This is a genomic window from Nostoc sp. (assembly GCF_036919815.1).
Taxonomy (GTDB): domain Bacteria; phylum Cyanobacteriota; class Cyanobacteriia; order Cyanobacteriales; family Nostocaceae; genus Nostoc.
This window is the reverse complement of record NZ_JBALCE010000013.1, coordinates 1-57671: the sequence shown is the minus strand read 5'-3', so window position 1 is coordinate 57671 and position 57671 is coordinate 1. Positions and strand designations below refer to the sequence as shown.

Here is a 57671-nt window from a genome sequence, read left to right as displayed (position 1 = left end):
TATGGTGGATGAGGTAGGACAGTATATCGGTGAAGACAGCAAACTGATGCTGAACCTACAAACTGTTGTCGAAGATTTGGGTACTTACTGTTTGGGAAAAGCTTGGGTGGTGGTAACATCCCAAGAGGCAATGGATGAGATTACCAAAAACAAGATTAAAGGCGAAGATTTTTCTAAAATTATTGGTCGTTTTTACCGCCCACTGAATTTGTCTTCTGCTAATACCGATGAGGTAATTAAGTTACGCTTGCTGGGCAAAACTGATGCTGCACGGGCTGGACTGGAGGCTTTGTATAGCCAGAAAATTGCTATTCTGAAAAACCAAATTGCTTTTACTGACAGCGCCGATATGCCGGGATATAGCAATTCTCAAGATTTTATTGCTGCTTACCCATTTGTCCCTTACCAGTTTAACCTGTTACAAAAGGTTTTTACTCAAATTCGCCTCATGGGTTCTGCGGGAAAACACTTAGCATCAGGAGAGCGATCGCTATTGGATGCGTTTCAAGTAGCTTCCCAAGCAGTAGCAAGACAACCCCTTGGTGTTTTAGTTCCGTTTCACACCTTTTATATGGCAGTTGAAGGCTTTTTGGATGGTATCATCAGTCAGGTGATTATTCAGGCCCAGCAGAACCCCCAACTCCAGTCTTTTGATATTGAACTGCTAAAAACTCTGTTCATGGTCAAGTATCTTAAGGAAATCCGGGCAAATTTAGATAATTTGACTACTCTGAGCTTAAATAATATTGACCAGGATAAGCTGACGTTGCGCCAGGAGGTAGATGAAGCGTTAAGGCGCTTGGAACGTCAGACTATAATCCAGCGCAATGGTGATGAATATATTTTCCTGACCCATGAGGAGCAAGATATTGGCAGGGAAATTAAAAACACCCAAGTTGATTCAGAAAAAGTTCTCAAAGAACTACAACAGCTTGTCTGGGATTCAATTTACACTGATAAGGAACTGAAATACACCCAGCGTCATCGGTATCCATTTAACCGTAAGCTGGACGAACAAACTTTTGGACATCAAACTAATGACCTGACTCTGCATATTGTTACCCCTAATGCTGAAAGTTATACTGCGATGAAGGATGATGCTTTCTGCATTGGCACTACAGGGGGAGGTTATGAGGTCTTAGTGCGACTGCCTGATAATCAGCGCCTATTGAATGACCTCAACATCCTAGTCAAAACAGATAAGTATTTAAATCTGAAAAGTAGTGGCAACAACGCCCCTAGCATCCAAAGAATTTTAATCTCACGAGGAGACGAAAATAGCAAGCGTCGTCAGGAATTGAAAGAAATCCTGGAGGAACTGATTGCTAGTGCTGATGTATTTGCCTGTGGTAGTAAGTTAGATATTCGCAACCGAGACGCTAAGAGCTTGCTAAGTGAAGGTCTTAAATATTTAGTAGATAATGTGTATCAAAAACTCAGTTACGTCAGTAGCGGTTTTGAAAACGAAGACCAGGTGAGCAATGCCTTAACTCGTGACACTCAAGAGCAGGATATCACCGGACAAGCTGCTAACGCTGCTGCTCATAGTGAAATGCGAGCTTGGTTAATGGAAGAAACTCGTGTTCACCGCCAAGTCAGTATTCGAGCATTAGGAGATAAATTTGCGAGGCGTCCCTATGGTTGGTCAGAATTCGATACTTTGGGAGTAATGGCGGAACTTGCTAATAAATGTGTAGTGGAACTGCGACACGCTCAAGGTAATGTTAATCTGCGTGAAAAGGGTCTGGTGGCTCAGTTGCGATCGCGCAAGGGAATGGATCAATATACCATCCGGCTTGCAGATATAATTGACCCAGCTAGCTTGAAGATTGCTAAGGATATAGCCAGTCATTTGTTCAATAGCAAAGTGTCTAGCGATCCACAATTACTTTTTGATGATTACAAAAAAGTTTTAAAAGAACGTTGCAAAGAATTAGAGGGCTGGTTGACCCAAGCTGAGGGCGGGCTACCTTTTGCAAAATTGCTGCAAACTAACTTAACACTCCTGCATGACTTGCTAGCAAACAACGGTGCGGCTGAATTTTTCGGATGTTTTCGCTTGCGTCGAGATGAGATGGAAGAGTATATCGAGGATGTGCAGAAGTTGCAATCTTTCTTCAACGTGCAAATAAAGCTGTTCCAGCAAGCGCGTGATGACTTAAAAACTCTAGAACCAGAACTGCGTCACATCAATGATCCAAATTTGCTTAAGCGGGTAGATTTAGTCAAGCAAATTTTGGCAATGTCTGACCCGACTACCAAGATTCCAGAATTAGCAATGTTGCTCAAACCTGTCAAGGATAAGGTGCAGCAGGCGCTAACAAGTCAAATCTACCAAGTGCAGACTAAAGGCAAAGCAATGCGGGAGAAATTAGCTGAGTATGTGACTTCTGCTCACCAAGATATTTCTGCCCAGCTAGACCTCAAAAATCTCACCCAAGATATTGATAAAGTTGTCACCTCAGTTGATCAGGTAGCAAGCATTGATTCCGCGATCGCACGTGAAAGTGAACTAGAAAACATCCTCCCACAATTGCTGCAAAAAGTAGATCAGCAAGCCAACGAAATCATCCAGCGTCAATCAAAAAACGGCAGTTACGGCCAAGCAACCTGTGTCAAACCCATCGTATCGGTGCAGGTAGCGAGAATTGCAACTAAGTCGCTACTGGAAACGCCCCAAGATGTTGATGTTTATCTAGAAACTTTACGAAAAACCTTACTAGATCAGATTCACCAAAATCATCGCATTCGTATTGAATAAATCCGGCGGGGCTGCTCTGGGTTTTGTCTACCCCAAACCCAAATGCAGCTTGAGAGCAGCATCAACCAATTGCATCAAATCCTCATTCAAACAACCCAGCGCATCTCCTGAAATGCGCTGCTTAGAAATCGTGCGTACCTGCTGCGCTTGTACCTTAGAAGGCTTAGATAAACTACTCTCCTCTAGATTCAATAAAACCTCAAAAGGATAAACACGACTGACATTAGACGTAATCGGTAAAATTGTCACCGTACTAGCCGCACTGTTATTAGCATCATTGCTGACAATCAGTACAGGTCGGCGTTTATCCATTTCTGCCCCTACTACTGGACTGAGGTTAGCATAGTAAATTTCACCACGTTTCATCTGTTAACCCATCCCCTACCGTCAAATCCCAATCTGGGTCAACTTCCGCCGAAGCTTGGCGGTAAGCTTGCTCTAATTCCTGATACCGCAGTAACTCCAGTGCTAACTCAATGACTTGGGAGCGAGATTTACACCCCCTGGAGATTTTGTAATTCTCAATAAACTCCATCAAAGATGCTGGTAAGGAAATGGATAGTTTTTCAGATGGCATAGTATTACCAAAAGGTAATTATATTTTTCTTACTTTATAGTAGCCAAAATAGTAGGAAATTAACTTCAACCCTGGTAAATAGAAATTTAATTGCAAAAGTCAGTTAAAACTGACTTGGACTAACCTCCCCAAAATTGATTGCGGGGTGGTTGATGTGAATAACTACCAATTCTCTATCACCTCAATGAACCGCACCGCTATTAAAAACTTCGCAATTTGGGCGCGTCGCTACTTACGGGAACAAGTTACAGCCCGTGCCGCCCAGTATGGCATTACTAACAAAAGCATCACACAACCCCAAGCTGTTACAGGTGGACTCTTGGTGGCAGGTCAAACGTTGAACGCAACAGAAACAAACCAGTATGAACAATTGCGGAATCGCTTACAAGATTTAACGCTAATTTCCAGCCAAGCCCAGGCGGTAGCTACACTGATAGATGAAATTGCCTACACCTGGTTTAACCGTTTAGCGGCGTTGCGGTTTATGGAGGTGAATGGATATATCGGGCGGGTGTTGAGTAGTAGTGACCCGAATTTGGTAGACCCTGATTTGTTGCGGGATGCTAGTTCTATTGCGGAAATGGGGGATTTACCTGGGCTGGATTTGGATACCCTCAATGAGTGGCGTGGTTTTGCCAATCGTGACCCTAACCCCGATGAGTTTCTTTACCGGCGTCTGCTGTTAGCTCAGTGTAAAGCCTTAGCAGAAGGGATTCCAGCACTGTTTGACCCTCGCCAGAACTACCAAGCACTGTTTTTACCTGGAAATCTGCTAAATCAAGATTCGATAGTGCGGCGACTGGTGAAGGAGATTCCAGAGGAAGACTGGCAGGATATTGAGGTTGTGGGTTGGCTATATCAGTTTTATATTTCGGAACGCAAAGATGAAGTAATTGGGGCAAAGTCGAAGATTGCAGCCGCAGATATTCCCGCAGCGACGCAATTGTTTACCCCCCATTGGATTGTTCAGTATATGGTGGAGAACAGTTTAGGGCGGTTGTGGTTAGAGTCTCACCCGGAATCACGTTTGCGGGAATATATGCCTTATTATCTGGAAAATCCAGAACCTCTCCCTAACCCTCTCCTGCGAGGAGAGGGGACAAGAGAAGAAAATTCTTGCTCCCCTCCCCGCGTCGGGGAGGGGTTGGGGGAGAGGTGTTTAACGCCTCAAGAGTTGACCGTGATAGACCCTGCTTGTGGCAGTGGTCACATATTAGTTTATGCCTTTGATTTGCTGTTTGAAATTTACAAAGAGCAAGGTTATTTAGAACGGGATATTCCGGCTCTGATTTTGACGCACAATTTGTATGGTTTAGATATTGATGAACGTGCAGCACAGTTAGCTAGTTTTGCAGTTTTGATGAAAGCGCGATCGCATAATTATCGCATTTTACGGAAACCGCCTGCTTTGAATATTACGGCAGTGCGCCCTACCCATAGTCAGACTTTACCACTAGCGACTGAATTAAATCCTGAAGATTGGCAACCGTTAATTGAGGCTTTTAAGGATGCAGATAATTTAGGAAGTTTAATTACTCCACCACCTTTTGATAGTGAGAAGTTGAAATGGCAATTGAATAATTTAGAGGCGAGTGATTCACTATTTAGAGAGTGTGTTCCTGCTTTGCGGGGGTTATTATTACAGGCGGAGTTGTTGAGAAAGCAATATTGGGTTGTGGTGGTGAATCCGCCTTATATGGGTGGTGGTTCGTTTAATGATGTGGTTAAAAAGTTTGTTATTAAACATTATCAAAATAGCAAAGGCGATTTATTTGCTGTATTTATGGAACGAACTGTAGAAATGACTATAGAACGTGGATTAATGTCAGCAATTAATCAACATTCTTGGATGTTCTTAAGTAGCTATGAAGAATTACGAAAGGATTTTTTAAACAAATATACAATTTACTCAATGGTTCATTTGGGAGCCAGAGCTTTTCCTGAAATTGGTGGTGAAGTTGTTCAATCAACAACTTTTGTTATTAGTAAACAAAAGCCTAACAATAAAACAGCGCTTTATGTTCGCTTGGTTGATTATCATGATGCTGAGTTAAAAAAACAAAAGTATCTTAGTGGTGAACATCGGTATTTGGGAGTCAATCAAGCTGATTTTGCAAAGATTCCGGGGAGTGCGATCGCTTATTGGGTAAGTGATAAGTTTTTAAATTTATTTGTTAATTTTTCATCAATAGAGAAATCTTATTCATTCAAGCATGGAATGAGTACAGGTAATAATAATGCTTTTTTAAGAATATGGTATGAATGTAATTTTATAAAAACTTGTTTTAATTACTTAAATAGGGAAGATGCACTGAATTCAGGTAATAAATGGTTTCCTTGCCAAAAAGGTGGAGCATTTAGAAAATGGTATGGGAATAATACATTTTTACTTAATTATTATAAAAATGGTTTAGAAATGTCTACTCTAAAAGAAAAAGGTCTTAATCCCGGATTTAGACATGACAATCCTTCTTTTTATTTTCAGGAAGGTATAACTTGGTCAACCGTATCAAGCTCTAGTTTATCAATGCGATATGTCCCTCAAGGTTTTATTTTTGAATCTAAGGGAAGTATGTCCTTTAAAAAATCGTTATATAGTTTGTATTCTGGGCTTGGATTTTTAAATTCAAAAATAGCAGATTATTTTTTGAAAATCATTTGCCCTACTCTTGATTTCCACGAGGGTCCAGTATCTAAACTTCCTTTCTCTACTCAAAACTTAGTGATTGAATTAGTCGAGATAACTGTCAAGCGTATTATTACTATCTCTCGCCAAGACTGGGACAACTTTGAAACATCCTGGAACTTCCAAACCCACCCCCTATTACTCCACAACACTAAACACCTCTCCGAAGCCTTCAACATTTGGCAAAGCAAATCAGAAACCGCCTTCCGCGAACTTCAACGCCTAGAAGAAGAAAATAACCGCTACTGGATAGACGCTTACGAATTACAAGACGAACTCACCCCAGAAGTACCCGACAACCAAATTACCATCCGCCGCGCCGACTTAAACAAAGATATCCGTTCCCTCATTTCCTACGCGATCGGCTGTATCATGGGGCGCTATTCCCTCGACAAACCCGGACTAATTCACGCCGGACAACCATTTGACCTTTCCCTACACCAAACCTTAAGCGCCAGCAGTGATGCAATAATTCCCATCACAGATCAAGCATACTTTGATAACGACATCGTTACCCGCTTCATAGAATTTCTGTGCATCGTCTACAGTCCCAAAACCCTTACCGAAAACCTCAATTTCATCGCCAACGCCCTCACCCTCAAAAACGGTGAAAGCGCCCAAGAACGTATCCGCCGCTATTTCCTGCAAGAATTTATTTCTGACCACATCCAAACTTATAAAAAACGCCCCATTTACTGGCTATTTACCAGTGGCAAAAAACGAGCTTTTGGCGCATTAGTCTACCTACACCGCTACAACGAAGACACCCTCGCCCGTATCCGCACCGATTACGTTTTAGAATTGCAAGTCAAATTAGACGGTGAAATTGTACGCGCACAGCAACAGCTAGAAAATGCCAGTTCCAGCACCGCCAAAAAAGCCGCTACAAATCGCCTCAAAGACCTGCAAGCGCAACAGCTAGAATTGCGGGATTACCAAGCCAAACTGCAAACCTTAGCCGATGGGCGAATTCATCTTGACCTTGATGATGGTGTAGCGTACAACTACACGCGCTTCAAAGGTTTAGTTTATGAAGGGTCAGATTTGAAAATAGCTGATTTAGAAAAAGCATCACAGTGGAAAAGGGAATTGTTGAAATAAGCTATACCATTTCCCAAAATACCTAATACGATTTCACTCTAATTCTTTGCCCTTGCCCCCTGCCTCTTCAGGCGGTAGCAAATTCTGTAAAACCTCTTTTACTAGGATGATGGAAGCCTAAAACAATATCAGTTTGGGGTATTCCGGCTGATAGCAAATCATCAATAACGCATAAACTTGTTGCATCTTATTCCACCCAAATTTTGCCGTTTTTAATGCAGATATACATGATAATATGCTCTATCTGCTTTTTGTCATCCCAGCCAAATCGAAACCAAAGATATTGATTTCTTTGTTCATCAAAAGCCAAGCGATCGCTTGCTTCAACTTCCGTAATGCTGATAAATTGAGTATTAGCCATTTCGTAATATTCAGTCAATATCTTCTTGGACAAACTGCGATATTTTTCTAGTTTATCCATTGCTGAATTTCCTCGTTTCGTGCATTACAGTGTCTTTGAGAAAATATTTTCATGTTTGATAATTTGTGTAAGTTTATTGTCGAAAGCTTTCCCAGCGACTTTGCCACTTGGTTGTTAGGCGAACCAATAACCCTAACTGAATTAAGTCCCAAAGAACTATCCCTAGAACCCATTCGTGCCGATGCGCTCATCTTACAGCAATCTGATCAAATAGTCTTGCATATCGAGTTTCAAACTCAACCAGACAAAAATATTCCCTTTCGCATGACAGACTACCGTTTGCGAGTGTATCGTCGCTTTCCTCACAAGCGGATGATTCAAGTAGTAATTTATTTACAAAAAACTGATTCAGAACTCGTTCAGCAAACTACATTTACTCTTGAAGAAACATCTCATCGCTTCCAAGTAATTCGCCTATGGGAACAACCAAAAGAAATATTTTTGCAAACTTCCGGTTTACTTCCATTTGCAGTTTTAAGCAATACAGATAGTAAAACTAATACTTTACAGCAAGTCGCAACATTAATTGACAATATCACCGATAAACGGACTCAAAGTAACCTTGCTGCATGTGCATTCATCCCGGCTGGGCTAGTATTAGAAGAAGAAGTGATTCAGCGTTTGCTGCAAAGAGATATTATGCGTGAGTCAGTAACTTATCAATCATTACTAGCCGAAGGTCGATCTGAAGGTCGAGACGAAGGTATTCGACGTGTTGCTATCAATATGTTAAAAGAGGGGATGTCTATCGAAGTAGTTGCAAAAGTGACTGGTTTAACAGTTGAACAGGTGCAACAATTGCAAACTGCCGAAGCAGAAAAGCCAACAGAATGAACACCGCTCGTATCCAAAACACCCTAGAAATCCTCTTTCAAGATTCTGCCCGTTGGTTACACCCAGGACGGCGGGTGGTGTTTTGGTACGATCCTGAACAACAATTTGCTAGTAGTTTTAATGAACTCCAACTTGAAGGCGTAGAAAAACTCCAACTCGCTGACACCCCTTTCACCGTCAAATATCGCTTACTTACTCTGCAACCCAATCAAACTTTTCTACTCTACGCCCCCTTTCCCGAACCTGCGCCCCAAGAAAACTGGCTTCTGGACATCCAAAAAAGCGGTTTAACCTTCTCTGCTGACCCGGCTGCCCTCATCTATGCAGACTTAGGATTACGATCGCGCCGTCTAGAGATTATCATCCGGGAACAGATAAAATTCTTTAAAAGCCGCAAACGGACAGAAGCCCTACAAGCAATGGGCATTTCTCCTGATAGCGACGAACGAGAATTACTTCTGGCTATGCTTTCCGTCCTTGCAGGTTTAAAAGTACCCGATGCAGGCACACTGATCAGGCGAGTGTTGCTAGGAGGGTTATTAGAGACTGATAACGCCCTCTGGTCTGATATTGAGCGTTTTGTCTCCGCAGAAGCTTTCTGGGAGGTAGCGGTGGAATACACTGACCTTCCCAAACAACACCCCAGCTTAAACAAGTTGTTTATACAGCTGCTAGTGACGCATTTCGCTATATCATTGCACGGTGTTATTCCACCTCAGTTAGCGAACCAAGTTATCAGCCCTGGACAACGGGCTTACGCATTTATCGACCAGTGGATGCGCGACCAGCAGGATTCTTTAGGTTGGAAGACCTTAAGCAGTGAAGTGGCAGAACAATTACAGATATTTGATGCGATAGAGAATTTAGAACCAGAAGTTTTATTTGAAGCAGCTAATTTTGAAGTTGTAGATCAGGTATTAATCCGTACCTGTGTCAAAAAACTACAAACGCAAACAGGGCAACAAAAAACCGAACTTGCATCTTGGCGTACTTGGTTACAAACCCGTCACACTCTGATTTGGTTTCCTAAGTATGAGAAAATTTATCAAGCAATGGAAGCTGCGATCGCTATTTTAGAATTCAAGCAGCAGTATACAGGAGGATTCCGCCAGTCAGCCCCAGTCCTTTTTAAAGCTTATGCCAGTGATTTGCACTTATTTGATAGAGCTTACCGTCATTTTATTGTTGCCAGTGATGATGCTCAAGGAGATATCCTCAAGGGGTTAATTGAAGATGTAGAAAATTTATATACTCAATGGTTCTTGGATGGTTTAGGAGAAGCTTGGTCTGATGCTGTTAGCGATCATTGGGAATTGGAGGGCATTGCATCTCAAAGCAAGTTCTTCGGTAGGCACGTTTTCCCCATTTTAGAACGGAGCGATCGCGAAAAAGTATTTGTAATTATCTCCGATGCCTTGCGCTACGAAGTCGCCAGCGAACTCCAAGAAGTAATTTATAAAGAAATGCGGGGTGAAACTGAACTGGAGGCGCAATTTGGAGTTTTACCTAGTGTGACGCGGTTGGGCATGGCAGCACTTCTTCCTGGCTCGAAACTAGAACTGATACCAGGTGATGATGATGTCCGAATTGATGGACTTAGTACTAAGGGTACGGTAGCAAGACAAAAAGTACTAACCGAAAATAGCCGTGTTGATTCTACGGTACTCAATGCCAAAGACCTGCTAGCCATGAGTACAGAGGAAGGACGGCTAATAGTACAACCCTATCGCCTAATCTACATTTATCACAACGTCATTGATGCGATCGGCGATCAGGCATCCAGCGAACGTCAAGTACTATCAGCTTGCGGAACAGCAATTAACGAACTGCTGCGGCTGGTAAAGAAAATTTGTAATTCTATCAACGGTACAAACGTGATCATCACTGCTGATCACGGGTTTTTATATCAACGTTGCCCAATTCAAGAAGCTGACAAGCGACCCTTGCCAAGTGGCGAAGCAATACTTGAAAGCAAACGCCGCTATTTGTTAGCACGAGAGCAAGTGAATGACTCAACCTTACTACACTTTAGTCTGCCCTATATAGAAAATGGCATAGTTGCGATCGTACCCCGTGGTAGTTTACGCTTTGCCGTTCAAGGTGCAGGAGCACAGTTTGTCCACGGTGGAGCATCGCTTCAGGAAGTCTGCGTACCAGTCATTACCTATCATCACCAACGGGCAGTTAAAGACGACGATGGCCCAGCCCGGAAAGTCGGAGTGCAGGTAAGTGCCAGAGTCCGAAGAGTGACAAATAATCGTTTTAGCTTGACATTAGTGCAAACTGATGCAGTTGAGGGGAAGTGGCGATCGCGTCAGATTACAGTTGCTTTGTACGATCCTCAAACCAATATACCCATAACGGACGTGCGAGTAACCAACTTAAGCAGCACCAGTATTTATCCGAGCGATCGGGAAATTAGCTTAAGATTGACTGTAACTACCACTAATCCCCCTACGAACGTCTATTTAATAGTCAAGGATGCAGATGACGAGAGTGAACTGCTTAAAGAACCTTGGGCAGTTAGTTTAGGAATTGCTAACGACTTTGGAGATTTCTGAGCCAATATAGTCACAATATCGGTGACATCAATATTGCCCCCTGCCTCTAATGGATGACCTGAATCAAAAGCTAAACAGCATTTACCCTGGAAAGGTAGTGCGTAAAGACCTGACGAAGCGTATCAAAGAAGGTGCTAACGTACCCGTGTATGTGCTGGAGTACTTGTTGGGTATGTACTGTGCTACCGACGACGAAACCACCATTGAGGAGGGTGTTGCTCGTGTAAAAAATATCCTAGCTCAAAATTACGTCCGTCCTGATGAGGCAGAACAGGTCAAATCTAAGATTCGGGAATTGGGGCGATTCACTATCATTGACAGGGTGACAGTGACGCTCAACGAGAGAGATGACATTTACCAAGGGATTTTAATGAATCTGGGAGTCAAAGGCGTAGTCATTGACCCGGAAATTGTTAAACCGAACCAAAAACTTTTGGGTGGTGGTATCTGGTGTATTCTGCAACTAGAGTATGAAGCCGGAACCAAACCCAGTCCCTTCATTGTGGGAAGCCTCAAACCGATCCAAATGCCTAGTGTAGATATGGATGAACTGTTTGCAGGTCGCCCAGCTTTCACCCGTAGCGAATGGATTGACTTGTTGATTCGGTCAACGGGACTAGAACCTACTACCGTTAAAGAAGATGTAAAATGGCATCTACTTGCCCGTTTAGTTCCCCTTTGCGAAAATAATTACAACTGGTGCGAACTTGGCCCCCGTTCTACAGGCAAATCCCACGTTTACAAAGAAGTTTCTCCGAACTCAATCCTTCTTTCTGGTGGTAAAACCACAGTAGCGAACCTTTTCTACAATATGTCCACACGCCGCATCGGACTGGTAGGTTTATTTGACGTGGTTGCCTTTGATGAAGTAGCAGGTATCAGCTTTCATGATAATGACGGTGTGCAAATCATGAAAGACTACATGGCATCGGGTTCCTTTGCACGAGGTAAGGCTGAGATTAACCCCAGTGCTTCTATGGTTTTTGTTGGCAACATTAATCAAAGCGTAGAATCCTTGGTAAAAACTTCTCACCTGCTTGCACCCTTCCCCGAAGCCATGATTGACACCGCTTTCTTTGACCGCTTTCACGCTTATATTCCTGGCTGGGAAATCCCCAAGTTTAGCCCAGAAAATTTCACCAATCAATACGGGTTCATTGTTGATTACTTAGCCGAATGGCTGCGAGAAATGCGTAAACGCAGTTTTGCTGATGCGATCGACCTCTACTTTCGATTGGGTAATAACCTGAAGCAACGGGATGTCCAAGGAGTTCGTAAAACCGTATCAGGGCTATTGAAACTACTCTTCCCAGACGGTTCATTTAGCAAGGAAGACGTGCGTGAAGCTCTAGTTTATGGGCTGCGGGTGCGGCGGCGTGTCAAAGAACAACTAAAGAAAATTGGCGGTATGGAATTTTACGATGTGCATTTCAGCTACATCGATCTCGAAACTTTAGACGAGCATTTTGTCTCAGTCCCAGAACAAGGAGGGTCAAGCCTGATTAGCCAAGATGTGCTGACTCCAGGTCATTTACACTTTGTCAGTATTGGAGATAGCGGCATAATCGGCACATTCAAACTCGAACTGCAAGCAGTACCCGGTAATAGCAAGTTGGTACGTACTGGTGTAGCAAATACTGCCAAGATGAAGGATAGTTTGAATATTGCCATGAATTACTTCAAAGCTAATGCTCAACGGGTTAGTAGCAGTATTCACCCAAGCAATTGGGATTTCTTGCTCCAGTTACTAGACTTTCAAGGCGCTGGGACACCAAAGGAAAGTGCATTACCATTATTCGTTTCCTTATGCTCCGCCTCCCTGAAACGAAGTGTCCAGACACAATTTGCCATATTTGGCGAGATGACTTTAGGCGGGACAATTACCCCAGTCAGTAATCTAGCGGGTAGCCTACAAGTAGCCTTTGATGCTGGCGCAAAACGCATCCTTCTACCTATGTCCAGCGCCGTCGATTTAGCCAGTGTTCCGCCAGAGTTGTTTGCTAAATTTCAAACATCGTTTTACGCTGATCCAGTAGACGCAGTATTTAAAGCTCTGGCAGCTGATTAAATATCAAGCATCAGAGTCAGGTAATGACCTAGCCCATCAGCGAGGAGTTGTTGACGAAGGGGAGATGGCACAGGAACAACACGAATTTGATAATTTCTCCGTGGTGACATGGGCTGTAACAGACCTGCATTTATTAGTACCAGTATAGTGTTGCTAGCAGCCTTTTTATAAGTAGAGTCAGACCATGCAGCCACCTTTGAACTTTGTTCTCGCTTCCCTTCAAAGAAGGTTCGTAAGTCGGCGGAAGTTAACAGGTAATCAAAAGCCTTAATTTTGTTCAGCAGCACTTCGGCAATGAGTTCGCGTAGCAAACGATTTTCTCGCAGAATCAGAAACAGGATAGTCAGTCGCCGAGTATCAGGATTGCCAGTTGCTATTAATTGAATGTATTTCTCTGGTACTTGCTGAAGGCGTTTGAGAACAGTTTGCAGTGCCCGCTCACGGGAAACTTGAGAGCGCAGTTGAAACAAATCCTCCACCAATACCCGTTGCCGAATATCTTCCTGGGTTGCACCTTGGTGCATCAGTTCGGCAACTCTAATGGTTTCAGTCAGAACAAAAGCATTGTTAGTACGGGCAGTATAAGCAGTTTCAGGCATAATTGAAACAATAGAGAAGGCAAGCAAAACCCTTTCTCAAACCTAGATAGTGAGTTACGGATTTAAATGTTTTTCAGGAAATGCTTTTTTTGCATCCTCCTATGTAAATCTCCTATTACATTTTCGTCAAGGTTTCGGAGTTTAATACTTCCAAAGGCGGTCAACCTTTGACCTCCTCCGTAGATTTCCATATCTTTCCATCCATTGCCTCCAGATAGCACCGCCAGTATTGCGATCGCGCAGCGTTAGCGAGTCCGCGAGCGTCTTGGCTCAGTATCTTCACCAAATACAAACCTACTGTAGTCAAACGCTTCTTGCCAGTTCAGAGTGCTTTCAGTGGCTAGTAAACAGGTTAACGACGCCTTTCTTCCCTAGCGTGATCTAAAATAAGTCTCAAGATAGTGTGTACCTCACCACAGAAGAACTTAAGCTTGGTGTATAAGTTTGGGGAAATAGTCATGAATAAGGAAACAGTTCCTAGTCAAGCTGAAAAGTCGAATCCAGAAGGCGATCCCTCGCAACTAAGTCCAGAGTTACTCGACAAAATTAAACACCCTCGTCCAATGGACGATGTTATTCGGGAACAATCACCACAAGAACGTAAAAGTAACCCAGCTTTAGCACCGGAAATGATTGATGATCCAACTGATGATTGATTGGGTTTGCGAAAGAGTAATCCAAATGCTCAGATTTCCGACTTTTCTAAAAAGTTGGGAATCTTGTTATTCATGAACCATTAAGTATCACTAATAAATTCTCTTAGTTAAGAGATTAGTACTTAATAGACTAGACCGATAAAAAGTAGAAGGGAGGCAGTAACCTCCCTTTTGTTGTGGAAATCTCTTGTGTTGGCTTCTCCTCCTGATCCGTGAACACTTCTTTTTTGTCCAAAGTCCAATAATTACAATCCCACAGAAAACAATTTACCAACTTGCGCCAAATCTACATTTCCACCGCTAATGATGACACCAATCCTCGCTTCTGGGGAAGTCACCACACCTTCGAGTAAGGCTGCTGCTGCAAGTACTCCGGTGGGTTCAACTACAATTTTTAGACGTTCCCACAAGAAAAACATGGTGCGAAGAATCGCTTCTTCCGATACCGTCACCATATCATCGACGTAATGCAGCACTAAGGGGAAAGTAATTTGACCAAGGCTAGGAGTCCGGGCACCATCGGCGATGGTATCAGGATTCTTGACAGTTTGCAGCGTTTTGCTATCAAAGGAGCGGGTAGCATCGTCGGCAAGTGCTGGTTCTACTCCGATTACTTTACAATTGGGTAAAAGTGCTTTGGCTGCGATCGCACACCCTGAAAGTAATCCGCCACCGCCACAACAAACTAATAATAAGTCCAACTCACCAACTTCTTGGATCAGTTCTAAAGCTGTTGTCCCCTGTCCGGCGACTACATGGGGATGATCGTAAGGGGGAATGAGTGTCAAAGAGCCATTGCCTGCTAGATTTTGGGCTAATTCTTCTCGGTTTGTTTCTTGGCGATTGTACAAAATTACCTGGGCACCATAACCACGAGTAGCAGTTTGTTTAATACCGGGAGCATCATCAGGCATGATAATGGTGGTGGGAATATTTAGTAGTTGTCCAGCTAAAGCGATCGCTTGGCCATGATTTCCCGATGAATAGGTGAGAACGCCTGTTTGTTTTTGTGCTACCGATAGTTGGGCTAGGGCGTTGTATGCACCTCTAAATTTAAATGACCCGGTGCGTTGAAAGTTTTCGCACTTAAAAAACACTTGGCTATTGGTGCGATCGTTAACAATTCTAGAAGTCAGCACGGGTGTGCGGTGGGCAATTCCCAAAATCCGCGCTTGTGCTGCCTGGACATCAGTTATAGTAATGGAGTTATGCTGAGGCATCGACGGCAGTATTACAACTTGAGAAAGCATATAACACCAATGCACAGATGTACACTCCTACGGTGTGTTGCTACAGATTGATATTACACAAATAGTTGCGTAAACTCATATATTAAATCCACCCTGCCCTTACGTAACATGGCTGGATCTAATCTTTCAGTAGTGTTGCAAGTCATCAAGACAACTAACCGTTGCTGCATCTGAATACCAGAGTCATCAATTACACTTTGATACAAAGTGCCATCCAGCAAACTCAGAATGTGTTCGGTTTTGTTATTGTATTGCGCTACTTCGGAAGCACGATTTTGCGCTAGATTATCAGCTTCGTTAATAACGATACAAATACGCTCTATGTAAGTTGGTGGGACAAAATTAGCGATCGCATCATGATCTAAAATAAAAATTACATACCCTAAAGGTAGAAGAATTTCTTTTGCTACTGCCTGTGTCCAGACTGTTTTACCTGTACCTGGTTGCCCATGTACAACAACCGCTAACTGGTTTTGATTAAGAATCGCTTGCTGTACAGAATCAGTAAAGTTTTGGATATCTGCGGGAAATGTGCGAATGGGAAATTGACTGTGAATTTTGCCTACACGACTTTGATATCCACTCAACATAACTGCTAAGTCGTAAGTGGCTTTGTTAATTAGTGGCGCGAGATTTTTCGCCATTAAAGTATATTGTCGTCGCCCGCGATCGTAGGGGTCAATTTGCAACCAAACGTCATATTTCGACCAGTAAGCATAAACAGTATTGAGAACGTCTAAGCGTTCCCAGCTAATAAATTTGTTTATAGGAAAATAAAAATCTCTTTCTGAGTAATACTGGGTAATAATATCGGGACTACCCAACACACCTAAAACTCGCAGTACAGTAATTTCTTGTAGTCGGTTAAGAACATAATCGATAGGAATGCTACTACGACTGACAAATTGGACGATGGGCGTTTCCGTACTCAAAATATCTTTGTAAAGATGATCTGGTGATTGAGGATCTGGCGTAATGTAATTCCAAAACTTTTCAACTTCGTAGCGCGTATTATCAGATACAACATTTAATAAGTTAGCCCACCAAGCATAATTATTTCGTCCCAAAACATCAGCAACATTACTCGCTAAATTAAAACTTTTTTGAGTTAATTCGCGGGAGTCATTAGCCAACAGTTGCCACAAAAACCCCCAGTCTAATTCTCGGTTAAACGGTCGCCAACCGCTAGCAAGCAAGCTTTGTCGGCTATTATTTGTAGGAGTGCCTTCATTGCTTCTAAAATAGTCAAAATCCATATTTTTTAGTTATGCAGCGTTAATCGAGTTATTTTGTGTGAAGTAGGAGATTTTGAAAAATTTTTCTCGTAAAATAAACTAACTGCGTACAAATGGTAATTTTATTTCCACCGTGCTGTACTTGCTACGAAGTTTTTTTAATCTAACTCATTTTTTATGTAATATACTATATTACAAAACAACTACCTGTGTCAAGTTTTTTGACAAAGCAATTGGTAAGTGGGAGTTTACTTTTGGCTATTGATGTACCTGCGCTAATTATCCATCTCTAGATGAAGAGTAATATCATGTCCGTGGAATTGCCCATAAGATAAAGCGCCTAAGCCCACTTTTGGCTGATATCAAAGTTACTCTCCCTACTGGCTTGGCTCGTAGTAAGGGACTTCTTAAAAAAAAATATCCAACTATTTATTGTGGGGTGGGCATCTTGTCCACTCCACAAGTAGTAGTAATTTATTTATAGGAAACCCCTAAAGACTTCAGCCCTGACTACGCGTCATTATCAAGTTGAGTATTTGCCATTAATTTCTATATAACCTTCTGAAAGATCGCAACCCCATACAGTTGCAGAAGCTTCGCCAATATTAAGGCTAACATGGATATTTACTTGATCTTTGGACATAATTTGCCGCAACTGTTGCAGATTTTCATCAGTTAAGGTATTAGGATAAACTTTCACATTATCAAAACTAATAACAACTCGTTCGGGATTTATCTGCTGTTCATTTTCACATTTGCCTATAGCCATAGCAACTCGTCCCCAATTCGGATCTGCTCCATAGACGGCGGTTTTTACTAATGGGGAATTGACAATTGCTTTAGCTACTGTTTTAGCTTGTGCATAGTTAATAGCTGAATCTACAGTTACCTCAATAATTTTGGTAGCACCTTCTGCATCTCGTGCAATTTTCAGCACCAATTCTTGTGCAACTTCTTGCAATGCACTAGCAAAATCTGGTTCGGAAACTTCACAGGCTATTCCATTAGCTAGAATCACGGCGGAGTCACTAGTAGAAGTGTCAGTATCTACACTCAAGCAGTTAAAGGTTTTATCTATAGTAGAGCGAAAAATAGTACGAAGGCTATTTGCACAAATTGCAGCGTCAGTAAAAAAGAAAGTTAGGAGGGTAGCCATATTAGGCTCAATCATGCCGACACCTTTGGCAATTCCTACCAGCTGGGCATTTCCTATTTGACGTGTAGCTACTTTCGGTACTGTATCGGTGGTCATAATAGCACGGGCTGCGGCATTAAAATCAGCATCAGTGAATTTTTTCCCCAATCCTAATAAACCTGCCCGGATTTTTTCAATCGGGTAACGTCTGCCAATTACACCTGTAGAAGCTATCACAATATTATGTGCAGCAATTCCAGTTTCAGTCGCAACTAATTGCAGAACCTCTTGGGCATCAGCGATGCCAACAGAACCATTAGCTACATTTGCATTCTTAGATATAACGACAATTCCTTGTGCTTGTGAATCTTTTAAGTTATCACGGCTAATAGTAACACTTGGCCCGGCAAAAAGACTTTGAGTGAAGACTCCATCAGCAACACAAGGAACCGATGATTTAATAAATACAAAATCATCAGTTGTATCTCGTATTCCTAAATTAGTAATAAATGCACTAAAACCTTGAGGTGCGGAAGATATAGTTAATGACATTTTTCTGGATTTAATAATTTGCTTTAATTATCTCATACCATTTCCAAAATTCTTTGTGACATAGGAATCGCTTCTAGGGACGTACAGATGTACTCTTCTAGCAACGTATCTGTACTAGAAATTTGATTAAATTTTAATATGAGCTAATATACAGCGTAGTGAATAACGGCCTTGAAATGGACTGAAATCTTTTCTCAGTAATCTAAAGATGACTTTCGCTATTAGCCTAGTAATTCATTACTAGGCGGTTCAAGTATTTTCGCAAGAGATTTATTATCCAAAGCGTTTAAGGAAGATAACTTAATCCGCCGACTTTCACGCGATAGTGGTACTAAAACTGGGGCTTGACTTTGAGCATTGCTTTCTTTAAAGCTTTCCACCACTTTAGATAGTTGTGCAATTGTCGATGCTTCAAATACGCTACGCAAAGGTAACTCCACACATAAGGTGTCGCGTACTCTAGAGACAAGCTGAGTTGCCAGTAATGAATGACCGCCTAATTCAAAGAAATTGTCATAAATTCCTACGCGCTTAAGTCCTAAAACCTCAGCAAAAATTTTCACCAGCACTTGTTCAACAGAAGTCCGAGGTGCAATGTAATTTTCAGGTAATTGGGGCTTGATTGCATCATGGAATGCTCTTAAGGCGCGGCGATTGACTTTACCATTCGCTGTTAAAGGTAAAGACTCCAATATTACAAAAGCTGATGGCATCATGTACTCAGGCAGTTTTTGTGCTATGTAAGTCTGTAACTGCGGCACTAACTTACGCGCTGCTTTGGCTTGTAAGGGATTATTGGCGTAAGATTGCCAGGGGCGAGAGTGAGTCGTGCTATATGGAATAATACTTCTCTTATCTAATCTATCTTGGCGGACAAAAACCACATCATAATGTCCTTCAATACTTGAATCTGACCAGCTAATATTAACTTTATAAGCTCCATTCAGCCCATAAAAATCTTCTGGTTCTACTCCAAAAACTTCGAGTTCTTGCAAAGCTTTACGTATTTGACCTACAGTTTTAAAACCTTCTACGTCTGATAGCCATTCTGCTGTTTTAACTGCTGATATTACCCGCGCATTAGGTACATTGATAATGCTTAATATTTCTGGTTGATTCTCAATTAATAACTGATGCACTGCTGAGAATGTGAGATTATCTTCAGCCCAGTTCAGCACTGAATAATTTTCAGGATTATTAACAGTTTCGCTACTAATCTCAAGAATCACATTGTAACGAAACTCAGTTAACTCATTGTGATATTTACCCCGCATCAGTTGAATTTTTACATGATTAATCTGCGGAAAGCGTTGCTTTATTGCGGTAAAAAAAGCTGGGTCAATGACTAACTCTGTCTCTTCAAATATTTGCATTTGTACCCGTTGCTGCAACTCTAACCGGGTAAGGGAAGCTTCAGCTTGATATAGTTGCACTGACGCATGGAAAGCTTGCAATAGTGGTAAACTACGCACATCTCCGATGAAGATAAAGCCACCCGGAGCAGTTGCTTGCACAGCACCTTCTAATACACGAATTAGATAATCAATAGTCGGAAAATATTGTACAACCGAGTTCAGAATGACTACATCAAAAGCTGCTGTTTCTATTTTCTCGAAGTCAGTAGCCATTTGCTGATATAGCGTTACCTGGGGCATTTCTGGCTTTTGTAACTGCTGCTGAATGTAGTCAAGTGAAACTGGGGAAAAGTCTGTTGCACAATATTTTGTGCAGTCAGGTGCAATCCTAAACAAAATCAAACCTGTTCCACAACCAATTTCTAATACTCGTTTAGGTTGCAAAGCCAAAATTTGCTCGACTTGGTTATCCACCCACTCACGCATCTGCTCTGCTGGAATAGGCTGATTTGTATAACTACTATTCCAGCCGACAATATTCAATTTTGGATCGGAATCAGCAGGTTGATTATAAGTTTCGTTATAGAGCATTTGCCATTGCAAAACTTGCTCATTCTGCAATTGGATTAATTGCATATTCTGCTGCTCACTGCTGTATTCGGTTTTTGGTACTACATAAGCTACTAGGCGTTTTTCTCCATTATCCTCACGACTTATTACTACAGTTTGCTGCACTGCTGGATGCTGACTTAGTACCGCTTCAATTTCTCCTAACTCAATGCGGTAGCCGCGAATTTTTACCTGCTCGTCGAGGCGACCTAAAAATTCAATGTTGCTATCTGCTCGATAGCGAACTAAATCACCTGTTTTATAAAGTCGTGCTTTTAGCTTATTAGTAAATAAATGCTCAATGAAGAATTCAGCAGTTAATTCAGGACGGTTTAAATAACCTCGCGCCAATCCATCACCACTTATATACAACTCTCCTGATACACCGATGGGTACTGGTTGCAAATGTTTATCTAGTATGTAAAGTTGCGTGTTAGCGATCGCACGACCAATCAGAGGTGCTAAATTATCTTTATTCTTAACATAAATCTGACCCGAAGTTGTTACAACTGTGTTCTCAGTTGGCCCATAATTGTTAACTAACTGGAAAGGATGGTCAGCTAAAGGATATTGATTTAGTCTATCGCCACCTGTGAGTAATATTCGTAAAGCTGCGTTTTTAGGAAAATCTAATAGTAGAATTTTCTCTGCTAAAGGAGTTGGTAACAAGGTAATTGTTATCGCTTTTGATATTAGCCAATCTCGTAGATGCTCAGGTATTTGCCTGATTTGATCATCTACAAAATAAATGCTTGCCCCAGCACTCAGATAAGGCCAAATTTCCCAGCCGCAAGCGTCAAAGCCAACTCCGCAAATCTGCGTTGCTCGGTCAATGGGTAAAATTTTAAACGCTTTTTGATGCCAAAAAAATAGATTTAACAATCCTCTATGTTCAATTTTAACCCCTTTAGGTTTTCCAGTTGATCCAGAAGTATAAATGACATAAGCAAGGGTATCTACTTTAGCTTGGCTGGTCAGATTATCTTCAAGTTCTTGATTAATAATTACCCAATCATTATCTAAACAGATTATTTGTGAATTATAGTTTTTCAGAGGTTCAAGCCATCGCTCATGAGTTAATAAAACTGAGACTTGAGCATCTTCAAGCATAAACTTTAAACGTTCAGATGGATAGCTCGGATCTAAAGGTACATAAGCTCCACCTGCTTTCAGAATGCCCAACATCCCGATTACCATATCAAAAGACCGTTCTACACAAAGTCCTACTAAAACTTCGGCTTCAACTCCTAATTTTTTGAGATAATGTGCAAGTTTGTTGCTGCGTATATTTAACTCTTTGTAGCTCAATTCATCATCGCCAAATACTAACGCAGTTGCATCACGATTCTGCTCTACAACGCTCTCAAATAACTGATGAATACACTTATCTTGAGGATAATCTAACTGAGTATTATTGTATTCCACTAATAAATTATGTAACTCAGGTTCGCTTAAAAGTGGTAATTGTGCAATTCGCTGTTCTGGATTTGCAACTATACCTGACAGTAATATTTGAAAGTGTCCTAGCATCCGCGTGATGGTAGCATCATCAAATAAATCAGTGCTGTAAATTACAAAACCACTAATGCCTTCTGAGCTATCTGCCCATAACCCATTTTTAACTTTTGGTTCCCACAAGTGCAACTCCAAATCAAAGCGCGTTGTTTCCGTTTCAAATGGTAGCGGACTTAAAGTTAAATTAGGTAACTCTAAGACTGACATCGGCGCATTTTGGAGCGCAAAAACAACTTGAAATAGCGGATTTTGATTCAAATTACGCTCTGGATGCAGTTCTTCTACCAGCTTTTCAAAAGGTAAATCTTGGTGAGCATAAGCTCCGAAAGCTACCTCTTTGACTCGATTCAATAATTCTCGAAAAGTTGGGTTTCCACTTAGTTGGGTACGCAATACTAAGCTATTGACAAAAAAACCAATTAATCCCTCAATTTCACTCCGGTTACGATTGGCAATAGGTGAACCAATAGTAATATCTTCTTGTTGTGTATAGCGGTAAAGTAAAATTTGGAATGCTGCTAGTAGGGTTATAAATAAAGTTACCCCTTCTTGCTGTCCGAGAGCTAAAAGTGCTTTGCTCAAACTTTTTGATAATTGCAGAGATTGCCTTGCACCTTGGTAACTTTGAGCAGCTAGTCTTGGTCTGTCGGTTGGCAGATTTAGCATCGAAATGCCGTCTAATTGCTTCTGCCAATAACCGAGTTGCTTTTCTAATACTTCCCCTTGCAACCATTGGCGTTGCCAGTATGCAAAGTCTGCATATTGGATTGTAAGTTCCGGTAGAGGAGAAAGCTGATTACTGGAAAAAGCTGTGTAAAGTGCTGCTATCTCTTGAATCAACACCCCAATAGACCAACCATCAGAGACAATGTGGTGCATAGTCAGCAGCAAGATGTATTGTGTCTCATCCAACCACAGCAGTTTTATTCGCAGCAACGAATCAGTTGATAAATTGAAAGGATGTTGCGCTTCTTGGGTAGTGAGTCGTCGTGCTTGTATTTCTCGTTCAGCTTGTGGCAGTTGCCGTAAATCTATTACTGGTAAAGTAATAGTTAGCGTCGGATTAATTACTTGAACTGGTTGCCCTTTTTGGATAACAACAGTGGTGCGTAAAGCTTCATGTCGTCGCACAATTTCGTTAAAAGTTTGCTCTAACGCGGCTTGATTCAACGAACCTATTAAATGTAGTGCTAGTGGAATGTTATAGAAAGGATTATTAGGGATTAATTGGTCAAGAAACCACAGCCGTTGTTGAGCAAAAGAGAGGGGAAGATTTCCTGACCGAGAAATAGGTACTAGAGGTCTAAAGCTGTGGTTATTAGTACGATTAGTTACTTCTAAAAATTCAATAATTTCTGCTTTACGCTCTTGAATTTCTGCACGCAGTTCTGCTGTAAGAGTTCCTTCAGGCGCGTTACAGCGAAACTTTTCACCATCGACAAAAACTTGAATATCTAAGCTGCGAAGATAAGATAAAAACTCAACCGTATTCAAAATTACACCCCTTCACAACTATTGTTATTTATTAGAAGGTAGCAGGCACTCAATGCAGCGATTTTAGATTGTTTAATAAGCTTTTTAACGTTTTGTAACTGGATAGTTAAACTTCATCTAAGTTGAGAAGCGTAGTTTTCGCCCTCACCCTAAATCCCTCTCCCAAATCTGGGAGAGGGACTTTGAAATTCTGGCTCCCCTTTTCTCCAAAATCTGGGAGAAGGGGCTGGGGGATGAGGGCAAATCCTTTTCATCAGGGAAGAACTACAGATTTCAAGATAGACGTGGTTTATTTGCGCCAAGCTGCACTGTTTATTACCTAACCCAGCATTTTTATCACACTTATAAGACTGTAGAAATCATTCTTGGGAATGAAACTTGGATGATTATAACTATGTTATGAAGCTTAAAGACAACGCAGTTAACAAGGTATCGCAAGGTTTAGGCTCATGATATTCATGCCTCATAATTTTCTGTTTATATGGCTGGTTCAACTGCTGTCCATTGGGGTAATTGGCGGGGGGGGCTACATTCTTTATGAGTGGTACGAAGGAGAACTTGTAGGAACATCTTACTTAGTGGCTGGGCTAGTAATGGTTCTGTGGTCTATTGGGGGTCGTTTTATCAGTTTGCCACTGTTGCGCCGTCCTGGAGCCGATGAACCTAAGTTTATGCGTAGCAAAACCGTGGAGCGTTTGACGCGTCCAGATGGGAGCGTTTTGCAAGTAGAGTTTTTTGGCCCTGAAGATGGTCAACCGATTATCCTTTCACACGGTTGGGGACCCAACAGTACTGTATGGTATTATGCCAAGAAACAACTGAGCGATCGCTTCCGAGTAATTGTTTGGGATCTACCAGGGCTAGGAAAATCCACTAAACCGAAAAACAACGATCACTCTATAGAAAAATATGCCCGTGATTTGGAAGCTGTGGTTGCGTTGGTAACAGCCACTCCTAAAGGGAGTATTGCAGAAAATAAACCTGTTATTCTGGTAGGACACAGCATGGGTGGAATGATTAACCTGACATTCTGTCGCCTGTTTCCAGAGCAATTAGGAAGTCGGGTGGCTGGCTTAATTCTTGTAGATACTACCTATACCAATCCGGTGAAAACTTGTATCTTTAGCAATCTGGTGCGTAAGTTGCAAAAACCGCTACTCGAACCTGTGTTGTACCTGACTACCGTGTTGTGGCCGATTTTTTGGTTGATGACTTGGCTCTCGTATTTGAACGGTTCACTGTACATCACCGTCGAACTATCTGGATTTACGGGTAGTGAAACACGGGGTCAACTAAGTTTTGCCGGTCTATTATCAGCATTGGGTTCGCCTGGGGTTCTGGCGCGTGGCACACTGGCAATGTTCAACTTTGATGAAACAGAAACACTTGCAAATATTAACGTACCTGTGTTGGTTGTTTGCGGCAATTCAGATATAGCAACTAAACCTGTTGCCAGCGATCGCATGAAAGCAGAATTGCCTTATTCTCAAAGAGTCACCCTAAAACCAGGTGGACACATGGCATTAATGGAACAAAATCAGCAGTTTGCCGAAGCAGTCAGCACCTTTTCTGCTAGCTGCTCATAACTGCCTGAATCCCACATTTAGGAACGTGGATTAAATAAAATGCAAAACTTCATTCTGTCTCTAGCTTCCCTCTCCAATATATCGGAGAGGGATTGAGGGTGAGGTAAGCCAGGGACATAAATTATATTTTATTTAATTCTTATTCCTTAGCATCCATCAAAAAATATTGCTCCAGCCTTGACGTTTCCGTATTTCGCGCAGTCTGTAGCAACTTCCGCCTTAAGAGTAAGAACTTCCGTCTTCAGGTTTGCGTGTTTCGCGCAGTCTGTAGCAACTTCCGCCTTAAGAGTAAGAACTTCCGCCTTCAGGTTTGCGTGTTTCGCGCAGTCTGTAGCAACTTCCGCCTTAAGAGTAAGAACTTCCGTCTTCAGGTTTCGGTGTTTCGCACAGTCTGTAGAAACTTCCGCCTTAAGAGTAAGAACTTCTGCCTTCAGGTTTCGGTATTTCGCACAGTCTGTAGAAACTTCCGCCTTCGGTGTAAGAATTTCCGCCTTTTCTGTAGCAACTTCTGCTTTAACCCTAGTTTTGCAGTTTATTTAATCTGCATTCTTTACTACCTTTTGATTAGTTCCAAAGTAGAGGTCGCTTAATTCTTCCAAAGAAACATCGGTCTGCGATTCTGGATTACGGAAGTAGGGATGGATGGGAAGGAGTTCAGCGCGATCGCGGGTTTTGCCTGAAGACAGAATTTGCTCAAGCAAACTCAAGTAGTTTTCAGCAGTAGATTCCCAAGTGTAGGTCTTAAGCACCCGTTGCTGACCAGCTTGGGCAAAATACTCCCACTCATCAGCATTGCATAACAACCGCTCCAAGCCCCGCGCAATATCAGCAGAATCTTCTGGATCAACGAGTACGCCATATTCCTTATTTCCCTGTCGGAAGCTCTCACTAGGGCCGCCGTTTTTGGTTGCTACCACTGGTAAACCTGCTACTGCCGCTTCTAAGGGAGCAAGCCCAAAGGGTTCGTAGAGTGCAGTTAGTGCGAACACCGAGCGGCGTTTAACCATAAACCGATAGGCTGCTGCCAGTGACTCTTGAGACTGATCCGACAAGCCAAATGCACTGATCTTGCCCCACAAGTCGTTTTCTTTAACGACCTCCCGAATGGGGGCTAATACCTCTTCAGTAATATCGTCGCTAGCCTCTTCTCGTAAAGGATCGTCCAGCCCCCCTGTAAGTAGCACCAAGTTAGCTCGTTCCTGAAGTGTTGGACTGATTGCGAAGGCTTGCACCAGCCCTAATATGTTTTTTTTCAGCTCTAATCGACTGGATGCTATAATAACGGGCAAATCTCGACGTGGTTCTGCAATGTCGCGTGCCAATCGTTCCTGAACGAGTTCGTAGGTAGCCTCCTCGTTTTCCGAACGCGCCTTTGCACCGAAAATCGAGAAATTTGCTCCCGGTGGAATCACTGCAAAACAGTTGTCATTCTCCACATCCACCGCACCACCATAGACGCGATGAGAGTACTGTTCAAAGCGTTCCTGCCGTGTACTGGTGATATTAACAGCCGAGCGATTCATACTTAGGCGTTCGGCTAAGATACGATATCTGAAATTAAATTGCTCGTCTATTTCTGTGAGATTTTCTGGGGTGATTTCCAGTTTATCCATCTTTTGAGCGCCGAGAGAATGAGCAGTAAAGCTAAAAGGTATGCCTGTCTGGTCTTCAATTAGAACGCCACATAGTCCCCCATCGGCGTAGTGGGCAGTCATTGCATCGGGTAAGCTACCTTCTTGTTGATAAAATTTCAAGATGTTGGGTACCCAATCACTAACCAGATGAGGCCATAACAACTCTTTAGAGATAAATTCTTTTGACCCAGCTGGTAAGCGAATAATGCGGACGTTATCGACCCCTGGATAAGTGTCAATCGCTTCGGCAAACTCTGGCCACTCCGGGTCAATGATTTGACGGGTGAGAATATCAACTTTATGACCCATTTGAGCGATCGCTATGGCAACTTGCTTAACATAGATTAGCTGACCCCCAAAATCTGGGTGTTTCGTTATGTGACTATTGGCTGAATCAAAATTGCCTTGAGGGTTAAGAAATCCAATGTGCATCGCCCACTTCCTAATACAGGTTGATTTCTACTAGAGATTTTTGCCTGAAGACGGCAGCAGAACACCTTAGTAAGCTTGTTAAAAACTCCCAAGACTGAAAAACGCAGGCAGCGAGGCTGTACATAAATGCCATCAAAAAGCAAGTCAAAGGGCTTTTATTTATTCCCTTTAACTTAAACCCAGCCAATTCGCGCATTTTCCTAATGCTTAAGTTAATCGTTACTGCGGCGATCGCACATATACCGGATGGCATAAATGGTATGATGATTCCCTGACTCAGGGGTTTCTCAAAATTCCACTTCTTCTCGCTGAATTCCTGTAGTTTCAGTCTTATCCACACCTTTTGTCGCCCAACACATTGTTTCAATGTACTTAGTAAGTTGTTCTACAGTCGGTGCTTCAAACAAATTGCGTACAGGTAAATCTATTTGGAAGGTATCCCGGATGCGGGAAGTTAGCTGAGTCGCTAGTAGAGAATGACCGCCCAATTCAAAGAAATTGTCGTGGATGCCTACTTGCTCTTTTCCCAAGACTTTAGCCCAAATTTGGGCAAGTAACTCTTCGACTTGCGATCGCGGTGCCACATAATCTTGATTATTGAAAGTAATTGTATCAGGTGTGGGTAAACCACGGTGATCCACTTTGCCATTTGGTGTTAAAGGTAGACATTCCAGTAACATATATGCTCTTGGTATCATGTATTCCGGTAACTTTTCTTTAAGAAATTGACGAAGTAAGGACGCAAAGCTTTGCACGTCTTGCGTCGGCATCTGTTCCAGGTTGGGAACAATATAAGCCACCAAGTACTTATCATCAGGTACATCCTCAGCAGCAATAACAACAGTTTCTCTCACTGCTAGATGTTGACTCAATACCGCTTCAATCTCTGACAACTCAATGCGGAAGCCGCGAATCTTTATTTGATTGTCAATGCGGCCTAAAAATTCAATATTGCCATCTGGTAAATAGCGACCTAAATCACCCGTTTTATAAAGACGTATTCTTGGTTTATTATTAAAAGAATGAGTAATAAAATGTTCCGCAGTTAATTCAGTGCGATTGAGATATTCTCGTGCCAGTCCCTCACCACAAATATATAATTCGCCAGTAACGCCAATAGGCACTAGTTGTAAATGGGTATCTAATATATAGATTTGCGTATTTGTAATCGGACGACCAATAGGAAAAGATGTGCTTAATTCTGGTAACTCTTCCACGTAATAATAAGAAGAAAATGTTGTATTTTCTGTAGGCCCGTAAACATGAATTAAATGCTTTGGCACACCATGTTTGAGAATCTTTTTAATCCATCTTGTATTAACAGTCTCGCCACCAAATAGTAAATATTTCAAGGTCGCAAAAGCTTGCGGAACATCTCTAGCAATCTGTTGAAACAAGGCGGTAGTCAAAAACAGAACGCTGATACCTTTTTCTCGTAGTTGTAAGGCAAATTCGTGAGGATAAAGGGTGACATCTTTACTAATTCCCACAAGTTGAGCGCCGTTAAGTAGCGCTCCCCAAATCTCGAATGTCGCTGCATCAAAAGAAGCGTTTGAGGCTTGAGCGATTTTATCGGATGGTGACAATTTTATATAATTAGTATTGCACACTAACCGATTTACAGCTTTGTGAGGTATAGCTACTCCCTTGGGTTTTCCTGTAGAACCAGAGGTGTAAATAATATATGCTAAATTATCACTATTTAAATCGCTTTTGGGATTCTCTTCCTTTTCTTGGGTAATAATTTCCCAGTCTTTATCTATAGAAACAATTGGATTTGAGAAACCTTCAAAATGCTTAAGCAAGTTTTCTTGTGTCAATAATACTGAAACTTGTGCATCTTCAAGCATAAAATTCAGGCGTTCTTGAGGATAACTGGGGTCTAATGGAAGATACGCTCCCCCTGCTTTCAGAATGCCCAACAAGCCGATGATCATTTCTATAGACTGTGAAATACAAATGCCCACTAAAACTTCTGAACCTACTCCGATTTTTTGTAAGTGTTGTGCTAGTTTATTGCTGCGAATATTCAACTCTTGATAAGTCAGTTGCTCATTAGCAAAGTTTACTGCTATAAAATTAGGATCCTGCTGTACCTTTTGTTCAAACAATTGATGGATACACTTATCTTGAGAATAATCCGCTTGAGTATGATTCCATTCTACCAATACCTGATGTAGCTCCACTTCACTTAATAACGGTAAACTTGCAATTCGTTGTTCGGGATTTGTAACAATGGCTGACAGCAAAGTTTTAAAATGTTCCAGCATCCGGTTGATGGTCGCTTTCTCAAACAAATCTGTGTTGTAAACCATTACGCCCCGGAGACCTTCAGAATACTCCCAGTTTCCACCCACTAAGCTTCTAAAATCCTCAGAACACTTCCACAGATGCAGTTCCAAATCAAAACGCGTTTTTTTCAAGTCAATATTCATAAAGCTAGGTACTAATCCAGGCAGTTCTAGCGCTGACATTGGCGCATTCTGGAAACCAAACACCACTTGAAATAGCGGATGGTAGCTCAAATTCCGCTCTGGATGCAGTTCTTCAACTAACTTTTCAAATGGCAAATCTTGATGGCTGTATGCTCCTAACGTTACCTCTCGAACTCTGCCTAGTAGTTCCCGAAAAGTGGGGTTTCCAGATAAGTTGCTACGTAGCACCAAACTATTGACAAAAAAACCAATTATTCCTTCAATTTGGCTGTGGTTACGGTTAGCAATTGGCGAACCTAGCGCAATATCTTCTTGGTGTGTGTAACGGTAAAGTAATGTTTTAAATGCTGCCAGCAGCGCCATAAATAAAGTGACACCTTCTTGCTGTGATAGCTTTTCTAGTGCATCAATTAGCTTGAGCGGTAACTCTAGAAATTGTGTTGCTCCTTGATAGCTTTGTATAGCTGGTCTTGGTTTGTCAGTAGGCAAATGCAGTATGGAAATAGCGTTTAATTGCTCCCGCCAGTAAGCTAATTGGGTTTGGAGTACTTCTCCTTGCAGCCACTCGCGCTGCCAGTGAGCAAAATCGGCGTACTGAAGAGGCAGTTCTAATAGAGGCGAAAGCTGGTTTTGTGCAAAAGCTGCGTACAGCGTTCCCAGTTCCCGAATCAGTACCCCCATAGACCAATCATCACAGATAATGTGGTGCATATTCAGTAATAGAATATGTTCTGTCTCAGAAAGGACAAGTAGCTTCACTCGCAACAATGGCCCGGAGGATAAATCGAAGGGATGTTCTATCTCTGCGGTTACAATGCACTTTATTTTAACCTCTTGTTCATCAGCTGATAATTGCTGGAGGTCTAAAACAGAAAGAGGTATTGTTAAGCTGGATGCGTTAGCCCTTGGCGGCTCCTCAAGGAGCATCGCGCAGCTCTCCGCAGGAATCGCCTGTAGGGGTAGCCCATCCGACACAATAAATGTAGTGCGTAAGGTTTCATGGCGACGCACAATTTCGTTAAAAGTCTGTTCTAGTGCGGCTAACTTCAGCGAACCTGTCAAGCGAATTACTGTCGGCACATTGTAGATAGCATTACCAGGGATCAACTGGTCGAGAAACCATAATCGCTGTTGAGCAAAAGATGCTGGAAAGACAAAGACTTCTTCAGAAGACATATAGCGTTTCCTAATAATCACATAAGGTACATCATAGCCACCTTCTCGCTTGCTCTTAGTGGGTTGGGGGTGGGGTTCTTGTATCTCACAAAGACCGAGAACCGCTATATTGATCCTTATTTTAAAGTTTGCGCTTTCTCAATACAGGCTCTTAGCTGTGCGGCGAGAACTTGGATATGGGGTTTTCTCAGCATAGTTAGGTGATTCCCAGGAATATGATGAATTTCCGTTCCTCCCACAATTAGCTGATCCCAACCCATACTCGCATCTTCGTTGGCAATGCTTGATTGAACCTTTGTTCTGAAAAGATTAATTCCTTTAGGGTAAGCTTGCGGAACGTAGTTGAGAACTGCTTGGCTATTAGCATAGAAAACACGAAGCATTGGACGAATTGCTAACTCGCTTAAAAGTCTTAACTTGGATTCTTCAGATATAACGTTAACTGTGGCATCCTCTTTGAGGATACTGTGAATTCGATTCTTGGCGATCGCAATAATTAGATAAAAATAATCGAGGAAAAAAGGCCATATATATCGTGCCACTGTAGTCAGCATAAACTTAAAACCATTAGCCAAAGAAGGTACACTGCCCGGAATTGGTGCTAAAGTATCAAGCACAGCAAGTAGAGCCACTTCTTCGCCAGACTTTTGGAGTTGTTGAGCCATTTCAAAAGCAACCCAACCTCCAAAAGACCAACCTCCTAAAAAATAAGGGCCTTTCGGCTGCACTCTCCGCAATGCTTCAATATAGTGGGTAGCCATATCCTCAATATTAGTTAGTGGACAACTTTTTCCGTCAAGTCCAATAGGTTGTAGCCCATAAAATGGTTGATTTTTCCCCAATTGATTAGCTAATTCGTAATAAGGAAAGACAACACCAAAAATGGGATGGACGCAGAAGAAAGCTGGATTTGAACCAGCAGGCTGAATTGGAACCAAGGGCGACCACGGGAGAGAATCTCTTTCTGAGGATAGAGAAGTTGCTAAACTTTCAATTGTTGGATTTAAAAATAAGCTAGATAGCGGCAATTCGTACTCAAACTGCTTGTTTATCTGCTTCAACAGACGTACAGTTAACAGCGAATCTCCGCCCAAGTCAAAGAAGTTATCGTGAATACCCACACGCTCAACATTAAGGACTTCAGCCCAAATTTTTGCCAAGGTTAACTCAGTTGGAGTCTGAGGAGCAATAAATGCTTTATCTATTGAGCGGCTAGCCAGACTATCAAGTTCTGTTAGCGCCCAACGATCCACTTTGCCACTAGTTGTTAGCGGCAGAGAATCCAGCATTAAAAAAGCTTTTGGCATCATGTATTCTGGTAATTTTTCTTTTAAGAATTTACGTAGTAGAGACGCTAAATTTAGCATCTCTACATTCAGAACAATATAAGCGAGCAAGTACTTATCACCAGATACGTTCTCTTTAGCAATTACTACTGCTTTTTGGACACTTTCATGCTGACTCAGCACTGTTTCAATTTCTGACAAGTCAATGCGGAATCCCCGAATTTTTACTTGATTATCGATCCGCCCTAAAAATTCAATATTACCATCTGGTCGATACCGAGTTAAATCACCCGTCTTGTAAAGTCGCGCTCCCTTTTGATGATTAAAAGGATTGGGAATAAAGTTTTCAGTAGTTAATTCTGGACGGTTAATATAGCCTTGTGCCAATCCTTCACCACATATATATAATTCGCCAGTAATTCCAATTGGTAAAGGTTGTAAATACTTATCTAATATATAAATTTGAGTGTTAGCAATAGGGCGACCAATGGGCGGTTTTTCGCTCAGAGAACTAATCTCGGCAACGGTTGACCAAACTGTTGCTTCTGTAAGACCGTAAGCGTTAAAAAACCTCCGGCTAGAACTCCACCAACGTTTTACAATATCATCGTTGCAAGATTCCCCGGCACAAATAATAGTTTGCAATGCCGGAAGTGATTCTGTAGGTAGGACTGCTAAAACTGCTGGCGGAAGGGTGACGTGAGTAATAGCTTTTTCGCGCAATAATTGCAGCAAAGCTTGTCCGGGTAGAAGGGATTCTTTGTTTGCTAAATAAAGAGTTGCTCCTGTTTGCAGTGCCATGACAATCTCAAAAATTGAGGCATCAAAACTTAATGATGCGAATTGCAGAATGCGGTTATTCGGTTGTAAGTTGAAAACCTCAATCTGAGCTTTTGCTAAGTTGGACAATCCTCGATGCTGGAGCAAAACGCCTTTAGGTTTTCCTGTTGAGCCAGAGGTGTAGATAACATAAGCTAGGCTATCAAATGTTACGCAGATGGTTGGGTTTTCTTGGCTGTGTTGTGTAATAGTTGCCCAATCTTCATCTATGCAAACTACAGACAAGAGATCCCCCCAACCCACGCCAGTCGCTCTACTTGGGGAGACCCCAGACGCTCTCTTACGAGACGCTAAAAGCGTAGCTTGCTTCTCTGTAAGAGTACGATGACTCGCTACCGCTTCTCTACGAGACGCTGCGCGAACGCTATCGCTTTTAGCGTCTCCCCAACTCTTGGAGACGCTCCTTGGCGTTGGGAGAAGACCGCGCTGGCTCCCCTTAAAAAGGGGGGCTAAAGAGAAATGTGTGAGCAAGACTGAAACTTGTGCATCTTCTAGCATGAAGTTAAGACGCTCTTGAGGTAGGCTCGGATCTAAAGGTAGGTATGCTCCACCTGCTTTGAAAATGCCTAATAGTGCGATAATCATCTCTAGCGATCGCTCTACACAAACACCAACTAAAGATTCATTTTCTACACCTATTTTTTTAAGATAATCTGCAAGTTGGTTGCTGCGTATATTTAACTCTTTGTAGCTGAGTTGTTCATCACCAAATATTAGCGCGATCGCATCGGGAGTTTTTTCCACCTGCGCTTCAAATAACTGATGAAAACACTTATTCTCTGAGTACTCTCTTTTAGTGTCATTCCAATCAATTAATAACTCTTGTCGTTCTTCTTCAGTCAGCAAAGACAAATCTGAAAGACGCTGTTCTGGATTGCCAACAATGCTTTCTAGCAGCGTTTGGAAATGTCCTAGCATCCGGGTAATGGTTGTGTCATCAAATAAATCGGTGCTATAAACCATTTGTCCTTTCAAACTATCCAAATCCTGCCAAAGATGGAACTCTAAATCAAGCTTTGCGGTTTTGCTGTCAAACTCAAATACCGAAAGTGTTAACCCAGGTAACTCTAGCGTTTCGATGGGAGTGTTTTGGAGGCTAAATACAACCTGAAAAAAAGGATGATAGCTCAAATCTCGCTCTGGGTGCAGTTCCTCCACCAGCTTTTCAAAGGGCAAGTCCTGATGGCTGTATGCTCCTAAAGTTACTTCTCGGACTCGATTTAATAATTCTCGAAACGTCGGGTTCCCGGAGAAATCTGTACGTAGCACCAAGCTATTGACAAAAAAACCAATTAACCCTTCTAATTCGCTACGGTTACGATTAGCAATAGGTGAACCTACTGTAATATCCTCTTGTTGCGTGTAGCGATAGAGCAAAGTCTGAAACGCTGCAAGCATTGTCATGAACAAGGTAACGCCTTGTTGATAGCTAAGTGCCTCTAGCGCTTGAGTTAAGCAGTGTGGTAGCTCTAAAAATTGTTTTGCACCTCTGTAGGTAGGAACTGCTGGTCTGAGTCGGTCGGTGGGGAGATTCAGTACTGAAATCCCGTCTAATTGCTTTTGCCAATAAGCTAACTGCGTTTGTAAGGGCGAGATGCCTGCCCCCAATCCTTGCAGCCACTCCCGTTGCCATTCTGCGAAATCTGCATATTGAATGGGTAGTTCTGGCAGGGGCGTAGATAGGGAGTCGTGAGACAGCGCTGCGGGAGGGTTTCCCTCCACAGGCGACTGCGAACCCGATAGCGTAGCGTTAGCGAGTCTTCGAGCGTCAGGGCTTGTCGTCAGACATCGCTTATCCTCTGCAAAGGCTTTGTATAATATCCCCAGTTCTCTAATTAGCACTCCTATTGACCAGCCATCGGCAACAATGTGATGTAGATTTAGCAGCAGCATATATTCTGCTTCATCTAGTTGTAGCAGCTTTACTCGCAGCAATGGCCCGGTGGTGAGATTGAAAGGATGTTGAGCCTCTGCGGTTACGATTTGCTGCATTTGTATGTCGCGTTCTTGGCTCTCGAAATTGCGTAAATCTATTAGGGGAAGAGGTATGCTTAAGCTGGGTTCGTTAGCGCCACTTTCCGCAGGAATCGCTTGCACTGGTTGCTGCTCTACGATCACAAACGTAGTGCGTAAGGTTTCGTGGCGACGTACAATTTCGTTGAATGTCTGCTTTAAGGCGGTGAAGTTGAGGGAACCTGTCAGCCGAAGTGCTGTTGACACGTTGTAAAATGGATTGCCCGGTGCTAACTGGTCGAGAAACCACAATCGCTGCTGGGCAAAAGAAGTCGGAAAAAGGAAAACCTCTGCTTCTTCAGGAAATTTAAGTTCTTGATCATCTGTGAAATTATTGAGAATATATTGGCTCATAAGTGAATGGCAAACACCACTAAAAGTCGCGTGATTGCGGCTTCAACCATCTCTGCCTGAATTACAATCACGAGTGTACGGCTTGAAGAAATCAAAACGGCTGATATAGCACTGAAAAATTAAAGCCATTGTCTTGCAGTGAACTACCGCGATCGCTTGTTCCCATTAATGGTACACCGTAGTCTGCACGCAATACTAAACCGTTAAAAGGTTTCCAGTGTAAGCCCACGTTTGCTCATCAAAAAACGTAGAGCTTCAATGTCTTCGCGGTTTTTCACAACGTAAGCTCTCAACTCTGAAAAACTCATTTGCTGATAATTCGGGTTCATTAACAAACTCCCATTCGCCATTCGGATAAAGAATAATTTGCAGTTCTTCGGCAGATAGAATGTAAACTTCTCCGGTTTTGCCGTCAAATCGAAATAAGCGGGTAGCTAAACTGTTCACAGAAACTTTAAAGCAAGATCAGTATCTTTGCTGTATCAGTGTTTAAGAGCAATCAAGTATAAATGAAGTAACAACTTTTATGCTACTAAACAGTATTTTTTATGAAATTCTCGTCTAAAGTTTTGGCAGTTTTAACTTCTTCTTTAGGTTTATTTTCAATCAATTTTGCTGTTTCTCTGCCTGCTGAAGCGTCAGTTGTATGTGAAGCTGGGACAATTAGTAATTATGAAAATGGTTCGTTGGCAAGTTGCATTCTTGGCCAAGATATGAATGTACAGGTTTCCAGCCCCAGTTCCGGGTCATCTAATTTTGAGTGCCAAGCCGAAAAATCTATATCTTTTGATAATAAAGCACAGTTTAAAAGTTGCCAGCTTTCACAGGAAATCAAACTTATAAAAGGTAACTCAATTGAAACATGCCCAGCAGAATATAAAGTAAATGTTTCAGTTTCAACTAATGGTATTCAATCCATTATTTGTAGTCCTTAAGAGGATATTTTAAAATTGTGGGGTTATTGGGTACTCATTTAACCCCTATAAGGTGGGCATTGCCCACCCTACTACTACAACGGACGATAGACGCGATAGTTGATTTCGGGGAAGATATTATCCATTAACTCGACTTTTTCTAGCCAACCACTGTCAATTTTGCCAATTTTTACGTCTTCGTAGAGCTTATTGAACCGCATCAGGTGTGATCGCGTCCGTCTAACTGCATAGGGTACCATTGTTCCCGTCCGCATAATAAATGCCCAGTCAGAAGATTGTGCTAATAATAATTCTCGCGCCGCTTGGTTTAGTGCTTTCTTTGCCAACTCATCCTCTGGTTCCAGGTGCGAGATTTCAATCATCCGTTCTGCGGCTTTGTGTAAATGTGGATAAATCCACGCATTCGTTTCATTCAACCAATATTCGTGAAAACCCTTGAAACCCCAACTCGATTGCGAAGGACGACAGACTTGCTGATTTGGCTGATCTCGCAAATAGTCTGCTAAATGGGTCATTTGATATGTTCCTTGGTCATACCACGACTTGCGGAATAGGTAATCGAGGAACCAGGGTCCTTCATACCACCAATGTCCAAATAACTCTGCGTCATAAGGCGAAACGATAATTGGCGATCGCTGCATTATAGCATGGAGATTCTCCGATTGCCGCTCTCGGTTATACATAAAGTTAGCAGCGTGTTCTGCTGCTTTTTCCTTAGCCCAATACGGATCGTAGAGTGCCTTATCTGACAGCCCTAAACCACGTCCAGTAATTTTGTGATACTTAATCCCCGTATTTTTCCGTTGACCATTGGGCATGATGTAGGGCTTGATGTACTCATATTCTGCTTCCCAGCCCAAATCTTTGTAAAATTCTCGATATTCCGCCGCCCCAGGATAGCCTACCTCAGAAGACCATACCTGTTGGGAGGATTCCTGATCTCGACCAAAGACAGCAACACCAGTTTCTGTATAAATTGGGGCATAAGTGCCAAAGCGCGGACGCGGACGGGCGTAAAGGATGCCATGCCCATCGGTGAGGAAGTAGCGTAACCCAGCATCGGCTAGCATCCGCTCTAAACCTTCATAGTAGGCGCATTCCGGCAACCAAATGCCTCTGGGTGCTTGTCCAAAGGTTTGTTCGTAATGTTCGCAGGCTACCTGAATTTGCGCCCACACGGCTTCTGGATACATTTTCATCAACGGCAAATAGCCGTGAGTAGCGCCGCAAGTGATGATATCCAGGTTGTTACTGTTTTGGAACTTCTTAAAAGCTGTCACCAAGTCACCGTTGTAGCGTTCCCATAGCTGACGCGCTTCGCTAAACTCAGTAGCGTAATGTTCGGCTAAATAACGAAGATGTCCATTATTGACATTATGTTCTGCTTCTAGTTGTATAAGTTTTTCTAGTTGGGCTAAGTGTGCTTCATAGCGTTCTTGAAGCAGAGGGTCACGAAGCATTGACACTAGAGGGGGTGTCATACTCATCGTGATTTTAAAGTCGATACCGTCTCGCTTTAAGCCTTCAAATACTTTCAATAAGGGAATGTAGGTTTCTGTGATGGCTTCATAGAGCCATTCTTCCTCCAGCACGTAGTCACTTTCGGGGTGACGAACGAAGGGCAGATGTGCATGGAGTACAAGCGCGACGTAGCCGATAGCCATAGTGATTTGGGGGTGATACTTGTAAGTTGAAGGTCGAGAGGTTGGGCAGAAATCAACAATATTTTAAGACTTTATGGGGATCGTCAGGTAGATATATAGCAGTTTTCAATTGAGTTAAAAGCCTTGTGGCAATTTTTAGGACTGTTGTCATTTCTGTCTAGTTGCTGGTTGGCTTGTTGCACAGGACTTACGCAAACAATAGCTGAAAAGAATGATTTTTAGGTAGGGGCAATTCATGTAGCTTTAGCTGACCGCAGGGTATTGCCCCTACAGCGTGTATAGTTTTGCGTAAGTCCTATTGCAGTATAAAAATCGGGTTTCTAAGTTACAGTCCTTTTGTGACCTTTGCACCTTGGCAGTTTAATAATTAATTATTTTTGAGCCGCGCCGCGTTCGCCTAGCTTCAGTTAACCTGCGGAAAGCAAGCTACAGTCGGGGTTTAAATCCCTGTTTGAAACTCTCTTCTCTACGAGACGCTGCGCGAACGGCAAGGTGGCACAGTGAGCTTGTCGAACTGCTCAGTGACCACGCGAACAATGCGTGAATTTTTAATTTTTAATTATACCTTCTTTGATGAAGTTGAGTTTGAAGAGCGATGCCTACGGCGGGCTACGCCTACGCCAGAATTATCCAAAAAAACGCTGAACTCGAACGCCGAAACCTGGTAACAGTGGTGATCTGATTTCGTCATCAGCCAGCAAGGTTGCGATCAGTTTTAATTGGGCAGCTTCTCTGCGATAAACTTCTAGCTGCTGTAATTGCCAATTTGCAATCCAATATTCTTGAACTCCTGTGGATGAGTATAGTTTGAGCTTGGCTTCTCTGTCTCGACGTTCGTTAGTTGTCCCAGAAGAAAGCACTTCTGCAATCAGTTCTGGCGCTCCTCTCAAATGCCCTTCGTCATCTAGCAATAGTGCTAAACGCTCATGACTAATCCAAACTACATCCGGTATGACATTATCGGCATCTGTAAAAATTATGCCGGGAGTTTGACGGGTTTCCCCCAGCCCACTAGAGCGTGACCAAATTTGTAACTCTAAGCATATATTACCCGCAGTCCCTTGATGTCTCCAGTGAGGCGCTCTAGTCACAAATAGTTCTCCGTCAATAATTTCATAGCGCTTCCATTCGTCAGTTGTGAGTAATTCTAAGTCTGAGGTTGTCCAACGGACTTGATCAGATATTGTTTGGTTCATAGCACTATTTTCCATGCCTAGTTTAGAGATAAAATTCTATTTTCAGAATATTTGCTCAGGATCAATACCTGCGACTCGTAAGCGTTCTGCTAATTTTTCAGCCCGTTGGCGTTCGTGTTCTAGTTGTTTATTTGCTTGCTGTAACTGTTGATTTGCTTGTTGCAATTGTTGGTTTGCTTCTTCTTCTGGCAATATTACCAGATGCCCATCTGGAGTAAAAAAGCGTAATTTACCAGACTCAACTCCTAAATACAGATTTAGCTGCTGACTCCACAACCAACCTGACTCAGTGGGTACAAGTTCTTGGTATTGCCCATCAAGTATGTGAAATCCCTGTAATTCTAGGTTATTTGGGTCAAACCAGAAGTAATCAGGAGTCCGAAATGTATTCTGGTATATTTGCTTTTTCAAACCTTTATCAACTGAGGCAGTGGAATCAGATAACATCTCAATAATCACATTGGGATATTTACCATTTTCTTGCCAGACAACCCAGCTTTTGCGGTCTTTTTTTTCTGTATCTAAAACTACAAAGAAATCAGGGCCTCGAATTTCCTCTGATTTTTTCTGGTTAGGGCTGAAATAGATAGTCAGGTTGTCGGTAGCATAAAAATCCTGACGATCGCGCCACCACCACTTAATCACGCGGATCAGTAAATCAATTTGTTCGCGGTGTAAGTCAGATTCCAAGGGGGGTTCGTCACTATAGATGTCGCCTGGTGGGAAAATTATACTCTCAGTAACATCTTCTAAACTAGCGGCGGCAGCAACGGGCTGGGACATACAAGATAGTTTTATATTTGTATCCATGCTATCGTGACAAACCTTTGCATAGAAGTGTACTCCTTAATTAGAACCGCTTCTAAAAATCGTCTCTACATTCTGTAGCACCAGATGTCTATTCCTCATCCCGATATAACTCCTGCAAATCCTGTAACTGAGTCTTTCGGGAAATCCGGCGGTATTTTTTACTTTCTAGCTTGGGTTCGTATTGACTCTGCCCTTTGCCTTTGCTTTTGCTTTTTAACTTCATGGTGGATTCTGGATCAGCTTGTTGATGCAGCTGAGTTTCATGAGCGATCGCAGCGTCCAAAAATTCTAAATAATGTTCATATCGTTCCCAGTCTCCCCGTACCACACACTCCGGCTCGTCTCGATGCAGACAATCACTAAACCGACAGCTAGCAACTGCTAACCGCTCTCTTGCTTCTGGGAAATAACGGATTAATTCTTCTGGGTTACAATCCATGTCAGGCTGATTAAAGCCGGGAGTGTCTGCTAGCATTCCACCGCTAGGCAACTCAAATAATTCTATATGGCGAGTGGTATGACGACCACGAGCCAGTTTGCCAGAAACTTCTCCGACTCGCAGCTGAAGAGAGTCAATCAGCGTATTAATCAGGCTGGATTTACCCACGCCAGAAGGCCCAGCAATTACAGTAATTTTATTGCTCAAATATCTGGCTGCTTGCTCAGTATTTATACCATCTTTGACACTAATAAATATCGGTTGATAGCCCCAAGCAAGTAGGCGATCGCTAACTTTTTGCTGTTCTGGCAGTGAAATTAAATCACTTTTATTCAAGCATAAAAGCACATCTAAACCAGTAGATTCAGCCTTAATTAGAAACCGACTCAGCTGGTAAGGTTCCAAAGGTGGATCAGCTACGGCAAATACCAATAGAATTTGGTTTACATTGGCGATCGCTGGACGATCTAACTCACTTTGGCGGGTTAAAACCTTAGCGATCGCTCCGCGTCCTCCAGCCCAATCTGGCTCTTCTACCACAACGCGATCGCCTACCATCACCTGTTGCCCGATTTTTTTCAGGCGTGTTCTCCGGGTACAAAGCAGCAGAGGGGGATAAGGAAGATATTGCTTCCCCATCTCCCTCATCTCCCCATCTAGCTGTACTCGGTAAAAATTAGCCTGTACAGCAACCACCGTACCCAACAAGTGTCCAGTTGCGGCAAAATTTTTACCTGTCATTGGCTAGTAACTGGACGGCGCACTAACAGAGAAAAATAACTAGTGCAATCTGTAATTTGTTCCACCTGATAGCCTGCCATTGTCAGACTATCGGGAACCTGCTCAATCGGCTCACCAGGGTCTAGCCATACTTCTAGCAAACCTCCCAATGGCATTTTTTCTAGACGTAGTTTTGTCCGCACAAAATTAATTGGGCAAGGTGTGCCGCGTAAATCAAGTTGAGCATCAGGAGTTAAAACAACAGAGGGCTTCATTACTTAAATAGATTTCCCAAGAATCCTTGACCGCCTTTACCAGTGCGATCTCCCTTAATTTTAGCTAGCTTCTCCAACAGTTCCCTCTCCTCTGGGGTCACTTTGTTAGGAATATCAATTAATACGTTCAGCATATGATCCCCACGACTTACGGGATTGCCCAAGCGGGGTACGCCGCGATTTTCCAACTTCATCACCGTATTGGGCTGGGTTCCTGCTGGAATTATCAGTTCCACCAGACCATCTACCGTATCTACCTCTAACCGACAACCTAAAATCGCTTGCAGGTAGCTAACTTTGATTTCCGAGAGAATATTAATGCCATCCCGTTGGAATTCCTCGTCTTCATTCACGAACAAGTAAACGTACAAATCCCCAGCAGGTCCACTACGTTGACCTGCATCTCCTTCACTAGAAATCCGCAAGCGTGTGCCATTATCCACCCCAGCTGGAATGGTAATTTTGAGTTTCTTTGTGACTTGATTTGCGCCCTTACCATCACAGGCATCACACTTATCTTCAATTACCATTCCTGTCCCATTACAGGTGGGACAAGTCGAGACTTGGGTGAAACTGCCAAAGGGTGTTCTAGTGACACGGCGTACTTGACCCGAACCAGTACAAGTCGAACAAGTCCGAGGGCGAGTTCCAGGTTTAGCACCAGAACCGCTACAGACTTCACAATTTTCTAGATGGGAAATGCGAATTTCTTTTTCGCCGCCAAATACCGCTTCCCGAAAGTCTAACTTCAGGTCTAGCCGCAGGTCATCACCTCTGGCAGGCCCACTGCGCCGTCTTTGTTGCGTGGGACTACCCATACCGCCAGCAAAGCCACTAAAAATGCTTTCAAAGATATCGGCAAAACCGCCCATATCGCCGACATCTTGGAAGCCGGCGCCAGCAGCACCAGACACACCCTCTGGCCCAAAGCGATCGTAACGACCGCGGGTTTCTGCTTCCGAGAGTACCTCATAAGCGCGGTTAATTTCTTTAAAGCGATCCTCCGCCCCCGGCTCTTTGTTCACATCTGGGTGATACTTCCGGGCTAAACGGCGATAGGCTTGTTTGATTTCTTCTTTGTCGGCGTCACGAGAGACACCCAGAATTTCATAATAGTCGCGGGCCATATAGCAAAGGTAAAAGTTAGAAGGAAGAAAGCAGAAAGCAGTAGAACGTCACTCACGGTCACTTGCTACCCTACGGGAAGGCCGTTATTGCCTAAAGACTCGTAAAAGAGCAATGCAGTGTCCTTCAGAGGGCGGCTTGGAAAAGGTCAGGCAGAAGATAAAATTAATTTTTGTTAATAACTGATTTTACCCTTTTCCTTTCACAAAAATCATCGACAAATCTTGAGCAACAGTTGCTTTCCTCGTGGGAGACGACAAAAGCTATAGAAGTTTAGAGATGGTTGTAAGCCTCTGCTGAAACTTCTCACTCCCGGGTCGGCTGTCTCTTTTACAATTGTGCTACGTACCAGAAGAAAACCCCGCCCATCAACCAGAGGAGCTAGCCGCACCATTAGGTGTGGAAAACCACCCATATGCAATGGAAGTGTATCTGAATTAGCGCACTGCCTAGCCCAAAGTAATTTGCTTCTACAATCTAGCAAACTGCTAGGGTGTTGTGAAACTTCACTAAATTTATAATCAATTTTATTAAATGTGGAGTGGAGATGAGGGAGATGAGGAGAAAATAACGAATGCCCAATACTTCTCTACGAGACCCTTCTCTACGAGACGCTGCGCGAACGGCAAGCTCAGGGCATCGCGCTACGCGAACGCTCTGTACAAGTGCCCAATGCCCAATCCCCAATGCCCAATCCCTAATCTATCGCCTCATAATCAGCCTGCGCGGTATTTTCTTCCTCAAAATCAAAGTTGAATTGTGGTATTAATGTGCCATTCATTGGTGACTCCATTTCTGGTGTTAAGAGACTAGCTGAAGCCTGCTCACTGTCATCACTTTGGCCGTTAGCTCGATTGTAGACATCAGCACCAATTGCCAGCAGGGTTTGTTGGAAGTCGTCTAAGCGCTGTTTAAATTCCACTGTGGAAACACTGGAGTCAATCATGGCAGCTTGGAGTTGTGAAACTTTTTCACTGGCCAAGGTTTTCATCTGCTCGCCGATAAAGTTGCCATTATCCTTGATGGTGGATTGGTAACTGAACAACAGATTATCTGCTTGGTTTTTGAGTTCAACCAGTTCTTTACGTTTTCTATCTTCTTCGCCAAACAGTTCGGCCTCTTGGCGCATCCGTTCGACTTCATTGGTACTCAAGCCACCTGTATTGGTAATCCGAATACTCTGTTCTCTACCTGTACCTTTGTCTTGGGCAGAAACCTTCAGGATGCCGTTGACATCGATTTCAAAGGCGACTTCAATTTGGGGCACACCACGGGGCGATGGGGGAATTCCTGCTAGCAAAAATTTGCCGAGACTCTTGTTATCTCGTGCCATTGCCCGTTCACCTTGGAGGATGTGAATTTCGACTGAGGTTTGCCCATCAACTGCTGTGGAAAAAACTTGTGATCTACTTGTAGGAATTGTGGTGTTGCGTTCAATGATTTTGGTGAACACTTCACCCAAGGTTTCAATTCCCAAGGATAGAGGGGTGATATCCAATAGTAAGAGATTATCGACTTCGCCACCCAACACACCTGCTTGGATAGCCGCTCCCAATGCTACCGCTTCGTCAGGGTTGATAGAGCGATCAGGAGCTTTGCCATTGAAAAACTTAATTAGCGCGTTTTGAACTGCGGGAATACGGGTAGAACCACCTACCAAAATAATCCGATCTATCGCTGGTGGTGTGAGATCCGCATCTTTGATCGCTTGGATCATTGGTTCGATGGTCGCTTCAATTAATTTTCCTGCGAGTTCTTCAAATTTAGAGCGGCTGAGTTCCATCTCCAGATGCTTTGGCCCGATGTCATCAGCCGTGATAAAGGGCAAGTTGATGGAGGTATTCACTATGCTGGAGAGTTCAATTTTTGCCTTTTCTGCTGCTTCCCGCAGCCGTTGCAGTGCCATCTTATCTTGGGAAAGGTCAATTTTTTCCTCTTGCTGGAAGTGTTCCATCATCCAAAGCACGATCGCATTATCAAAGTCGTCTCCACCCAAATGGTTGTTACCACAAGTTGCCTTAACTTCAAAAACGCCATCCCCAAGTTGCAGGATCGAGACATCGAAGGTCCCGCCGCCCAAGTCAAATACTAAAATTAGCTGCTCTTGGTCTTGCTTTTCCAATCCGAAAGCTAAAGCCGCAGCTGTTGGTTCGTTAATGATTCGCAGGACTTCTAACCCTGCAATCGTGCCAGCATCTTTAGTTGCTTGTCTTTGGGCATCTGTAAAATATGCGGGTACGGTGATCACTGCCTGAGTCACCTCCTCACCCAAGAAGTTTTCTGCATCCTGCTTGAGCTTTTGCAAGATCATGGCAGATAGTTCTTGTGGCGTGTAATTTTTTGAGCGAATTTGCACATCAACGGTATCATCTCGACCTTTGACACAGTTGTAGGGAACGCGATCGCGTTCTGCTTCAGTGTCTTCCCAACGCCGCCCGATGAATCGTTTAATACTGTAAATTGTGTTTTCGGCATTGGTTACGGCTTGACGCTTTGCCAATTGACCAACCAAGCGGTCGCCACTCTTCCCAAATCCCAAAATACTAGGAGTAGTTCGTCCACCTTCAGAACTGGCGATCACAAGTGGTTGACCGCCTTCCAAAACTGCGACGCAACTGTTAGTAGTGCCTAAGTCGATCCCAATAACTTTTCCCATATTTACCAGTATTTTTACTGAGTTTTTTTACTGTAATCTGTCGCAGACTAACTTTTTTATTAGGAACCAAGGCTAGCGGATAACGTCTGTGCAACCCCTGTTGCTGGTAGCAAGAGAGAAGTTGAAACACAGAGAGTTATCCAAAGCCTTGTCCAAGTTTTAGGTACGCGATGCTCGTCCCTTGCTAGAACCCAGGCACTTTTGGTCAGCGAGGCGAACGACTACAGATTAACTGAAGGCTTGACTCGACTGATCTTCTGGTGCAGCAGGGGTATCTTCCTTGGGAGCAGCGACTTTGACCATTGCATGGCGTAGCACGCGATCGCCCAAGTAATATCCGCGCACTAACTCTTCTAACACTCTTCCTTCAGGATGTTCATCCGTAGGTTCCCGCATTACTGCTTCGTGCAGGTTAGGATCAAATTCTTCACCTTCAGGACGCATAGGTGCTACACCTAAGCGTTTCAGGCTATCTACTAATTGTTTGTAAACGCCTTGGTAACTTTTGTGCATGGTCATTTCGCCATCAGATTGCGGTTTGAGGTGTGATCGCGCCCGCTCAAAATTATCGACCACTGGCAGCAATTCCAAAATCGTGTTCCGCTTCATCAGCACTTCTAGTTCTTCTTTTTCTTTACTAGTGCGTTTGCGGTAATTCTCAAAATCAGCGGCAATCCGCATATATTGAGTACTACGCTCTTCTAATTGCGTTTTCAGGGACTCAATTTGTTGAGTCAGTTCTGCCAAAGCTGCTGTTTCCACTCCAGTTTTCTCACTTGCCGTGCCGCCATTTTCTGGATTGAAACTAGCCGTATCCCCCGATACATTTGTTTGGGCTGCCACTTGCTCTGTAACCTCGCTACCAGATTCATTGAAATTAATTTGGGCTGGGGAGTCACTCTTCATTGCTTGCTTTACCTCTGTTGGTTCACCCAATTGCTGGCTTGTATTGTTTATCTGTTTATTTTCATCCATTATTGTCTACTCATTCCAGATGCTTTTGATGGCAGTGTATCTCCACAGCTTGCAACCGTCGTCATCCACGACTTGCCACTGGGGCTGATTTTGTTGCCGACAAGTTTCTGGAAGTGATGTAACCGTCCTCTTATTGTGACAAATGGTGAAGACGTTAGCCCAGACCCCACTAAGGCGGGAACCCGAACGAATAGTATACCTCTAACTCTAAGAATCTAGGACTTACGCATCAAGTACGAAATGTAGGGGCAATACCCTGCGGTCAGCTAAAGCTACATGAATTGCCCCTACCGGAAATCAAGGCTTTCACTGCCTTTTTGCGTAAGTCCTAGAATGAAAGTTTGGGGCTAGGTTTTAAAGATTTGTTAAGCGAGTCTGTATTTGAGCAAGCCATGAGTGAACGCAAAAAAACTTCCGAGAATGCGATCGCTTACCCGCCCGCCGTAAGCGATCGCAAGTTTTCACACCCAGGAATTTGATTCATTTCTGGAACTTTATCGGGTTAAATTAACCCACCAGAAAGGAATTCTTCTATACTAGACCTCTTGCAAAAGTCCCTAACGTTCCCCGCAAGCGGGGCTACGGTGTACACACAAGTCGAATTTCTGCCCTCACTGTGGCACTGATCATCACAGGGATGGAAACGCAGCGATAAATATTAGAACAGAAGGCATCAGAATGATAAAGGCGGCAACCGTCTCTGACTTAGGACTTTTTTGGTAAATGAGAATTCTGTCTCACAGTACGGGAATACTCTAAACAGAGGTTTCCCCAAATCAATTGCTCATTTATGACTTACTCGTCAGCACAACGGCGCAGTACCGCTCTAACGACCAGAACAGAGTTTTCGCCCTTCGGCAATAAGCTAGTGCTATCTGGTTATGTCAATACCGACCAGATGAGGCAGGCACTAATTGAAAGCCGCAAATCTAACAGACCCCTAACGGAAGTTCTAGAGTCAATTACTGGTCAACAACTATCACCTGAGTTGCTCAGGCAATATAAAAAACAGCAGCTATTTGAACTTAAAATCCTATACGGTGTTGAATTCCTCGATCCAGAAGTCAACTCCTTTGACACCACGATGATGGCGAACCTGATTGAAACCCTGATCCCAGTGGATATCTGTCGTCGCCATCGTTTAGTACCACTGTCGAAACACCAAGACCAAACCCCGCCCTCAGTTTTAGTGGCGATGGTTGCTCCAGATAATCTTGAGGCTTCCGATGACCTGAACCGCATCTTGCGCCCCCAAAGCTTGGTATTGCAGCGGATGGTGATTACACAGGAAGACTACCAACAGCTAATCAACCAATACCTGGATGAAATGGCTGTTAAGCAAAAGCACCTGGAACAAGCAAAGTTTACAGATATTAATCAGGATTTAGAAAATCTCGGAAATCTCGATCTTGCGGATGCTCCTGAAGAAATGGAGGCTGATCTAGGGGCGGCGATGAAGGGTGCAGAGGATGCCCCAGTCATTAACCTAGTCAACAGAATCCTGGCTAAAGCCTTGCATGAGGGCGTTTCTGACATTCATATCGAACCGCAAGAAGAAAACTTACGCATTCGCTTTCGGAAGGATGGCATACTGGTCGAAGCTTTCGATCCCCTACCGAAAAAAATCATCCCGGCGGTGACAGCCCGATTTAAAATCATCTCCAATCTAGACATTGCGGAACGGCGTATACCCCAAGATGGACGTATCCGGCGGCTGTTTGAGGGACGTAAAGTAGATTTCCGGGTCAGCACCTTACCCAGTCGTTACGGGGAAAAGGTGGTGCTACGGATTTTGGATAACTCCTCTACCCAACTGGGATTGGATAAGTTAATTACCGATCCGGAGACTTTACAAATTGTCCAAGATATGGTAAGCCGTCCCTTTGGTCTAATTTTGGTGACTGGGCCAACTGGTTCTGGGAAAACAACCTCGCTGTATTCTGCATTATCAGAAAAGAATGATCCCGGTATTAATATCAGTACTGTGGAAGATCCAATTGAGTACAGCCTTCCAGGGATTACTCAAGTACAGGTGATTCGGGAAAAAGGGCTGGATTTTGCTACCGCATTGCGGGCTTTCTTGCGGCAAGATCCAGATGTGCTGCTGGTGGGTGAAACGCGGGATAAAGAAACGGCAAAAACAGCAATTGAGGCTGCTTTGACTGGTCACTTGGTATTAACTACCTTACATACCAATGATGCCCCAGGTGCGATCGCTCGTTTGGGAGAAATGGGTATTGAGCCTTTCATGGTTTCTAGTTCCCTAATTGGCGTTTTAGCTCAACGTTTGGTGCGGCGTGTCTGTTCTGAATGTCGTATTCCCTACACTCCAACCGTCCCAGAATTGGCTCGTTATGGTCTATCAGCTTCCTCAGATGTCGAAGTCACCTTCTATAAAGCTAACACCTTGACATTAGATGCGATCGCAGAAGCCAAAACTAAAAATCAGCTTTGCCCAAAATGTAATGGCGTCGGCTACAAAGGGCGTTGTGGTGTCTATGAAGTCATGCGAGTTACCGAAAACCTGCAAACTCTCATTAACGAAGATGCACCCACGGAACGTATCAAGGAAGTCGCAATAGAAGAGGGCATGAAAACCTTGCTGTCTTACAGTTTGGACTTAGTGCGCCAAGGTTCTACCACCCTAGAAGAAGTAGAACGAGTGACGTTTACTGATACTGGTTTGGAAGCCGAATTAAAAGCCAAACGCAAGACTGGTCTTACCTGCCTGACCTGCGATGCCACATTGAAACCAGAATGGCTGGATTGTCCCTACTGTATGACATCTCGGTTTCAAAGTCATTAGTTATTAATCATTGGTCACTTGTACTGAGCGTACCACTTCCCTACGGGACGCTACGCGAACGTGGAAGCAAGCTACGCGTAGCGTCTCGTAGAGAAGCCGTTGGCGCAGCCTCTCGTAGAGAAGTATTAGTCATTAGTCGATGCTTAGTAACGACAGAGGACAACTGACAAAGGACAAATAATAAACATTAAAAGGAAGCAGAACTATGGAAATGATGATTGAAGACCTTATGGAGCAATTGATTGAAATGGGTGGTTCCGATTTGCATTTATCCGCAGGTTTGCCTCCCTACTTCCGCATCAGTGGTAAACTCACCCCCATAGGTGAGCATGTAATGACAGCTGATCAGTGTCAAAGACTGATTTTTAGTATGCTCAACAATACCCAGCGTAAAACCTTGGAGCAGAACTGGGAGTTGGATTGTTCTTATGGTGTTAAGGGTTTGGCTCGTTTCCGAGTCAATGTCTATAAAGAACGTGGTTCTTATGCTGCTTGCTTACGGGCATTAAGTTCTAAGATTCCTAACTTTGAAAAATTAGGTTTGCCAGATGTGGTGAGGGAAATGACAGATAAGCCCAGAGGATTAATTCTGGTGACAGGCCCTACAGGTTCCGGCAAGACAACTACTCTAGCGGCAATGATTGACTTGATTAACCGCACCAAGGCAGAGCATATTTTAACGGTAGAAGACCCGATTGAATTTGTCTACGAACCAATTAAAAGCTTGGTTCACCAACGGCAACTAGGCGAAGATACCAAGAGCTTTGCTAATGCTTTGAAAGCAGCTTTGCGGGAAGATCCAGATATTGTTCTGGTAGGGGAAATGCGCGATTTGGAAACGATTTCTTTGGCAATTTCTGCCGCAGAAACAGGACATTTGGTATTTGGTACGCTACACACCAGTTCCGCCGCCCAGACAGTTGACCGGATTATTGACGTTTTCCCCCATGAAAGACAAACCCAAGTGCGGGTGCAGTTGTCTAACTCCTTAGTGGCAGTATTTAGCCAAACATTGGTGTCCAAGAAAAATCCTAAACCCGGTGAATATGGTCGGGTAATGGCTCAAGAAATTCTGATCGTCACTCCCGCTATTTCCAACTTGATTCGAGAAGGCAAAACATCTCAAATTTACTCAGCTATTCAAACTGGCGGCAAATTGGGGATGCAAACTCTGGAAAAGGTTTTAGCCGATATGTACAAAGCCGGAACGATCTCCTTTGAAGCGGCGATGTCTAAGACTTCTAAACCAGATGAAATCCAACGTCTCATCGGTACTGCAGCACCGCCCCAGGCAGCAGGTGCAAAACCCGGTGCAGCTGCTAAAGCGCATTAAATGAACTGGGGAGATGAGGGAGACAAGGAGAATAACCCATGCCCAATGCCCAATGCCCAATGCCCAATGCCCATTTTTAATTAATTTATGCCAAACTATGTCGCCCGTGTACGGGATTCTCAAGGAAAATCCCGAACAGAAACAATTGTTGCTGAATCCTTGGTACAAGCTCGTACTAATCTCAGAGATCAAGGTTTTGTAGTTCAAGAACTCAAACAATCTCAAGGATTTCAGCTAAATTTTGATTTAAAAAAATTCCAGACTTCCTTAGTTAAGGTTTCTGTGAAAGACAAAGCCGTTTTTTCGCGTCAATTTGCCGTTTTGATGAATGCGGGAGTTGCGATCGTTAGAAGTCTGGGGGTACTTTCTGAACAGTGTAGTAACCCTAAACTGAAACAAGCTCTTGTGGAGATTAGCATTGATGTTCAAAGTGGAATGAATCTTTCAGAGTCAATGCGGAAACATCCTGACTGCTTTGATGGATTATATGTGAGTATGATTCAAGCTGGCGAAGTTGGTGGTGTTCTAGACGAAGTATTGAATCGTTTAGCCAAGTTGTTAGAAGATGTTGCCCGCTTACAAAACCAAATTAAATCAGCATTGTCTTATCCAGTAGTCGTGGGTTTTATAGCAGTTGCTATCTTTCTCGGCATGACCATTTTTCTTATTCCCATTTTTGCCACGATTTTTGAACAAATTGGAATTACATTACCACCTCTAACGCAATTTTTGATGGATGCTAGTAAATTTTTGAGAAGTCCGAAGGCTGTCATCCTTCTCTTTATTATTGTCGGACTGAAAATTGCCTATGGACAATTCGGTAAAACTCCTGCTGGTCGCCTAACAATTGATCGTCTTTCCCTCAAGATGCCGTTGTTTGGCGACTTAATTCAAAAATCTTCGGTCGCCCGCTTTAGCAGAACTTTTGGTTCTTTGACTCGTTCAGGTGTGCCAATTTTAACTTGCTTAGAAATTGTCCGAGACACATCAGGAAACCAAGTGATTGCCAATGCCATAGATGCAGCCCGCCTTGAGATTCAACAAGGAGGTATGATTAGCATTGCTTTACAACAAAGTGAAAGCGTTTTTCCGGCTATGGCAATTCAGATGATTAGTATCGGAGAAGAAACTGGAGAATTAGATGCAATGTTGATGAAAGTTGCCGATTTCTATGAAGATGAAGTTGAGCAGGCAGTAAAAGCAATGACCAGTATTTTGGAACCAGTGATGATTGTAGTTTTAGGGGGAATGGTTGGAACCATTTTGCTAGCGATGTATCTACCTATGTTTAAAGTATTTGAAACGTTGGGATAGAGGATTAATAGTTAAGAGTTAGGAGTTAGGAGTTATGAGTTATGAGTTAAAACTTGTATTTCTAACTTCTAACTTATAAATTTGATTCTTAACTTATCACTTCTAATACCGTTTCTTTGTGAAGCTGCATATATTTACCCCCCGGCTATGCCGTCCCCCCAAGGCATCGGGGGGACTACAGGGGGGTGTGTTATGTGCATCTTCATACAGAATTGGTATAACTACTCACTATTTAATAAATTATGACTGTGCAAAAATCTCAGTACGAAGCGAGTTTGGGAGAGTACAGCAATCATCTAGCTGCGATCGCCTTACTAAAGCAATATCGGCCATACTTGGAAATGATTCCCAGTCTGCGCCGTCCAGATGAAAGTGTGATCACTATTCCCTTGCCAATTGTCCGTCTTCGCAACACTGCTACCACAGCCCCACAAACGATTTGCTTACCCTGTGATGTGGCAATTTTGATGTGCGATCCTGAGTGGAAAATCAAAACTGAACCAGAAATTTTAGTCTTTATTCATCGCGCTCATGAAGACTTTTCTGATTTGTTAGGACGTTGGCGACAAACCCAAGTTTGGCTAGACAATGATTATGAGTGGTTGATGCCTCTGCGCCACAGTCATATTTTGAGTGAGGGATCTAATATCATATATCCTCTGTTTGTCGTTTTTAGTGAGACTTTAGAACGCATTCAACGAGGACTAGTGGGAGCCGAACTTCCATTTATTATGCAAACACTAGATTCGCTGCTTGAGGAGAATTTCACAGATATTTTCTCTCCACAAATTCCACCAGCTTAGAAAAAGTGAGAAGTGAGGAGTTTCAAGTGAGGAGTTAAGAGTTTTAAATTGCAAATTTTGAATAAAGCTAGAGATTTTTAAGTCTCAAGTTTAGGTTTTTAACTCCTAACTCCTGTACAGACGCGATTAATCGCCTCTCTCCTAACTCCTAACTCCCCACTCCTAACTATTACCTGACAAATTGGGGCATAATTTCGGCAGCAGTGAATATTCCATAAATGCCGCGTTGGTGCAATTGTCTACCAGCTTTGAGATAGCCAAAGGCAGGACCGCAGACATTGGCTGCCATACTGGTTTCATCTCCCAGAGTAAATGTATGGGTGGAAATCTTCCCTTCAAAAGTGCGCCCTGTTACCTTAACGTTGGTGCTGAGGGGCTTTTTGGGATTGCGAGTGTCAACTACACCACCAACAGTAACGCGATCGCGATCGCAAATTCCCGCTACTTCTAACATCACATCATCAGCGTGTTCTATATTCGTCAAGGTAAGCACGCCATTAGTTTTATCTAGTAGTGCCTCTACTTGTGCGTCAGTCATCGCCCTGGCAATTTCCACTGTGTAACCAGGCATATGGCCAATGTCTTCCCGAACGGTGGCACGGTAGGCTTCCCAGTTAGCAATTCCCACCCCGAAGGTGATTTCGACTTGATGAATTTCGGCGTAGCTTTGGGCGGCTAAAGCGGCGGCGGCTGTTAACAATCCCGGTGTAGCACCACAGCCTGTCATATAGGTAATTCCGGCTGCTTCCAGTTCTTCTTTCATCGCCAGTAGTTGTTCTACAGCAGTGGTGCGCTTAATTGCATCCACTAGCACCCCACGCCAACCAGATTTGATAAACTGCTTGGCTACAGTGGGAATAAAGTCATTTGGCAAGTTGGGTAAAGCCAGAAAATACCCATCCACAGGTTGAGCTATTTCAATTAAATCTTGAATACTTTGATTTGTTAACGTACCAACTGGCTCTAAATGACCTACCGAATCTTGGGACTGGTAGGTGGCGATGCATTCTTGAGTATTTAAACCTTCACCAGCGTAAGCGTAGCCTTTATGATCTGCTGCTGCGACTAAAATCATTTCCCGTTTGCCAGCAAGTAGTTTGGCGGCTGCTTGTCCTAGTCCGCCAAAACCCAGCACTCCCACGCGGATAGCTGGCGAAATATTTAGAGAATTTTTGACCTTTTCAGAATTCATAGTCAATTAGTTAAGTTGAATCAAAAGCCTTTAGCATTCGGCATCTCAGCTTCCGGCTTGGGACTGGTAGCTGATGGCTGATAGCTCAAAGCTATAGAGGTTAATTATGATTCATTATCTTTGGTTTTTTGGCTGACTGATGTTTTTTTTATGTAAGCTACTTGGACAGGATCAAAAATTAATTTTCATCAACAAGCTGCAAAACGCTCTTGTATAAAGGTTCAGCCACCCAGAATCCTGCTTGGTTAATCAAAGCATCAAACAAAGGTTTCACAGCAGAAATCAGCCTTTGACTTTTAGCTTCAACCAAGATCCCTAAAATCCCTATGTAATCAAGATTTAGCCTAGCCGCAACCATGCGACCACGACGTTCATCAATCAAAACTTGATCTGCTTTCATTTCCAGTGCTAGAGCGTAGACACGGAGTGGCTTGTCGTCAGACATCGCTTCAGCTTCACCAATATCCAGTTCATTGCTGAGTGCTTCAAACCAGTATACGATTTTGAAGTGGACGAGTTAGAATCCAGATAAAAGTTTGTACTTCAGTTGCACCTGCAACTGGAAAGTTGGGATCAGTCAGTTCTCGGTAGACAGCTTCAGGAATTAGGACTGTTTCGTAAAGCTGTTGTAATAAATGAAGGTGGTTAATAGCGGCGAGGTTATTGATGGGCGAAGTATCACTGACAATGATCACAGTCTACCCATCGCCCGTAAGTTCTTTATATCTTGTTCAAAATCCTCGACCCCGTAATGCACTGAAATTTGACGACTTGCAAGTAGATGCTGAAATGCTATACGATTCATGCCTGCAAACCGGCTGGCTTGAGCAAGGGTTAACTTTTCTTTTTGAAAGAGCATCACCGCTATTTCCTGCTTCATTTCGCCTTCAGTCATCCGAGTTGCGGTTAATATTTCATTAGGAATGACGACGCTCATAATTACAATCCTCTCTATCACTACTATTCTAAGCAGCTTGGCGATCGCCAAATGATAATTAGGTAAATTTGCACTCAGTATTTAAACCATCAATAGGGTAAATGTAGCCTTTATGATCTGCTACTGCGGCTAAAATCATTTCGCATTTGCCACCGATACTTCCATAGGGAGAGGAATGTTTGCTGACAGCGCAAATACTCGTTGAGTTTTGGGTTGTGGCTACCAGATACGTGATATTACTAATACCTATATGGTAATATTGCTAGTATCGTTGTAAACAAAGTTAATATAGCCTGGATAAAAAATAATGCAAATAACTTCTGTTTTATCATCAAACATTGCTTCTATCGGTTACGATGCAAAACAACAAATTTTGGAGGTTGAGTTCCTGAAAGGTTCTGTTTATCAGTACTCTGGTGTATCGGAGTCCTTGTACACTGGATTGATGAGTGCGGATTCTCACGGTAACTATCTTGACATTTACATCAAGAAAGGCAATTTTGCTTACCGACATATTCAGTAATTACGCAAACAATAGCCGAAACCCTGATTTTCAGGTAGAGACAATTCATGAATTGCCCCAACAGCCTGTAGTTTTGCGTAAGTCCTTATATTTTCTGAAAGTATGCTGTTCAGAGATATAACACTTCACTACACTGAACCCGATAACTATGACTGATAACGTGCAGAACAACATTCTCAATGAGTATGATAACAGCCTGACAACACTCCAGAAGCTTGAAAAAAAGGTAAAAGAACTTTTACAGGATCTTTTAGAGCCAAATAAAGCAAATATTCATACTATCAGTTCAAGAATAAAATCAAAGGATAGCCTTAGCAAGAAAATAGAGCGTAAAAACAAGTACTCTTATTTAAGAGATATAACTGATATTGTTGGGTTTCGAGTCATCACCCTTTTTTCTGATACTGTTGATGAAGTTGCAAAAATTCTTGAATCTCAATTTAAGATAGATGAGCAAAATTCTATTGATAAAAGAAAAGCTCTAGATCCCAATAGATTTGGCTATATGTCACTTCATTATGTAGCTTCCTTGTCTGATATCCGAGGTCAGTTACCTGAAAATTATTTAATTTCAGATTTTCGTTTTGAAATACAAATTCGTTCAATTCTTCAGCATACTTGGGCTGAGATAGAGCATGATCTTGGATACAAAAGCAAAAATTCACCTCCCCAACCAATTCAGCGAAGATTTTATCGTCTTGCAGGAGTTCTTGAAGTCGCTGATGAAGAATTTAAAAATATTCGTAATGACATTGAGGAGTACAAAAGTCAGGTAGAAGATAGTATAAATAAAAATAATTTGAACAAGGTAAGAATTGATATAGAGTCAATTAAGGAGTTTATACAAAGAGAACCTTTAGTTAAACAAATAAGTCAAGCTATATCTAACAAAACAAAATTACGTCTCTTGGAAAACCAAAATGTTGAATCGGATACAATCGAGTACCTGTTTCATTCAGGTTATTCTACTATTGGAGAAATTAAAAGAGATTTAGAAAAATATAGAGACAAAATTATAAAATTTACAGTGTTATGGATTAATGAAAGCGGTAGAAATAACTTTGGCTTTATTACTTGTGAAGTAGCATTAATACGTCTTTCTTATATCAAATTAGCTTTGATAGGGAATGCGCCTGATATAATCGAACGCCTCAAGTTGTTTCCTCTTTATATAGGTACTGAAGAACAATTTAAACAACTTGCTGCTCGGATATTGAAAACATATGAAGAAATCAATCTGTCAAATTTATGATTTGAGGTAATGAAATTGCATACTATACAATCTTGTGTTTTCATGGGATTATTGAGAATATGGAAGGCTCCCCTTCATTCAATCTAATTCCAAATGCAGAAAATGCAGTCGTTGATATTCGTAAACTGCGTGACTATTGCCTCAATCCAGAGCATGATGAAGGAAAACATAAAGCCCGTCTTTTTTCATCAATTCTAGGTATGACAACTGACAATGCTGAGGAATTGCGCCAGATTATTCTTAAAGTTGTCAAAACTCATGAAATTCGCTTGCGACGACGCGATGAATTTGGACAACGCTACACTCTAGATTTCACGTTGGAATGGCAAGATAGAAGTGCGACCATTCGCAGTGCTTGGATTATCGAAGAAGGTTCTGATATCCCAAGATTAACCACCTGCTATCCTCTGTAAATATTTGGAAGTGATAGAAGATGACTAAAATTACAATTAAGTTGCTTGATGTAGTAGCACTGACATCTGATCTACCTGAGTATAATCTTTACCGTGGTCAAGTTGGCACAGTAGTAGAATTATTAGCTGATGGTGCTGCCTTTGAGGTTGAATTTAGCGATCGCAATGGGCGCACCTATGAATCTGTTGGTTTACGCCCAGAGCAAATTATGGTGTTACATTTTGAGCCACCATCCCCTGATTCAGTCCCGGAAATGGTAACAGCCTAAGCGATAGTCCCCAGTGCGATGCCAAGATAGATAGAGAGTAGAGAGCAAAATAATGCTAAAAACATTCAGAGCTTGGTTGAAAGGAAGTCATTTAGAGTGGATTGATGATGTACCTACATTGGGAGAGCAACAAATCCCAGTTCATGTTACATTGCTGGAAAATGAATCAGTCATAGATAAACAAGCACGGGGACGAAGAATGGCTGAAATATTAGAAAAACTTGCTGTGAGTCAAGCTTTGACTGATCTTAATCCAGTCATTTGGCAGCAAGAAACCCGTCAAGACCGTTCACTTCCGGGACGATAAAACGTGCTGCTCGATAGCAATATTATTATATATTCTGCTCAACGAGAAAACGCCCAATTGAGAGAGTTAATTGCTGAATATGTACCTGCGGTATCAACACTCAGTTATTTGGAAGTGTTAGGCTATCATCTGTTTAAAGAGGAAGAACGCCAGTATTTTGAGGAGTTTTTTCAAGTTGCTCAGGTTCTACCAATCTCTCAAGATGTGTTAAATCAAGCGGTAATTTTGCGACAACAGAAATGAATGACTTTAGGTGATGCAATTATTGTCGGTACTGCTTTGGTGTATCGACTAACTTTGATAACAAGAAATATAGATGATTTCCGTTGGATTACACAACTGAAATTGTGGAATCCGTTTGAGTCTGATAAACCCAGTTAAGAGAAAAGTGTGTAGGCGCAGCCCGTCGTAGAGATCGCCTATGGTAATTTTGAGAGCGATCGCCTGTAAAGAGCGATGTCTAAGTTCTGGAGTTTAGACTAAAAGCGATAAGAGAGAACGCAAATCAAAAGGAATTAGAGGTTAAAAATATTATCTTGTCAGCCTTAAAGCATCCTGACCT

At 42.7% G+C, this 57671-nt stretch carries 46 protein-coding genes and 3 pseudogenes (1 of these 49 running past the window's edge); 21 read left to right on the top strand and 28 right to left on the bottom strand.

Annotated features, from left to right (window positions below):
- A protein-coding gene (gene brxC, locus V7K15_RS04495; protein ID WP_334903388.1) for a BREX system P-loop protein BrxC crosses the window boundary here: on the top strand, positions 1 to 2761 show its 3' portion. The gene continues 50 nt to the left of window position 1, outside the view; the window shows 2761 of its 2811 coding nt (coding positions 51–2811); its start codon lies beyond the left edge, outside the window; it ends in the stop codon at positions 2759 to 2761.
- Between the two features lie 27 nt (positions 2762 to 2788).
- Here brxC and V7K15_RS04490 read toward each other — a convergent pair whose 3' ends face one another.
- Both V7K15_RS04490 and V7K15_RS04485 read right to left on the bottom strand, forming a co-directional pair.
- Positions 2789 to 3127, bottom strand: coding sequence for a type II toxin-antitoxin system PemK/MazF family toxin (locus tag V7K15_RS04490; protein WP_334903386.1), 339 nt, complete (start codon positions 3125 to 3127; stop codon positions 2789 to 2791).
- Complete coding sequence (locus tag V7K15_RS04485) at positions 3114 to 3338, bottom strand: ribbon-helix-helix domain-containing protein (RefSeq protein ID WP_334903384.1); 225 nt, start codon at positions 3336 to 3338, stop codon at positions 3114 to 3116. The genes V7K15_RS04490 and V7K15_RS04485 overlap by 14 nt, the downstream gene beginning before the upstream one ends.
- A gap of 154 nt (positions 3339 to 3492) precedes the next feature.
- Between V7K15_RS04485 and pglX the strand changes: the two genes are divergently transcribed.
- The gene (gene pglX, locus V7K15_RS04480; protein WP_334903382.1) at positions 3493 to 7125 is read left to right on the top strand and encodes a BREX-1 system adenine-specific DNA-methyltransferase PglX; all 3633 of its coding nucleotides are present in this window, start codon (positions 3493 to 3495) and stop codon (positions 7123 to 7125) included.
- A 67-nt stretch (positions 7126 to 7192) separates the two neighbouring features.
- Here pglX and V7K15_RS04475 read toward each other — a convergent pair.
- Positions 7193 to 7546: pseudogene (locus tag V7K15_RS04475) on the bottom strand (XisI protein).
- 51 nt (positions 7547 to 7597) lie between these two features.
- Here V7K15_RS04475 and V7K15_RS04470 point away from each other — a divergent pair.
- The 3 genes from V7K15_RS04470 to brxL are packed head-to-tail and all read left to right on the top strand — an operon-like array spanning position 7598 to position 13009.
- On the top strand, positions 7598 to 8380 hold the full coding sequence (locus tag V7K15_RS04470; protein WP_334903380.1) for an Rpn family recombination-promoting nuclease/putative transposase: 783 nt from the start codon (positions 7598 to 7600) through the stop codon (positions 8378 to 8380).
- Complete coding sequence (pglZ, locus tag V7K15_RS04465) at positions 8377 to 10941, top strand: BREX-1 system phosphatase PglZ type A (RefSeq protein ID WP_334903379.1); 2565 nt, start codon at positions 8377 to 8379, stop codon at positions 10939 to 10941. The genes V7K15_RS04470 and pglZ overlap by 4 nt, the downstream gene beginning before the upstream one ends.
- Before the next feature lie 49 nt (positions 10942 to 10990).
- On the top strand, positions 10991 to 13009 hold the full coding sequence (gene brxL, locus V7K15_RS04460) for a protease Lon-related BREX system protein BrxL (RefSeq protein WP_334903377.1): 2019 nt from the start codon (positions 10991 to 10993) through the stop codon (positions 13007 to 13009).
- On the opposite strand, the gene V7K15_RS04455 is transcribed toward brxL, so the two are convergent.
- Together V7K15_RS04455 and V7K15_RS04450 are read right to left on the bottom strand one after the other, a co-directional pair.
- Complete coding sequence (locus tag V7K15_RS04455) at positions 13006 to 13608, bottom strand: DUF1819 family protein (RefSeq protein ID WP_334903375.1); 603 nt, start codon at positions 13606 to 13608, stop codon at positions 13006 to 13008. The genes brxL and V7K15_RS04455 overlap by 4 nt on opposite strands.
- Positions 13609 to 13768: 160 nt before the next feature.
- Positions 13769 to 13915, bottom strand: coding sequence for a hypothetical protein (locus V7K15_RS04450; protein WP_334903373.1), 147 nt, complete (start codon positions 13913 to 13915; stop codon positions 13769 to 13771).
- 151 nt (positions 13916 to 14066) lie between these two features.
- On the opposite strand from V7K15_RS04450, the gene V7K15_RS04445 reads away from it, so the two are divergent.
- Positions 14067 to 14264, top strand: coding sequence for a hypothetical protein (locus tag V7K15_RS04445; protein ID WP_334903371.1), 198 nt, complete (start codon positions 14067 to 14069; stop codon positions 14262 to 14264).
- Between the two features lie 245 nt (positions 14265 to 14509).
- Here the strand turns inward: V7K15_RS04445 and V7K15_RS04440 are convergent, their stop codons facing one another.
- From V7K15_RS04440 to V7K15_RS04425, 4 genes are all read right to left on the bottom strand, one after another.
- Positions 14510 to 15484 (bottom strand): threo-3-hydroxy-L-aspartate ammonia-lyase, encoded by a 975-nt coding sequence (locus V7K15_RS04440; protein ID WP_334903402.1) that lies wholly within the window; start codon positions 15482 to 15484, stop codon positions 14510 to 14512.
- 83 nt (positions 15485 to 15567) lie between these two features.
- On the bottom strand, positions 15568 to 16770 hold the full coding sequence (locus V7K15_RS04435) for an AAA family ATPase (RefSeq protein WP_334903369.1): 1203 nt from the start codon (positions 16768 to 16770) through the stop codon (positions 15568 to 15570).
- 502 nt (positions 16771 to 17272) lie between these two features.
- Positions 17273 to 18436, bottom strand: a complete 1164-nt coding sequence (argJ, locus tag V7K15_RS04430; protein WP_334903367.1) for a bifunctional glutamate N-acetyltransferase/amino-acid acetyltransferase ArgJ — start codon at positions 18434 to 18436, stop codon at positions 17273 to 17275.
- A 221-nt stretch (positions 18437 to 18657) separates the two neighbouring features.
- Positions 18658 to 23409 carry an amino acid adenylation domain-containing protein gene (locus V7K15_RS04425; RefSeq protein WP_334903366.1) on the bottom strand — a complete coding sequence of 1584 codons (4752 nt, stop codon included), beginning with the start codon at positions 23407 to 23409 and terminating at the stop codon, positions 18658 to 18660.
- Positions 23410 to 23867: 458 nt separating this feature from the next.
- Between V7K15_RS04425 and V7K15_RS04420 the strand changes: the two genes are divergently transcribed.
- The gene (locus tag V7K15_RS04420; RefSeq protein WP_334903364.1) at positions 23868 to 24995 is read left to right on the top strand and encodes an alpha/beta fold hydrolase; all 1128 of its coding nucleotides are present in this window, start codon (positions 23868 to 23870) and stop codon (positions 24993 to 24995) included.
- A gap of 536 nt (positions 24996 to 25531) precedes the next feature.
- On the opposite strand, the gene V7K15_RS04415 is transcribed toward V7K15_RS04420, so the two are convergent.
- The 7 genes from V7K15_RS04415 to V7K15_RS04390 all read right to left on the bottom strand — a co-directional run bounded on the left by V7K15_RS04415 (position 25532) and on the right by V7K15_RS04390 (position 35612).
- Positions 25532 to 27061, bottom strand: coding sequence for a glycosyltransferase (locus tag V7K15_RS04415; RefSeq protein ID WP_334903363.1), 1530 nt, complete (start codon positions 27059 to 27061; stop codon positions 25532 to 25534).
- A gap of 10 nt (positions 27062 to 27071) precedes the next feature.
- Complete coding sequence (locus V7K15_RS04410; protein WP_334903361.1) at positions 27072 to 27314, bottom strand: hypothetical protein; 243 nt, start codon at positions 27312 to 27314, stop codon at positions 27072 to 27074.
- 34 nt (positions 27315 to 27348) lie between these two features.
- A complete protein-coding gene (locus tag V7K15_RS04405; protein ID WP_334903359.1) occupies positions 27349 to 30672 on the bottom strand; it encodes a non-ribosomal peptide synthetase in 3324 nt (1107 codons plus the stop codon).
- Between the two features lie 116 nt (positions 30673 to 30788).
- Positions 30789 to 35165 carry a non-ribosomal peptide synthetase gene (locus tag V7K15_RS04400; RefSeq protein WP_334903357.1) on the bottom strand — a complete coding sequence of 1459 codons (4377 nt, stop codon included), beginning with the start codon at positions 35163 to 35165 and terminating at the stop codon, positions 30789 to 30791.
- Positions 35166 to 35256: 91 nt separating this feature from the next.
- Complete coding sequence (locus V7K15_RS04395; RefSeq protein WP_334903355.1) at positions 35257 to 35394, bottom strand: hypothetical protein; 138 nt, start codon at positions 35392 to 35394, stop codon at positions 35257 to 35259.
- Entirely contained in the window at positions 35369 to 35458 is a 90-nt protein-coding gene (locus V7K15_RS29900; protein WP_442949645.1) for a hypothetical protein, read from the bottom strand. Before V7K15_RS29900 ends, V7K15_RS04395 begins: the two co-directional genes overlap by 26 nt.
- A complete protein-coding gene (locus tag V7K15_RS04390) occupies positions 35421 to 35612 on the bottom strand; it encodes a DUF6888 family protein (RefSeq protein WP_334903354.1) in 192 nt (63 codons plus the stop codon). The genes V7K15_RS29900 and V7K15_RS04390 overlap by 38 nt, the downstream gene beginning before the upstream one ends.
- A 101-nt stretch (positions 35613 to 35713) precedes the next feature.
- On the opposite strand from V7K15_RS04390, the gene V7K15_RS04385 reads away from it, so the two are divergent.
- Positions 35714 to 36100 carry a hypothetical protein gene (locus tag V7K15_RS04385; RefSeq protein ID WP_334903352.1) on the top strand — a complete coding sequence of 129 codons (387 nt, stop codon included), beginning with the start codon at positions 35714 to 35716 and terminating at the stop codon, positions 36098 to 36100.
- A 74-nt stretch (positions 36101 to 36174) separates the two neighbouring features.
- Here the strand turns inward: V7K15_RS04385 and V7K15_RS04380 are convergent, their stop codons facing one another.
- The 8 genes from V7K15_RS04380 to grpE form a co-directional block, all read right to left on the bottom strand.
- On the bottom strand, positions 36175 to 37764 hold the full coding sequence (locus tag V7K15_RS04380; RefSeq protein ID WP_334903350.1) for a glycoside hydrolase family 57 protein: 1590 nt from the start codon (positions 37762 to 37764) through the stop codon (positions 36175 to 36177).
- 626 nt (positions 37765 to 38390) lie between these two features.
- Positions 38391 to 38960, bottom strand: coding sequence for a Uma2 family endonuclease (locus tag V7K15_RS04375; RefSeq protein ID WP_334903348.1), 570 nt, complete (start codon positions 38958 to 38960; stop codon positions 38391 to 38393).
- 42 nt (positions 38961 to 39002) lie between these two features.
- Positions 39003 to 39743, bottom strand: coding sequence for a Uma2 family endonuclease (locus V7K15_RS04370; protein WP_334903346.1), 741 nt, complete (start codon positions 39741 to 39743; stop codon positions 39003 to 39005).
- Positions 39744 to 39858: 115 nt separating this feature from the next.
- Positions 39859 to 40950, bottom strand: a complete 1092-nt coding sequence (rsgA, locus tag V7K15_RS04365; protein WP_334903344.1) for a small ribosomal subunit biogenesis GTPase RsgA — start codon at positions 40948 to 40950, stop codon at positions 39859 to 39861.
- Complete coding sequence (locus V7K15_RS04360; RefSeq protein ID WP_334903342.1) at positions 40947 to 41204, bottom strand: sulfurtransferase TusA family protein; 258 nt, start codon at positions 41202 to 41204, stop codon at positions 40947 to 40949. Before V7K15_RS04360 ends, rsgA begins: the two co-directional genes overlap by 4 nt.
- Entirely contained in the window at positions 41204 to 42331 is a 1128-nt protein-coding gene (dnaJ, locus tag V7K15_RS04355) for a molecular chaperone DnaJ (RefSeq protein WP_334903340.1), read from the bottom strand. Before dnaJ ends, V7K15_RS04360 begins: the two co-directional genes overlap by 1 nt.
- Before the next feature lie 695 nt (positions 42332 to 43026).
- Positions 43027 to 44985, bottom strand: a complete 1959-nt coding sequence (dnaK, locus tag V7K15_RS04350; RefSeq protein ID WP_334903338.1) for a molecular chaperone DnaK — start codon at positions 44983 to 44985, stop codon at positions 43027 to 43029.
- 228 nt (positions 44986 to 45213) lie between these two features.
- Positions 45214 to 45963, bottom strand: a complete 750-nt coding sequence (grpE, locus tag V7K15_RS04345; RefSeq protein ID WP_334903400.1) for a nucleotide exchange factor GrpE — start codon at positions 45961 to 45963, stop codon at positions 45214 to 45216.
- 338 nt (positions 45964 to 46301) lie between these two features.
- Between grpE and V7K15_RS04340 the strand changes: the two genes are divergently transcribed.
- From V7K15_RS04340 to V7K15_RS04315, 6 genes and pseudogenes are all read left to right on the top strand, one after another.
- A complete protein-coding gene (locus tag V7K15_RS04340; RefSeq protein ID WP_334903336.1) occupies positions 46302 to 46439 on the top strand; it encodes a hypothetical protein in 138 nt (45 codons plus the stop codon).
- 115 nt (positions 46440 to 46554) lie between these two features.
- Positions 46555 to 46671, top strand: a pseudogene (locus tag V7K15_RS04335) (zinc ribbon domain-containing protein); the annotation flags it as partial.
- A 79-nt stretch (positions 46672 to 46750) separates the two neighbouring features.
- The gene (locus V7K15_RS04330; RefSeq protein WP_334903334.1) at positions 46751 to 48766 is read left to right on the top strand and encodes a GspE/PulE family protein; all 2016 of its coding nucleotides are present in this window, start codon (positions 46751 to 46753) and stop codon (positions 48764 to 48766) included.
- 202 nt (positions 48767 to 48968) lie between these two features.
- Positions 48969 to 50099: pseudogene (locus tag V7K15_RS04325) on the top strand (type IV pilus twitching motility protein PilT); the annotation flags it as partial.
- Positions 50100 to 50186: 87 nt separating this feature from the next.
- The gene (locus V7K15_RS04320) at positions 50187 to 51413 is read left to right on the top strand and encodes a type II secretion system F family protein (RefSeq protein ID WP_334903331.1); all 1227 of its coding nucleotides are present in this window, start codon (positions 50187 to 50189) and stop codon (positions 51411 to 51413) included.
- A 242-nt stretch (positions 51414 to 51655) separates the two neighbouring features.
- Positions 51656 to 52216, top strand: a complete 561-nt coding sequence (locus tag V7K15_RS04315; RefSeq protein WP_334903329.1) for a hypothetical protein — start codon at positions 51656 to 51658, stop codon at positions 52214 to 52216.
- Between the two features lie 169 nt (positions 52217 to 52385).
- Here the strand turns inward: V7K15_RS04315 and bioU are convergent, their stop codons facing one another.
- From bioU to V7K15_RS04295, 4 genes are all read right to left on the bottom strand, one after another.
- Complete coding sequence (bioU, locus tag V7K15_RS04310) at positions 52386 to 53408, bottom strand: (S)-8-amino-7-oxononanoate synthase BioU (RefSeq protein ID WP_334903327.1); 1023 nt, start codon at positions 53406 to 53408, stop codon at positions 52386 to 52388.
- Positions 53409 to 53586: 178 nt separating this feature from the next.
- The gene (locus V7K15_RS04305; protein WP_334903325.1) at positions 53587 to 53853 is read right to left on the bottom strand and encodes a DUF3368 domain-containing protein; all 267 of its coding nucleotides are present in this window, start codon (positions 53851 to 53853) and stop codon (positions 53587 to 53589) included.
- A 40-nt stretch (positions 53854 to 53893) separates the two neighbouring features.
- Positions 53894 to 54103 carry a hypothetical protein gene (locus V7K15_RS04300; protein ID WP_334903324.1) on the bottom strand — a complete coding sequence of 70 codons (210 nt, stop codon included), beginning with the start codon at positions 54101 to 54103 and terminating at the stop codon, positions 53894 to 53896.
- Complete coding sequence (locus V7K15_RS04295; protein ID WP_196521128.1) at positions 54100 to 54345, bottom strand: UPF0175 family protein; 246 nt, start codon at positions 54343 to 54345, stop codon at positions 54100 to 54102. Before V7K15_RS04295 ends, V7K15_RS04300 begins: the two co-directional genes overlap by 4 nt.
- A gap of 307 nt (positions 54346 to 54652) precedes the next feature.
- On the opposite strand from V7K15_RS04295, the gene V7K15_RS29895 reads away from it, so the two are divergent.
- From V7K15_RS29895 to V7K15_RS04265, 7 genes are all read left to right on the top strand, one after another.
- The gene (locus tag V7K15_RS29895; protein WP_442949644.1) at positions 54653 to 54868 is read left to right on the top strand and encodes a KTSC domain-containing protein; all 216 of its coding nucleotides are present in this window, start codon (positions 54653 to 54655) and stop codon (positions 54866 to 54868) included.
- 148 nt (positions 54869 to 55016) lie between these two features.
- A complete protein-coding gene (locus tag V7K15_RS04290; protein ID WP_334903322.1) occupies positions 55017 to 56120 on the top strand; it encodes a GTP pyrophosphokinase in 1104 nt (367 codons plus the stop codon).
- A gap of 59 nt (positions 56121 to 56179) precedes the next feature.
- Positions 56180 to 56533: a DUF6883 domain-containing protein gene (locus V7K15_RS04285; protein WP_334903320.1), complete on the top strand. Its 354-nt coding sequence runs from the start codon at positions 56180 to 56182 to the stop codon at positions 56531 to 56533.
- 20 nt (positions 56534 to 56553) lie between these two features.
- The gene (locus tag V7K15_RS04280; RefSeq protein ID WP_334903318.1) at positions 56554 to 56802 is read left to right on the top strand and encodes a DUF4926 domain-containing protein; all 249 of its coding nucleotides are present in this window, start codon (positions 56554 to 56556) and stop codon (positions 56800 to 56802) included.
- Between the two features lie 52 nt (positions 56803 to 56854).
- Positions 56855 to 57109, top strand: coding sequence for a hypothetical protein (locus V7K15_RS04275; protein WP_334903316.1), 255 nt, complete (start codon positions 56855 to 56857; stop codon positions 57107 to 57109).
- Between the two features lie 3 nt (positions 57110 to 57112).
- Positions 57113 to 57352 carry a type II toxin-antitoxin system VapC family toxin gene (locus V7K15_RS04270; protein ID WP_334903314.1) on the top strand — a complete coding sequence of 80 codons (240 nt, stop codon included), beginning with the start codon at positions 57113 to 57115 and terminating at the stop codon, positions 57350 to 57352.
- Positions 57353 to 57490: a hypothetical protein gene (locus tag V7K15_RS04265; protein WP_334903312.1), complete on the top strand. Its 138-nt coding sequence runs from the start codon at positions 57353 to 57355 to the stop codon at positions 57488 to 57490.
- Positions 57491 to 57671: the final 181 nt, after the last annotated feature.

Bases quoted from the DNA above. Each gene is read 5' to 3' on its own strand.
- V7K15_RS04490 (WP_334903386.1), bottom strand. From the start codon at position 3,127: ATGAAACGTGGTGAAATTTACTATGCTAACCTCAGTCCAGTAGTAGGG.
- V7K15_RS04485 (WP_334903384.1), bottom strand. From the start codon at position 3,338: ATGCCATCTGAAAAACTATCCATTTCCTTACCAGCATCTTTGATGGAG.
- V7K15_RS04470 (WP_334903380.1), top strand. From the start codon at position 7,598: ATGTTTGATAATTTGTGTAAGTTTATTGTCGAAAGCTTTCCCAGCGAC.
- pglZ (WP_334903379.1), top strand. From the start codon at position 8,377: ATGAACACCGCTCGTATCCAAAACACCCTAGAAATCCTCTTTCAAGAT.
- brxL (WP_334903377.1), top strand. From the start codon at position 10,991: ATGGATGACCTGAATCAAAAGCTAAACAGCATTTACCCTGGAAAGGTA.
- V7K15_RS04455 (WP_334903375.1), bottom strand. From the start codon at position 13,608: ATGCCTGAAACTGCTTATACTGCCCGTACTAACAATGCTTTTGTTCTG.
- V7K15_RS04445 (WP_334903371.1), top strand. From the start codon at position 14,067: ATGAATAAGGAAACAGTTCCTAGTCAAGCTGAAAAGTCGAATCCAGAA.
- V7K15_RS04440 (WP_334903402.1), bottom strand. From the start codon at position 15,484: ATGCCTCAGCATAACTCCATTACTATAACTGATGTCCAGGCAGCACAA.
- V7K15_RS04435 (WP_334903369.1), bottom strand. From the start codon at position 16,770: ATGGATTTTGACTATTTTAGAAGCAATGAAGGCACTCCTACAAATAAT.
- argJ (WP_334903367.1), bottom strand. From the start codon at position 18,436: ATGTCATTAACTATATCTTCCGCACCTCAAGGTTTTAGTGCATTTATT.
- V7K15_RS04420 (WP_334903364.1), top strand. From the start codon at position 23,868: ATGCCTCATAATTTTCTGTTTATATGGCTGGTTCAACTGCTGTCCATT.
- V7K15_RS04415 (WP_334903363.1), bottom strand. From the start codon at position 27,061: ATGCACATTGGATTTCTTAACCCTCAAGGCAATTTTGATTCAGCCAAT.
- V7K15_RS04410 (WP_334903361.1), bottom strand. From the start codon at position 27,314: ATGCCATCCGGTATATGTGCGATCGCCGCAGTAACGATTAACTTAAGC.
- V7K15_RS04405 (WP_334903359.1), bottom strand. From the start codon at position 30,672: ATGTCTTCTGAAGAAGTCTTTGTCTTTCCAGCATCTTTTGCTCAACAG.
- V7K15_RS04400 (WP_334903357.1), bottom strand. From the start codon at position 35,165: ATGAGCCAATATATTCTCAATAATTTCACAGATGATCAAGAACTTAAA.
- V7K15_RS04385 (WP_334903352.1), top strand. From the start codon at position 35,714: ATGAAATTCTCGTCTAAAGTTTTGGCAGTTTTAACTTCTTCTTTAGGT.
- V7K15_RS04380 (WP_334903350.1), bottom strand. From the start codon at position 37,764: ATGGCTATCGGCTACGTCGCGCTTGTACTCCATGCACATCTGCCCTTC.
- V7K15_RS04375 (WP_334903348.1), bottom strand. From the start codon at position 38,960: ATGAACCAAACAATATCTGATCAAGTCCGTTGGACAACCTCAGACTTA.
- V7K15_RS04370 (WP_334903346.1), bottom strand. From the start codon at position 39,743: ATGTCCCAGCCCGTTGCTGCCGCCGCTAGTTTAGAAGATGTTACTGAG.
- rsgA (WP_334903344.1), bottom strand. From the start codon at position 40,950: ATGACAGGTAAAAATTTTGCCGCAACTGGACACTTGTTGGGTACGGTG.
- V7K15_RS04360 (WP_334903342.1), bottom strand. From the start codon at position 41,204: ATGAAGCCCTCTGTTGTTTTAACTCCTGATGCTCAACTTGATTTACGC.
- dnaJ (WP_334903340.1), bottom strand. From the start codon at position 42,331: ATGGCCCGCGACTATTATGAAATTCTGGGTGTCTCTCGTGACGCCGAC.
- dnaK (WP_334903338.1), bottom strand. From the start codon at position 44,985: ATGGGAAAAGTTATTGGGATCGACTTAGGCACTACTAACAGTTGCGTC.
- V7K15_RS04330 (WP_334903334.1), top strand. From the start codon at position 46,751: ATGACTTACTCGTCAGCACAACGGCGCAGTACCGCTCTAACGACCAGA.
- V7K15_RS04320 (WP_334903331.1), top strand. From the start codon at position 50,187: ATGCCAAACTATGTCGCCCGTGTACGGGATTCTCAAGGAAAATCCCGA.
- V7K15_RS04315 (WP_334903329.1), top strand. From the start codon at position 51,656: ATGACTGTGCAAAAATCTCAGTACGAAGCGAGTTTGGGAGAGTACAGC.
- bioU (WP_334903327.1), bottom strand. From the start codon at position 53,408: ATGAATTCTGAAAAGGTCAAAAATTCTCTAAATATTTCGCCAGCTATC.
- V7K15_RS04305 (WP_334903325.1), bottom strand. From the start codon at position 53,853: ATGTCTGACGACAAGCCACTCCGTGTCTACGCTCTAGCACTGGAAATG.
- V7K15_RS04295 (WP_196521128.1), bottom strand. From the start codon at position 54,345: ATGAGCGTCGTCATTCCTAATGAAATATTAACCGCAACTCGGATGACT.
- V7K15_RS29895 (WP_442949644.1), top strand. From the start codon at position 54,653: ATGCAAATAACTTCTGTTTTATCATCAAACATTGCTTCTATCGGTTAC.
- V7K15_RS04290 (WP_334903322.1), top strand. From the start codon at position 55,017: ATGACTGATAACGTGCAGAACAACATTCTCAATGAGTATGATAACAGC.
- V7K15_RS04285 (WP_334903320.1), top strand. From the start codon at position 56,180: ATGGAAGGCTCCCCTTCATTCAATCTAATTCCAAATGCAGAAAATGCA.
- V7K15_RS04280 (WP_334903318.1), top strand. From the start codon at position 56,554: ATGACTAAAATTACAATTAAGTTGCTTGATGTAGTAGCACTGACATCT.
- V7K15_RS04275 (WP_334903316.1), top strand. From the start codon at position 56,855: ATGCTAAAAACATTCAGAGCTTGGTTGAAAGGAAGTCATTTAGAGTGG.
- V7K15_RS04265 (WP_334903312.1), top strand. From the start codon at position 57,353: ATGACTTTAGGTGATGCAATTATTGTCGGTACTGCTTTGGTGTATCGA.